Annotated in this window: 47 protein-coding genes and 1 tRNA gene (1 of these 48 running past the window's edge); 20 read left to right on the top strand and 28 right to left on the bottom strand. The window is 48.6% G+C overall.

What is annotated here, in order from left to right; translation table 11 throughout:
- From LQZ19_RS10335 to LQZ19_RS10320, 4 genes are all read left to right on the top strand, one after another.
- A protein-coding gene (locus LQZ19_RS10335) for an amidohydrolase family protein (RefSeq protein ID WP_411047591.1) crosses the window boundary here: on the top strand, positions 1–810 show its 3' portion. The gene continues 333 nt to the left of window position 1, outside the view; only the last 810 of its 1,143 coding nucleotides appear in the window; its start codon lies off the left edge, out of view; its stop codon occupies positions 808–810.
- Positions 811–845: 35 nt separating this feature from the next.
- Positions 846–1,640, top strand: a complete 795-nt coding sequence (locus tag LQZ19_RS10330) for an HpcH/HpaI aldolase family protein (RefSeq protein WP_411047590.1) — start codon at positions 846–848, stop codon at positions 1,638–1,640.
- 83 nt (positions 1,641–1,723) lie between these two features.
- Positions 1,724–2,341, top strand: coding sequence for an HAD family hydrolase (locus LQZ19_RS10325; RefSeq protein WP_411047589.1), 618 nt, complete (start codon positions 1,724–1,726; stop codon positions 2,339–2,341).
- Between the two features lie 123 nt (positions 2,342–2,464).
- Entirely contained in the window at positions 2,465–3,103 is a 639-nt protein-coding gene (locus tag LQZ19_RS10320; RefSeq protein ID WP_411047588.1) for a lysophospholipid acyltransferase family protein, read from the top strand.
- A gap of 140 nt (positions 3,104–3,243) precedes the next feature.
- Here the strand turns inward: LQZ19_RS10320 and LQZ19_RS10315 are convergent, their stop codons facing one another.
- The 6 genes from LQZ19_RS10315 to LQZ19_RS10290 form a co-directional block, all read right to left on the bottom strand.
- Positions 3,244–4,224, bottom strand: coding sequence for an ABC transporter permease (locus tag LQZ19_RS10315; RefSeq protein WP_411047587.1), 981 nt, complete (start codon positions 4,222–4,224; stop codon positions 3,244–3,246).
- Complete coding sequence (locus tag LQZ19_RS10310) at positions 4,224–5,204, bottom strand: ABC transporter permease (protein ID WP_411047586.1); 981 nt, start codon at positions 5,202–5,204, stop codon at positions 4,224–4,226. The genes LQZ19_RS10315 and LQZ19_RS10310 overlap by 1 nt, the downstream gene beginning before the upstream one ends.
- Positions 5,205–5,215: 11 nt before the next feature.
- Positions 5,216–6,697, bottom strand: a complete 1,482-nt coding sequence (locus LQZ19_RS10305; protein ID WP_411047585.1) for a sugar ABC transporter ATP-binding protein — start codon at positions 6,695–6,697, stop codon at positions 5,216–5,218.
- A gap of 97 nt (positions 6,698–6,794) precedes the next feature.
- Positions 6,795–7,760, bottom strand: a complete 966-nt coding sequence (locus LQZ19_RS10300) for a sugar ABC transporter substrate-binding protein (RefSeq protein WP_411047584.1) — start codon at positions 7,758–7,760, stop codon at positions 6,795–6,797.
- A gap of 56 nt (positions 7,761–7,816) precedes the next feature.
- Positions 7,817–10,237, bottom strand: a complete 2,421-nt coding sequence (locus LQZ19_RS10295) for a glycyl radical protein (protein ID WP_411047583.1) — start codon at positions 10,235–10,237, stop codon at positions 7,817–7,819.
- 12 nt (positions 10,238–10,249) lie between these two features.
- A complete protein-coding gene (locus tag LQZ19_RS10290; RefSeq protein WP_411047582.1) occupies positions 10,250–11,224 on the bottom strand; it encodes an ROK family protein in 975 nt (324 codons plus the stop codon).
- Positions 11,225–11,374: 150 nt separating this feature from the next.
- Between LQZ19_RS10290 and LQZ19_RS10285 the strand changes: the two genes are divergently transcribed.
- The 5 genes from LQZ19_RS10285 to LQZ19_RS10265 all read left to right on the top strand — a co-directional run bounded on the left by LQZ19_RS10285 (position 11,375) and on the right by LQZ19_RS10265 (position 14,657).
- Positions 11,375–12,133, top strand: coding sequence for a glycyl-radical enzyme activating protein (locus LQZ19_RS10285; protein ID WP_411047581.1), 759 nt, complete (start codon positions 11,375–11,377; stop codon positions 12,131–12,133).
- Positions 12,130–12,894: a DeoR/GlpR family DNA-binding transcription regulator gene (locus LQZ19_RS10280; RefSeq protein ID WP_411047580.1), complete on the top strand. Its 765-nt coding sequence runs from the start codon at positions 12,130–12,132 to the stop codon at positions 12,892–12,894. Before LQZ19_RS10285 ends, LQZ19_RS10280 begins: the two co-directional genes overlap by 4 nt.
- A 61-nt stretch (positions 12,895–12,955) precedes the next feature.
- A tRNA-Val gene (locus tag LQZ19_RS10275) sits at positions 12,956–13,029 on the top strand.
- 111 nt (positions 13,030–13,140) lie between these two features.
- Entirely contained in the window at positions 13,141–13,761 is a 621-nt protein-coding gene (locus tag LQZ19_RS10270; RefSeq protein WP_411047579.1) for a TetR/AcrR family transcriptional regulator, read from the top strand.
- 101 nt (positions 13,762–13,862) lie between these two features.
- Positions 13,863–14,657, top strand: a complete 795-nt coding sequence (locus LQZ19_RS10265) for a hypothetical protein (RefSeq protein WP_411047578.1) — start codon at positions 13,863–13,865, stop codon at positions 14,655–14,657.
- Positions 14,658–14,713: 56 nt separating this feature from the next.
- On the opposite strand, the gene LQZ19_RS10260 is transcribed toward LQZ19_RS10265, so the two are convergent.
- From LQZ19_RS10260 to LQZ19_RS10230, 7 genes are read right to left on the bottom strand one after another with little or no spacing between them, the layout of a single operon-like run.
- Complete coding sequence (locus LQZ19_RS10260) at positions 14,714–15,499, bottom strand: uroporphyrinogen decarboxylase family protein (protein WP_411047577.1); 786 nt, start codon at positions 15,497–15,499, stop codon at positions 14,714–14,716.
- A 6-nt stretch (positions 15,500–15,505) separates the two neighbouring features.
- Positions 15,506–17,182 carry an ASKHA domain-containing protein gene (locus tag LQZ19_RS10255; protein ID WP_411047576.1) on the bottom strand — a complete coding sequence of 559 codons (1,677 nt, stop codon included), beginning with the start codon at positions 17,180–17,182 and terminating at the stop codon, positions 15,506–15,508.
- Positions 17,183–17,185: 3 nt separating this feature from the next.
- Positions 17,186–18,208 carry a uroporphyrinogen decarboxylase family protein gene (locus tag LQZ19_RS10250; protein ID WP_411047575.1) on the bottom strand — a complete coding sequence of 341 codons (1,023 nt, stop codon included), beginning with the start codon at positions 18,206–18,208 and terminating at the stop codon, positions 17,186–17,188.
- 13 nt (positions 18,209–18,221) lie between these two features.
- Positions 18,222–18,863 (bottom strand): corrinoid protein, encoded by a 642-nt coding sequence (locus LQZ19_RS10245; RefSeq protein WP_411047574.1) that lies wholly within the window; start codon positions 18,861–18,863, stop codon positions 18,222–18,224.
- Positions 18,864–18,910: 47 nt separating this feature from the next.
- Complete coding sequence (gene cysK / locus LQZ19_RS10240) at positions 18,911–19,873, bottom strand: cysteine synthase A (RefSeq protein WP_411047573.1); 963 nt, start codon at positions 19,871–19,873, stop codon at positions 18,911–18,913.
- A 24-nt stretch (positions 19,874–19,897) separates the two neighbouring features.
- Positions 19,898–21,262 carry a nitrogenase component 1 gene (locus LQZ19_RS10235; RefSeq protein WP_411047572.1) on the bottom strand — a complete coding sequence of 455 codons (1,365 nt, stop codon included), beginning with the start codon at positions 21,260–21,262 and terminating at the stop codon, positions 19,898–19,900.
- Positions 21,252–22,766, bottom strand: a complete 1,515-nt coding sequence (locus tag LQZ19_RS10230) for a nitrogenase component 1 (protein ID WP_411047571.1) — start codon at positions 22,764–22,766, stop codon at positions 21,252–21,254. Before LQZ19_RS10230 ends, LQZ19_RS10235 begins: the two co-directional genes overlap by 11 nt.
- 385 nt (positions 22,767–23,151) lie before the next feature.
- Between LQZ19_RS10230 and LQZ19_RS10225 the strand changes: the two genes are divergently transcribed.
- On the top strand, positions 23,152–24,690 hold the full coding sequence (locus LQZ19_RS10225) for an FGGY-family carbohydrate kinase (RefSeq protein ID WP_411047570.1): 1,539 nt from the start codon (positions 23,152–23,154) through the stop codon (positions 24,688–24,690).
- A 33-nt stretch (positions 24,691–24,723) separates the two neighbouring features.
- Here the strand turns inward: LQZ19_RS10225 and LQZ19_RS10220 are convergent, their stop codons facing one another.
- Positions 24,724–27,795, bottom strand: coding sequence for a hybrid sensor histidine kinase/response regulator (locus LQZ19_RS10220; protein WP_411047569.1), 3,072 nt, complete (start codon positions 27,793–27,795; stop codon positions 24,724–24,726).
- A 223-nt stretch (positions 27,796–28,018) separates the two neighbouring features.
- Positions 28,019–29,563, bottom strand: coding sequence for a right-handed parallel beta-helix repeat-containing protein (locus LQZ19_RS10215; protein WP_411047568.1), 1,545 nt, complete (start codon positions 29,561–29,563; stop codon positions 28,019–28,021).
- Between the two features lie 151 nt (positions 29,564–29,714).
- Here LQZ19_RS10215 and LQZ19_RS10210 point away from each other — a divergent pair, with 151 nt between their 5' ends.
- The gene (locus LQZ19_RS10210) at positions 29,715–30,338 is read left to right on the top strand and encodes a response regulator (protein ID WP_411047567.1); all 624 of its coding nucleotides are present in this window, start codon (positions 29,715–29,717) and stop codon (positions 30,336–30,338) included.
- A 66-nt stretch (positions 30,339–30,404) separates the two neighbouring features.
- Here the strand turns inward: LQZ19_RS10210 and LQZ19_RS10205 are convergent, their stop codons facing one another.
- The 5 genes from LQZ19_RS10205 to LQZ19_RS10185 form a co-directional block, all read right to left on the bottom strand.
- Complete coding sequence (locus LQZ19_RS10205; RefSeq protein WP_411047566.1) at positions 30,405–31,052, bottom strand: hypothetical protein; 648 nt, start codon at positions 31,050–31,052, stop codon at positions 30,405–30,407.
- The gene (locus LQZ19_RS10200) at positions 31,049–32,272 is read right to left on the bottom strand and encodes a sensor histidine kinase (RefSeq protein ID WP_411047565.1); all 1,224 of its coding nucleotides are present in this window, start codon (positions 32,270–32,272) and stop codon (positions 31,049–31,051) included. The genes LQZ19_RS10205 and LQZ19_RS10200 overlap by 4 nt, the downstream gene beginning before the upstream one ends.
- 57 nt (positions 32,273–32,329) lie before the next feature.
- Entirely contained in the window at positions 32,330–33,445 is a 1,116-nt protein-coding gene (locus LQZ19_RS10195) for an HD domain-containing phosphohydrolase (RefSeq protein ID WP_411047564.1), read from the bottom strand.
- Between the two features lie 221 nt (positions 33,446–33,666).
- A complete protein-coding gene (locus LQZ19_RS10190) occupies positions 33,667–35,019 on the bottom strand; it encodes an MATE family efflux transporter (protein ID WP_411047563.1) in 1,353 nt (450 codons plus the stop codon).
- 70 nt (positions 35,020–35,089) lie between these two features.
- Complete coding sequence (locus tag LQZ19_RS10185; RefSeq protein WP_411047562.1) at positions 35,090–35,683, bottom strand: TetR/AcrR family transcriptional regulator; 594 nt, start codon at positions 35,681–35,683, stop codon at positions 35,090–35,092.
- Between the two features lie 224 nt (positions 35,684–35,907).
- Here LQZ19_RS10185 and LQZ19_RS10180 point away from each other — a divergent pair, with 224 nt between their 5' ends.
- The 3 genes from LQZ19_RS10180 (at position 35,908) to LQZ19_RS10170 (ending at position 38,876) form a co-directional block, all read left to right on the top strand.
- Positions 35,908–36,249, top strand: coding sequence for a phenylpyruvate tautomerase MIF-related protein (locus tag LQZ19_RS10180; protein ID WP_411047561.1), 342 nt, complete (start codon positions 35,908–35,910; stop codon positions 36,247–36,249).
- Between the two features lie 95 nt (positions 36,250–36,344).
- Entirely contained in the window at positions 36,345–38,231 is a 1,887-nt protein-coding gene (locus LQZ19_RS10175) for a methyl-accepting chemotaxis protein (protein WP_411047560.1), read from the top strand.
- 129 nt (positions 38,232–38,360) lie between these two features.
- Positions 38,361–38,876 (top strand): hypothetical protein, encoded by a 516-nt coding sequence (locus LQZ19_RS10170; protein ID WP_411047559.1) that lies wholly within the window; start codon positions 38,361–38,363, stop codon positions 38,874–38,876.
- Positions 38,877–38,931: 55 nt separating this feature from the next.
- On the opposite strand, the gene cysK (LQZ19_RS10165) is transcribed toward LQZ19_RS10170, so the two are convergent.
- From cysK (LQZ19_RS10165) to LQZ19_RS10140, 6 genes are read right to left on the bottom strand one after another with little or no spacing between them, the layout of a single operon-like run.
- Positions 38,932–39,861 (bottom strand): cysteine synthase A, encoded by a 930-nt coding sequence (gene cysK / locus LQZ19_RS10165; protein WP_411047558.1) that lies wholly within the window; start codon positions 39,859–39,861, stop codon positions 38,932–38,934.
- Between the two features lie 58 nt (positions 39,862–39,919).
- Entirely contained in the window at positions 39,920–40,960 is a 1,041-nt protein-coding gene (locus LQZ19_RS10160) for a uroporphyrinogen decarboxylase family protein (protein WP_411047557.1), read from the bottom strand.
- A gap of 7 nt (positions 40,961–40,967) precedes the next feature.
- Complete coding sequence (mtnK, locus tag LQZ19_RS10155) at positions 40,968–42,236, bottom strand: S-methyl-5-thioribose kinase (RefSeq protein ID WP_411047556.1); 1,269 nt, start codon at positions 42,234–42,236, stop codon at positions 40,968–40,970.
- 12 nt (positions 42,237–42,248) lie between these two features.
- On the bottom strand, positions 42,249–43,115 hold the full coding sequence (locus LQZ19_RS10150; RefSeq protein WP_411047555.1) for an ABC transporter ATP-binding protein: 867 nt from the start codon (positions 43,113–43,115) through the stop codon (positions 42,249–42,251).
- 48 nt (positions 43,116–43,163) lie between these two features.
- Positions 43,164–44,210 carry an ABC transporter substrate-binding protein gene (locus LQZ19_RS10145; protein WP_411047554.1) on the bottom strand — a complete coding sequence of 349 codons (1,047 nt, stop codon included), beginning with the start codon at positions 44,208–44,210 and terminating at the stop codon, positions 43,164–43,166.
- 42 nt (positions 44,211–44,252) lie between these two features.
- Positions 44,253–45,050, bottom strand: coding sequence for an ABC transporter permease (locus LQZ19_RS10140; RefSeq protein WP_411047553.1), 798 nt, complete (start codon positions 45,048–45,050; stop codon positions 44,253–44,255).
- Positions 45,051–45,287: 237 nt separating this feature from the next.
- Between LQZ19_RS10140 and uvrA the strand changes: the two genes are divergently transcribed.
- From uvrA to LQZ19_RS10115, 5 genes are all read left to right on the top strand, one after another.
- Complete coding sequence (uvrA, locus tag LQZ19_RS10135; RefSeq protein WP_411047552.1) at positions 45,288–48,155, top strand: excinuclease ABC subunit UvrA; 2,868 nt, start codon at positions 45,288–45,290, stop codon at positions 48,153–48,155.
- Complete coding sequence (locus LQZ19_RS10130; RefSeq protein ID WP_411047551.1) at positions 48,152–51,655, top strand: LPS-assembly protein LptD; 3,504 nt, start codon at positions 48,152–48,154, stop codon at positions 51,653–51,655. The genes uvrA and LQZ19_RS10130 overlap by 4 nt, the downstream gene beginning before the upstream one ends.
- A gap of 328 nt (positions 51,656–51,983) precedes the next feature.
- Positions 51,984–53,609 carry a transcription termination factor Rho gene (gene rho, locus LQZ19_RS10125; RefSeq protein ID WP_411047603.1) on the top strand — a complete coding sequence of 542 codons (1,626 nt, stop codon included), beginning with the start codon at positions 51,984–51,986 and terminating at the stop codon, positions 53,607–53,609.
- A 22-nt stretch (positions 53,610–53,631) separates the two neighbouring features.
- The gene (rpmE, locus tag LQZ19_RS10120; protein ID WP_411047550.1) at positions 53,632–53,835 is read left to right on the top strand and encodes a 50S ribosomal protein L31; all 204 of its coding nucleotides are present in this window, start codon (positions 53,632–53,634) and stop codon (positions 53,833–53,835) included.
- Positions 53,836–54,526: 691 nt separating this feature from the next.
- A complete protein-coding gene (locus LQZ19_RS10115; RefSeq protein WP_411047549.1) occupies positions 54,527–55,531 on the top strand; it encodes a CsgG/HfaB family protein in 1,005 nt (334 codons plus the stop codon).
- A gap of 457 nt (positions 55,532–55,988) precedes the next feature.
- Here LQZ19_RS10115 and LQZ19_RS10110 read toward each other — a convergent pair whose 3' ends face one another.
- Complete coding sequence (locus LQZ19_RS10110; RefSeq protein WP_411047548.1) at positions 55,989–56,387, bottom strand: type II toxin-antitoxin system HicB family antitoxin; 399 nt, start codon at positions 56,385–56,387, stop codon at positions 55,989–55,991.
- An 8-nt stretch (positions 56,388–56,395) separates the two neighbouring features.
- Positions 56,396–56,509 (bottom strand): type II toxin-antitoxin system HicA family toxin, encoded by a 114-nt coding sequence (locus tag LQZ19_RS19395; protein WP_486401704.1) that lies wholly within the window; start codon positions 56,507–56,509, stop codon positions 56,396–56,398.
- A gap of 316 nt (positions 56,510–56,825) precedes the next feature.
- Between LQZ19_RS19395 and LQZ19_RS10105 the strand changes: the two genes are divergently transcribed.
- Complete coding sequence (locus LQZ19_RS10105; protein WP_411047547.1) at positions 56,826–57,509, top strand: DUF2200 family protein; 684 nt, start codon at positions 56,826–56,828, stop codon at positions 57,507–57,509.
- The last annotated feature ends 162 nt before the right edge of the window (positions 57,510–57,671 follow it).

The raw sequence follows: 57,671 nt of genomic DNA, 5'->3' as shown, positions 1-57,671 counted from the left end.
AAGAGTTACCTGAATGTATACGGATCGGGGCAGCTTGATACTAACCTTCCGGAGAAGTTTGAGCCTTCGGAATTTCGGCCATTACAAATTGAACGGACCGTGGCGGCTTACCGGGATAATATCCTTGGTTTGAAGATTCGTTACAGTAAGGGCATTGCTACCTCCCTTGATTCGATAAAAGAAACGATTAGGATTGCCCGGGAGAATGGCATTAATGTTTGCGTTCATACCACTGATCCGCCTACATCCCTTGACGGTGTGGTGGATCTCCTGGACAAGGACGATGTTTATTGTCATATGTACCATGGCAGGGGGGATGATACTATCCTGGATAAAGCTACGGGAAAGGTAAAAGAATCTATGTACCGCGCCAGAAAACGGGGGGTTATCTTTGATTCCGCCAATGGCCGGGGGAATTTTAGTTTTGCCGTGGCTACCCTTGCTATAAAAGAGGGGTTTCTGCCGGATATCATTTCCACGGACTGGACGAGCGATAAGCTTAACTATTCTTCCCATGCGAAAAATTTGCCCTTCCTTTTGGCAAAGTACCTTAAGTATGGGATGTCCCTCACGGATGTGGTACGGGCGGTTACCGAAACTCCCGCCCGTCTTATGGGACTGGAAGGGAAAATCGGGACCCTTAAACCGGATGCCCTGGGGGATGTGGTGGTATTCAAAGAAATTGATCAAAAAGTGGTTCACCGGGATTTTTTTGATACGGAGTTTGTGACAGAAAAACTATTGATCCCCCAGATGACGGTTATAGGCGGAGATATTGCTTTCTGCCAGGGATACTACGCTTTGGCATAAATCATTCTATGAATCTTTTCATTAAGGAGTTTTAAATGAAGGAAAATAAAATACGGGGCTTGTTAAAAAGCGGACAGCCAAGTACTTCTACCCGCCTGTGGAGCGCATGGCCATTCTACACGGAAGTTGTCGGGTCAACGGGAAATTTTGATTATATCGAATTTGTCGCTGAATATTCTCCTTTTACCGATTATGATCTGGAAAACATTGCCCGGGCGGCGGAGCTGCATAATATGGGCAGCATGATCAAGGTTGATTTCCAAAACCGCGGTTTTGTGGCGCAAAAGGCGGTTGCCGCGGGTTTTCAAGCCATCAATTTTGCGGATCATCATACTGCGGAAGAGGTGAAGGAGAGCATTTATATGATGAAACCCGACCGGCTTGGGCAGGGCCGTTTCGGTTATCCCAACCGGCGTTTTATCGGTACCCAAAGTCATCTTACCCAAATGGATCACAGTGAACGGCTGAACGATATTGTCCTCTGCTTTATGATTGAGAAAAAGATCGCCATGGACAATATTGAAGCAATTTGTTCCGTTCCCGGGGTGGATATGGTACAGTTTGGGCCTGCTGACTTCTCCATGAGCGCCGGTAAAAATCGGGATGATTATGCGGAGGAAGCAAGGGCCGCAGAACGGGAAATGATCAAGGTCGCCCTAAAACATGGAGTAACTCCGCGCTGCGAGATACCAACACCTGAAGCGGCGTCATATTACATTGATTTAGGGGTTCGCCATTTCTCACTGGGAGATCAGCTTGCTAAACTCAAGCAATTCTGGAATGGGGATGGTAAAAAAATCCGTGAGATAGCAAATTCTTTATCAAAATAGTCAATGCAATAGTTTCTTCATATAAAACACCCTGACTGGTCCATCTAGACGGGGTGTTTTATTTTACGCTATTATTAATATGTATGAAAATGATACGCGGTGTAGTCTTTGATTTTGGAAATGTGATTTCCCTGCCCCAGGCTGAGGGGGTGATGGATGAGCTGGCGGCTCTTGCGGGGATGGAACGTACCTTGTTTGAGTCCCTGCTTTGGCCATATAGGGCGGAGTATGACCGGGGAACAATTTCTGGTTTGGAATATTACCGGTCATTTCTGGCTAAGGGCGGGGTCTTTCTTGATGACCAGATCATTAGAAAGATACATGCGATCGATTTGGAAAGCTGGTCCAGGATAAACCCCGACACGGTACGTCTTATGGAGGACGTAAAAAATGCGGGCTATAAACTGGGGATACTCTCCAATATGCCCCACGATTTTTTGGACATGGCCCGGGATCGGTACCCCGCATTCCGCCTTCCCCATGCGGGGATCTTCTCCTGCGAAAGTGCATCGATAAAACCGGAGGAAAAGATATACCGGGATCTCTTCGCTGCCCTGTCCCTTGAACCGGAGGAGCTTGTTTTTTTTGACGATATGCCGGTTAATATTGATAAGGCTTGTTCCTTGGGAATGTCGGGCTTTGTTTGGCAGGACCCGGATATTGCCCGGGAAACCTTGCGGGATTTATCCATACCTGTTTGAGGGATAGCTATGATTTTATTGGGAACAATCTTTATTTTTTTTGCGGTCGTCGTGTGCATGCTTATTATCACCCCATTTGGGATTATATTGTTTTTACTGGGCCGGATTGGTTTTAAATCGACCATGAATTATCTGGCCTATAAGCTGGCTCAAGGCTGGGCCCTGGCGGTCCTTACCTTTTCGGGCTGTAAGCTTACCGTTACGGGCAGGGAGAATATCCCCCGGAAAGACGGCTTCTGTTTGGTGGGAAACCATAACAGTATCTTTGATATCGTTCTGCTCCTGGCCGCCGTTGGCCGGCCCTTTGGTTTTATTGCAAAGAAGGAACTGGCGGTTATTCCCATGCTGAATCTCTGGATTCTGATCCTTGGGGGCCTTTTTATCGACCGGAAGAACATACGGAAGGCCATAGGTACCATTAACGAGGGGATACGGCGGATTAAAGCCGGGGGCGCCATGATCATCTTCCCCGAGGGGACCCGGGGCAAAGGCCGGGGTTTGCTTCCCTTTAAACCGGGCTCCCTCAAATTGGCCACCAAGGCGGGGGCTCCCATGGTTCCCCTGGCTATTACCGGCAGTTACGATGTCTTTGAAAAAACCAACCGTCTGCACTCGGGGCCGGTTTCGGTAAACTTCGCTCCCCCTATTGCCACGGCGGATATTCCCACGGAGGACAGAGGGGGCCTTACGGATCAGGTTTACGGGATAATAGACGGGATGTTAAGAAAAGCCGAGGGAACCGCCCCCTTTGGAGGAGATTGAAGGCGGTCCCTCGGCTTAGGAAGGAACAGAACTTTACCTTAGCATATTCATAGTAATGCTAGGTGGTTACTAGGAATATAACGGAATCCTGAAAGGATGTCAAGACAAAAACCGAATATTTTGAAGAAAAACAGGACGGCCTAAACCAATTCCCGCTTTCGTTTTCTGCCGAAACAATCAAGCCAGATAATCATGGCGATTACCAGCCCTTTAAAAATCTGCTGGATATAAGCGTCAATGCCAAGCATATTCATACAGTTTTCCAGCACCGCGAACACAAGCATACCGACGCCTGACTGGGGAATACTGCCGATGCCCCCTGCGAAGGAAGTACCGCCGACAACCACGCCGCAATTTACCACCAGCGCAGTGGTCTGCCCATATGTTGACGAAGCGGCGTTTAGCCTGGACGACAACAGCACCCCGGCAAAGGCCGCTACGGCGCCGCAGATGACAAAGGCCAGCCACTTGATTTTTATAACCGGAATCCCCGAATATACCGCCACATCGTAATCGCCGCCGATGGCGTAGCAATTTCTGCCAAACTGGGTATACCGCATGATGCAATGGGTCAGCGCGAAAAACAGTACCATAATAAGTACCAAATTTGGAATGCCCGCCATATCTCCGTTGGCAATCATCATAAAATTGGGATTCCCCGTGGTGATCGGATGGGCGTCGGTAAGTTGCTGGGAGATTCCCTTAAGCAGCATATCCATTCCCAGGGTGATGATGAACGGTTCCGTCCGCTGATATACCACAAAAAACCCGTTGATAAGGCCAACCACTGCCCCTACAAGGATGGCGCATAAAATCGCCAGGGGTATCGGTAAAAAACTCATACATTTAATCGCAACGATCCCGGAGATACACATGGTCCCGCCAATGGATAGGTCGCAGCCGCCGCAGATTACCGGGAAGGTTACGCCGAAGGCCAAAATTACCAGAATACTGGCGGAACTGAGCAAATCCAGCAGGTTATACGCCGAATAAAAATTCGTTCCGGAGAATAGCATGATAAAAAGCATTATTATAATTGCCAGAACAGCTGTCTGCTTTGTGACGCTAAAAATCCCTTTTTTAAAGGAAAAGCGCAGTGCCATACCGTTTGTTCCGTTCATCAGTTTTTCCCTCCCAGCTCGGTTTCTTTCCGGTTATCAAGCCAGATGGCAAGCACAAGGATCAACCCCTTGAGGATTACCTGCATATAGGGCGAAGCCCCCAAAAGATTGAGGCAGTTTGACATGAGGGTGACAAGAAACACACCCAGCACGGTACGAAGCACACTTCCCCGGCCGCCCTTGATCGGTGTACCGCCGACAACAACGGCCAGCAGTGCATTCGTTTCATAATTGAAGCCACTTACCGGAGAGGCGGTGGTTACCCGCGAAAACAGTACTATTGCCGCCAGAGCGGTCATCAGACCGCTGATTGTAAAAATAAAAGCAACGCTGCCTTTTACCGACACACCGGCGAGAAAGGCCGCTTCTTTATTTCCGCCGGTGAGCATCACCGCGCGTCCCATGCGGGTACGGCTCTGAAAAATGTAGAGGATAAGGAGGCAGGCGAGGAAAATCAGAAATGATATGGAAATGGGACCGGCGCTGCCTTTACCAATGGCCTGATACAGTGAAATATCGGTTTTCAGCCAGCTCATGTGCGGCGTGGTACCGCCGGTGACGATAAGGGCCAGCGCGCCGTACAGTGTACTCAAACCGAAGGTGATGAAGAGCGCTTCGGCCAGCGTAAGGGCGCCGCAGGATAATACCATAAAGCTGTTGAGAAGTCCCATGGCGATACCCAATGCCAGTCCCACAAGCAATGCGGGCATCTGGCCAATCGGATCGATGAGCGAAACCGTAACCACCGTTACCAGTGAAAACATACCCGGAATGGACAGATCGATAAAACCGGCGAACACAACAAAGGTCATCCCCAGAGCAACGAGGCTCAAGGGGCCGAACTGTCTCATGATGTTCGTCAGGTTTGCCAGGGTAAAAAATTTCGGTTCCGCTATCATCGTTATAACGATTAACAGAATCAGCATTACCAGTACGAGGTATTCTTTAAAAATATTTTTCGTTGAAGCAATGAAATGCATAACCGCCCTTCCTAGCCTATGGCCTTTTCAATAATCGCTTCCGCCGGTACCTGTTCAGGGTTGAATTCACCGGTGATCCTGCCGCCGCAAACGGTCAGTACACGGTTACTCATACTGAGAACCTCGGGTAACTCGGAGGAAATCATCAGTATGGAACCGCCCCGCTCAACGATTTTTTTCATCAACAGATAAATTTCATATTTCGCGCCTACATCAATGCCCCGTGTCGGCTCGTCGAGGATCAAAATTTCCGGATTGGTTTCAAGCCAGCGTCCGATAACACACTTTTGCTGATTACCGCCGGAGAGATTCAACACACGGACAGATGCCGAAGGAGTTTTGATATTCAACTGTTCAATCTCTTTCTCCGCGAGTTTTCTTTCTTTGGCGCGGCTGAGAAAACCATGTTTGCTCAAACGTCCGAGGCTTGCCATAGATATATTTGATTCCACAGAAAAGGAAAGTACCAGCCCCTGGCTTTTCCGGTCTTCGGGAACCAGGGCTAATCCGGCGCGTATCGCGTCTTTCGGTGATCTTATCGGTGTTTTTACACCGCGGAGGTATATTTCCTTTTCCTTTACCCTATCTGCCCCAAAAACCGCTCTGATGAGTTCCGTCCGGCCGGCGCCCACAAGACCCACCAATCCCAGAATTTCGCCCTTGTTAAGCGTAAAGGAAATATCATGAAGTTTTTTCGTGTTTAAGGAACGGACTTCCAGCAGGGGTTCGCCTACGCAGCGGGGCCTTTCGGGGAATTCCTTGTCAATTGAACGTCCTATCATTTTGGCAATCATATCATTCCGGGTAAGATTGCCGATTGGCTTTGTGTCAATCACGCTGCCGTCCCGCATAATCGTAACCATGTCGCAGAACTCAAATATTTCGTCCAGCTTATGGCTGATATAGATGACGGAAATACCCCGTTTCCTCATTTCAGAGATCAGGCTGCGGAGTTTTTTCATTTCTTCCGCAGTAAGACTGCTGCTCGGTTCATCCATGATGACCAGTTTGGAATCAAAGGCGAGGGCTTTGCAGATTTCCACCATCTGCTTTTCCGAAGTACTCAGCTCCGAAACAAGGGTCCATGTGTCCAGCCTGCTCCCAAGACTCTCAAGGAGTTTTCCGGCGGCCCTGTGGGTTCCCTTCATGCCGCCCATTTCCCTGAAGCGGCCAAGGAAAATATTCTCCCCGATACTCATGGTGTTTACCAGATTGAATTCCTGATAGATGATGCTCAGTCCCCTGTGCAGCGATTGAACCGGAGTAGTGGTTTCGATTTTTTCACCGTCGAAGTAAATTTCCCCCGCGTCTTTTTGGTGTATCCCGGAAAGTATCTTCATCAAAGTAGATTTTCCTGCGCCGTTTTCACCAACGATGCCGTGTACTGATCCGCGTTTTACATCAATGGAAACATCGTTCAATGCCCTGACACCGGGGAAATATTTACATACCCTGCGGATGGAAAGTATTTCAGAATTACGGTCTGTACCCATATAAACTCTCCGTTTAGAAAAAAATAATAACCATCACCCCGCGGGGTATAGGACTTCTTCCGGAAGCTTTCTCAAAACTTCGAGTCAGCTTTAAAATTTACCATTCGGGATATTCAAAACTGTTGATGTTACTCAGACTGACATCATCAAGGGGAACAAAATTTACCGCGTTAAAGGGCTCCTTTTTGAGCGCACTAAGGGTAACTTTCAGGGAAGTTTCAACCATGGTGGTAAAATTCTGCATGATCGTGCTGCTCTGATCCCCGGCTTTAACCTGATCAAACCCGGCGCGGCAGCCGTCAACTGAGACGATGAATAGGTTTGAAATCCCCGCTGCTTTGGCCGCTTCGATAACGCCGGTAGCGCCGTTGTCCCAGTGACAGAAAACACCCTGGATCTGATCGCCGTATTTGGTGATCATATCTTCCATAATGGACATCGCTTCCGACGTTGACCATGCGTTGGGGGCCTTGTAATCCAGCACAGTGATATTGGTGCCCTTGATCGCGTTATTGAAACCATCATGCCGCTTGATTGCCGCATCGTGACCGGCCTGTCCGCCAATCTCTACGATTTTTGCGCCCTTGGGGAATTTTTTGATAAACGATTGCGCAGCGGTTTCTCCCGCGATGTTATCGTTTACACCGGCGAAAATGTCACGGCTGCCTGCGTAATTCGCGGGCAAATCGGAAGAGAAGAGGCCCACAATTACACCGGCTCTTTTTGCGGCGGTGAGGCTCGGGACAATTCCGTTGATATCATTGGGATTAACGAAGATTGCGTCAAATTTCTGGGCAATACAGTTATTTACCGCCTGGGCTTGAACCTGGGGGTCTGCCCGCCCATCCAAAATCTGGACTTCAAACCCCATACCGGGACCAAGCTTCTGAAACTGCTTGGCCGAATAAGCCTGGGATTCGTTGGCCATGTCGCCGGGGAGAAAGGCAATCCGGTATGGCCTGTTCCCGCCTGACTGCTGTTGCCCGCCGTTAGCCCAAAGGTTTCCCACAACTAAACTCATCGCCAAAACGAGACCAAGTACTGCTACTGTTTTTTTCTTCATTTCTCACTCCTTCTAAATTGAATTAATTGTCCAAGGGACAACGTTTAACCGCAACATTAGATAATCTGCTCCGTTCGCTCAATGATATCGTCCTGGGTCTGACGGGAAAGGACATTGAAGAAGGCGCTATAACCGGCTACCCGGACAATGAGATCCCGGTGCTTTTCAGGGTTGATCTGGGCGTCCAGCAAAGTCTCCCTGGAAACCACATTAAACTGAACATGGAAACCGCCGAGCCGGGCAAAAAAGGCATGGAGCAGAAAGATAAGTTTTTCCCGGTTTTCTTCGGTTTCCAACATGGCCGGAGTTACTTTCTGATTGAGCAAAACACCGCCGGTGATTTCCGAAGTAGGCAGCTTGGACACAGACTTAAAGACCGCCGTAGGACCATGCCGGTCCATGCTATGGCTGGGTGAACATCCTTCCGCTAAGGGTTCCCCCGCTTTTCGCCCATCAGGGGTCGCCGTTGTACCGGCGCCTTGGGGAACATTCGCCGAAATGGACGAAGTACCGGCATAATAAATACCGCCGATTGGTCCGCGTCCATAGCGGGTATTATGATATTTTTTCATCTCGTCAATATAAACGTCATAGGCTTCACGGACAAGCAAATCCACGTAATCATCATCGTTACCGTACTTGGGCGCGGCGATGAGGAGTTTCCGTATACGTTCGCCCTCATTGCCCGCAAAGTTGTTTTGCAGCGCATCCCACAGTTCCTTTGTGCCGATGGATTTGTCCTCGAATACGCATTTCTTAACCGCCGCAAGACTGTCCGCAAGGTTTGCGATGCCCACCTGGAGGTCGCTGATAAAATCGTAGACCGCGCCCCCTTCTTTTAAGTTAAGCCCCCGTTCAATACAGTCATCGCACAGCGCGGAACAGAATATGTCGGCGGTATCCCGTTCCAGAACCGTATCGGCGCAGGAGTCAATGATGACACACTGACGGGTAAACTCACGGATAATCTTATCCCACGCTTTTTTTACATCATCATAGCTCTTCCATGAGGTAAAATGTCCGATGCCTTCGCATACTTTTTTGCCGCTTTCAATATCGATGCCGTCGTTCATGGCAATTAACAGGGACTTGGGAAAATTGAGGAAACTCATACCGGTTACCCGGTAGCCCCACTTACCCGGTACGGCGACTTCCACACAACCGATGGCGCTGTAATTGTACGCATCCAGTTTGGCGACTCCCTTTTCCAAAAAAGAGGGAATGATGATCTCATCGCTGTTAAAGGCTGGCATACCAAAACCGAGGCGTACCACCTCTATGCAGTCCTTAAGAAACTGCGGGTCAAGTTTCTGGTGATACCGCACCGTCAGATTTGGCTGGGGTAATTTGGTCCGGGCTACACTTTTCAGAATAAGGAAGGAGAGGGGATTTACCGCATCATGGGGGGCGGCGGAATCACTTTCAAGGATCTGTCCGCCTATGGTCACGTTTTGGTACAGGGGGCTCCCGGCGGAAAACCGGGTATGGGACCAGCTGCGTATTTTGTTGATCGTGAATGTTTTCATCCATAGGTTGGTCAGGAGTTCACAGGCGGCCTCTTCGGTAATACGCGCAGCATCGATATCTTTTTGATAATAGGGATAGAGATACTGATCCATCCTTCCGTATGAAAGGGAATGGCCGTTACTTTCTATCTGGAGTACCAGATGGACAAGCCACAGCGCCTGTACCGCTTCGTAGAAAGTTTCTGCGCCGTGAGCAGGAACCTTCGTGAGGATGCGGGCCATTTCAAGCAGTTCTTTCCGGCGGTCGTCGTTTTTTTCAGTCTCCGCCATTGTTGCCGCCAGATCGGCGTAGCGCTTGGCAAAGGCAACCACCGCATCCATGGTGATAATTATACCCCGGTAGAAATACGATTTATGGAGATTTTTATAATCCGTGAGGTCCAGGCTGTTTAATTTTTCTTCCGCCCGCCGCTTGTATTCAAGAAGGCCCTCTGCCAGCATACGCTTATAATCCACCGCCAGGTGGGCATCCCCGGAAGTGATATTTCCCTCGGCTTTGATAATCCCCAGGTCATAAAAAACCCGTGCCGATGCGGGCATGGCGGCAAGACCCCGGTCTTTTACGGTATTATGTTCCCAGAAGGGGGCCATTGTGCGGAGGGCTTCTTTGTTTTCTTCCGTTATGTAAAACCGGTCCCCATCCCGTTTGTCAAATTTATCAAGTTCATCAATGACCCAATCCATGGCGTATTCGGGGAAGATGGGGGCGGAACGATTACTTGCAGCCTGATTCCCGACAATAAGGGTTTCATCTTCTATATAAATACTCATCTTTTCGAGGACATTTTTAAGCATCAGCGCCCGCCGTATCGCCAGGGGCTGATCCATATTTTCACGATAGATGTCGGTGGTTATTTTTGCCCGCTCCACACAGACCTGGGGCTTTGCGTTCAGTAGTTCCAGCCGGAACCGGCTCATCCTGCTTGTAAGATTTCCGAAATAGTTACCCATGATGCCTTCCTTCTAAAACAGTAGTTCTGCGGCGCCGATAACACCGAAGTCATCTCCCAGCTCCGCCTCTTTGAAATATACGGGCATATCGTTTTTATTGTACCCGTCAAAAACTTCTTTCATATCTTCGAGGATGGCGGTTTTCTTTCCCCCATCCATAAGCTGTTGGCTCAGTTTAAGGAGGCCGCCGCCGAAGACAAAACAATTGATGTTAAGGGTGACGTACAGGTTATAAATCCAAATACCCAGGTACTTCACCATTTGATCGTAGGCCCGGCGGGCCAGCGCATCCCCTGCGTTATAGGCGCTGCCTATGTGGAACGCGGTGATTTTTCCGCCGCCGGCTAGTTGGGGCATGATGGACTGCTCACCCTGTTCAATCCATTTTTCAATGTGTTTGACGATCATGGAGCCGGAGCTCCATGACATGAGGCAGCCCCGGTTTCCACAGCCGCATTCCACTCCATCATCGGGGGTAACGATCATGTGGCCGCTTTCCCCGGACCAGCCGTAACGGCCCCGAAAGAGTTTCCCGCCTATGATGATCCCCGAGGAAATCCCGGTGCTGATGGGGCAGTAGATCATATTCTCAAACCCTTGCCCCGCTCCCTGCCGGTGTTCCGCAATAGCCCCGGTATGGGAATCGTTGTCGATGAGCACCCGTATCCCCCCAAGCTTTTCCATCAGATAGCTACGGGCGGGGAAGTCGTGAATTTTCGTCAGGTTGGTAGTTTTGATAATCCGCCCCTCCTCAAAAAGGACGAAGGAAGGCATCCCAATACCAATTCCCCGGATATCTTCTTTTTTCAGACCCCCTGCGGCCATCAGGTCTTTAATGTTGGCCACAATGGTATCGAAAAATTCCTCCGGACTTGCGGTATCATCCGAAGGATGGGAACGGCGCCGGACTATTTCCTTCTGTCCATTAAGCAGCCCGTAGGCTGTTTTGGTCCCGCCAACATCAATACCTATGGTATGTAGATCCATAAGTAATGATAAATCTGAACATAAAATTTGTCAAGAAAAAGTTTTTAAAATAAGAAAAAATGTTATTAAAATAAGTTATTATAGGCATTAAAATAAGAAAAAATAAGCAATTTCTTGACATTTGCTAAAGAGTAAGTATATAGTATGAATATGCTGGTCAAGGGGTTGCTCTTTAATATTCAGAAATTCAGCCTCCACGATGGCCCCGGCATACGTACGGTGGTCTTTTTTAAGGGCTGCCCGCTGCGCTGCCGCTGGTGTTCCAATCCGGAATCCCAGGAAGCCGGCATTGGGACCGCCATAAGCTACCAGCCTTCCGCCGATATACGGTATTACGCCCTAGAGGAGGTCCTGGAGACCTGCCTCCAGGATCGTCCCTTCTACGAGGAGTCCGGGGGCGGTGTTACCCTTTCAGGCGGCGAAGTGCTCCTCCAAGCCGATTTTGCCATCCTCTTACTTGACCGTCTGGGTGAAGAAAAAATACACAGGGCTATCGAAACCAGCGCCCTGGCCCCCGCAGCGGTTTGGGAGGAATTTATCAACCATGTGGATCTCCTCCTTATTGATGTGAAGCATTACGACCGGGAGCGCCATATCGAAGGTACCGCGGTCTCCAACGAGGCCTGCCTTGCCAACCTGAAAACGGCCCTGGATAGGGGGAAGAGCGTACTCCCCCGTATTCCGGTAATTCCCGGCTTTAACAACAGCCTTGAAGACGCCGAGGGTTTCGCCCGTTTATTTAGCGCCCTGGGTATATCCAAGGCCGAACTCCTCCCTTTTCATCAATTTGGGGAAAAAAAATATGAGGATCTGGGGATTCCCTATCCTATGCACGGTATACCCCAGCTGCACCGGGAGGATTTGGCGGAGTATCGTCAGGTCTTTATTGACCGGGGAATAAACGTATGACCAAAAAGCAAAATGAACGCTGGAAAAAAATGCTTGATACTATCGCCGCCTGTGAGCGTATTGAGGTGGCAAAATTGGCGGAAATGATGGGAGTCTCCAAGGTAACCCTGAGGAAGGACCTGGATCAGCTTCAAGAAAAGGGAATTATACGCCATGAGAAGGGCTACGTGAGTCCCGGTTCCGGGGACGATATCAATAACCGGCTGAGTTACCACTATGAAACCAAGTGGAAAATCGCCCGGGCCGCATTGGAACTGGTAAAGGACGGCGAGGCGGTCATGATTGAATCCGGTTCCTGCTGCGCCATCCTTGCGGAAGAGCTGGCTTCAAACCGGCGGGATGTGCGGATCATCACCAATTCCGCTTTTATCGCCGCCTATATCAGACGGCTGCCCCAGGCAAAGATTGTACTCCTGGGCGGGGATTACCAGAACGAATCCCAGGTTATGGTGGGGCCTATTGCACGGGCCTGTGCTCAGGGCTTCTCGGTGGATAAGCTCTTTATCGGGACCGACGGCTTTTCTGAGGACCAGGGCTTTACCGGAAATGATCACCTCCGTTCCGAAACAGTACGGGATATGGCAAAACAAGCGGAGCGGGTGATCATCCTTACGGAGTCTGAAAAGTTTTCCAAACGGGGTTTAGTACCCCTTCTGCCCTTCAACAACATAAGCATGGTTATTACCGATGAGGCTATCCCTGCGGAAAAAGAACGTTTGTTTGGGGAACGGCAGATTGCGCTCCTAAAGGTAGCTCTTTAGCGCTGGGGCGAGCGCATTTATCTTGACTAGAAAGCGCTATTTATGGTATTTTTCTTAAATCGGGCGCTTAGCTCAGCTGGTTAGAGCACCACGTTTACACCGTGGGGGTCACATGTTCGAATCATGTAGCGCCCATCCATTTATTGCTTGTAAAGCAATGAATTAGGTTGATCGATTAACGGAAACCATATCATGCTAAAGCCCCGAAGTACACTGCAAGGTACATTGATACCGCAGGGGGGGGCTTTGGTTAAAGAGCGGAATACCGAAACAAAACAAGCGCTTATAAGCACCGCGTTGAAGCTTTTTAAGGTATCGGGTTATGAAAAGGTAACGATAAACCAGATATGCGCCGGGGTTGGAATAGCCAAAAACACCTTTTACTATTATTTTGATTCCAAGGAAGATCTGCTGGAAGCGTCCATAGGGGCCATCCAGAACATGACCGTGACCAAACTTACGGAAATTCTTTGCTCCGGGGATGCCTATTTTGAGCAATTTTGGCAGATACAAAAGCCCATCTACGACTTTGTAACCGAGAGCGGTACCGATATTTCCCAGCAATTTTTGATCCTCCGGCCGGAAAAACGCCAGGAATTGCTGCATATACTGGATGAATTTTATACCGTTATGGGTACGGTGTTGCAAAAAGCCCAGGAAGTCGGGGAAATACGGAACAGCTCAAGTCCAACGGAGCTCATCGCCATAACCCGCCTGCTCTTTGTGGGTATCATATCCCTCTGGACCTCCTTTAAAGGCGCCTTTGAATTTAATGACGCCATGCGCGCAGCTCTGGAAACCAGTCTTGATGTCCGCCCTGATATGCGAAAAAGTTCCCCTGAATCGCTTATTAAGTTCCTCGTTTAGTATCATCCACTGAAATTAAAGGAAGATGGGGAAAAATCTTGACACCCTTTATATTACCGTGGTAATATGAATTCATATTTTAGTAATAGAGGGGTAATATAATGAAGAAATTATGTGCGGGTTTGATTGGGGTTCTGGTGTTGTGTTCCACGGTTTCTGCGGTGGACTTTGGCTTAAGCGCCGGCGTGGGCGGAATATTCACCGCCGGGTGGAAAGACGCGGAATTGAAGGACGAGTATAAGGCTTATACGCAGAGCCTTTTTGCTACACTAGGCGGATTGGCTCTACCTGACCCCGCTGATGCCTCTACACTTGGAGCCATAAACAAGGGTTATTTTGATACCAAAGAAACCTCCCTGGGCGGCGGTATCTGGGCCTTCTTCGACGCTACCTATGCGGAGCTTGACGCGGCGCTGATCTGGAATAACATTTCCCAGAAGGTTAATTCTTCTAAATTAGATCCTACCGGCAACACCAAAGACGAAGAACCCAATTATTTGATAACCCAGCTTAATATTTCAATCCTGGGGAAATATCCCTTTGAAATAGGAAAGAAATTACAAATTTTTCCGCTTTTAGGGGCTGATTTCCAAATAGCCCTTACGGATCAGGATGATAAGATAGCCAAGGATATAAAAAGTGCGCCGGGTAATAATAATAAGGCCCCCTCCCTTGGCGATTTCTGGAATTCCCTGTGGATAAAGGCAGGTGTCGGGGCAGACTATTCCATAACAGAAGATTTGTATCTCCGGTGTGAAGTATTATACGGGATAAAATTCAACAGTAAGTATGACGATGATGAGGCCAAATATTGGACCGAAGACCTTAAGGGTGTAAAAAACGGCCCCGATGTCAGGCTGGGCCTTGGGTACCGGTTTAAGACATTCGGTAAATAAGATGAAACAGGGGCTGTCTAAAAAGTAACGGGCAGCCCCTTTCAAGTAAGCATCGGTTATCTTTGTTCACATACAAAATGTAAAGACCGAACACAAGAAATTGAACTTGAATAAATACATTGATGGCCCATTAAGACTATTCTGTTATTATCAAATAATTTAAAGAGTGTATCAATATATAAAGTAGAATCAATTTCCACCGGAATAGACTTGGCCGTAATATAACCATACGTTTCAAGCGGGATAGATGAATGGGGACAAATGTGAACAATGCCGCATGAAGACTGTTCAATAATACCATGTAATAATTTAATGAGATACGTCCCGGCATATTCTTTATAATGCGCTGAACCCAAGATAGAAGGATTCGCATAAGGGTCGGCTAAAGAAATGATCCTTGCGCCATTTTTTATAGCCTGAACAATATAAGCTGTAAGGCCAAGAGTAAGCTGCTCCAATGCTGCATGGACATCAAGGGAATTTCTTATTAGCCAATGATAAAACAGTGACGGTTCAATTATTGAGGATAATATTGAGTAGGGGCCGGAAACTTTAAGGACAATAGAACGGGCAGTTTCTTTCCGTATATCTTCTAAAATAGCTTTTATCGGAGGCTGTATATCAAGCCTTGGAATATCCCGTAACATTGCCGGGTCGGTATAGAGAAAAGAAGGAACAGCAAAACCTCCGGATGTTTGGTTTATAGATGCACCCAAGGCTTGAGCTTCGGTTACGAACCCTTCGGGTAGTGCAAGTAAATTATTGCTTGATTGCCTGTCTATTTCATTTTTTGTGATATGACCAATACAGTAGGCATTTAAATCAAAATTAACACCGGACATAAAAACTTAAAATCCCATATACTTTATAAACATCTTTTCAAATTCACTTTCTTTCGCCAATTCAACGGTCTCTATCTTTTTTACGAGACTTTTCATTTTTTCTCTAAAGCCAACATTAAGTAAAAATGCTTTTGCACCGGAAAGGGAGGTATTACCGGTAAACTTTACTTTGCCGATAAATGCCTGCGGAAGTAATCCTAAATTGATTAGACTGGCCTCATTTAAGTGATACCCAAATGAACCGGCTATTTCAACCGCATCTATAGTATCGGAGGACAAATTGAAATAAGATAGCAGCATTTCTATCCCTGAACGTATTGCGCTTTTGGCAAGTTGAATTTGCCGTATATCCTTTTGAGCGAGATAAACATCGGGTGAAAGAAAAAATACTTTTTTACCATTCTTTTCCTTAAAACTTTCTTTAAGGAAATCACTATAGGTTCCGGAATCGGGGAGGACAAAACGGCCGCTGGGACCGATAACACCGGTTCTGACCAATTCTCCGGCAATATCAAGCAAACCGCTGCCGCAGATTCCGGCCGGATCACCGCCTCCAATGACTTCAAACGAAAATATGCCCTTTGAATCAACATTGAAGGATTCAATCGAACCTTTGCTTGCACGCATCCCGCAGCTAATATTCATTCCCTCAAAAGCGGGACCCGCTGCGGTAGAAGTGACCGCAAGTTTACCGTTTTTCACCAGCGCCATTTCACCATTGGTACCGATATCAATAAACAGAACGGTTCCCTTTATTTCGTCCAGACGTGATACAAGAATGCCGGAAGTAATGTCAGCTCCAACATAGGCGGATATTATGGGCGGCAGGTAAATAAGGCCGAACGGTGAAATTGATACCCCTATAGATTCGGCGCTTATATGGTTTCCGCCATATATTTGCGGGGTATAGGGATACTGCCCTAAAGAATATGGATTTACTCCGGTAGCCAGATGAATCATGGTTGTATTGCCGGAAAAAACTATTTCATAAATATTTGAAGCGTTTATTTTGTTTTGAACAACCAGATCGCCGATCATGGCATTAAGGGCATCTATAAAAGAACGGTACAGGGTATTAAGACCTTCCGGGTTTGAAGCAAAATGAATGCGGGAAAGGACATCCTGAGCATAGGCTGCCTGGGGATTCAGAATAGAATTTGAAGCAATCTGGATTCCGGTACGCAAATCTATTAAGGCCGCAACAATGGTTGTAGTACCAATATCAAGGGCTATGGCGTATAGCAATTCAAGGGTGTTACCTTCTTCAACACCTATAAGCGTATCACCGCCATAAACTTCCGTCGAATTTAATTTCGGTCGTTTGGTGATATAAGGCAATTGTTCATAGGCGAAACTATTGCCCTCCGTAAGTATTCGTAAAGAGCTGTTTTCCTCTTTATAATCCTTAATTATAACTTCTATATCGGCAGACGGAATTGTCTGACATGCAAGGACAATGCCATCCGCTAATTCTGCGGCGGATACTGAATGTTTTGATTCTACAATTTTTAGATGCCCTAAATGTTCCGGGTTGGGGATTTTTACTTTACATTTACCGCATGATCCCAAGGCGTTACAGGGAGATTCAATTTCAATACCCGCAGACCGGGCTGCGTCAAGAATGGTACTGCCCTCTGCAATCATCACCGTCTTTTGTTTGTTTATAAAGGTGATTTTCGGCATTTTTCAATTCCCCTTAACAACATCTGTAAACGTCTTGATATTAGCAAGGGGTGTAGAAGTGGAAAGACCGCAGGCAGGGGCCATTATATCAATATTATGTGTAAGCAGACTCTCTGTTGCCCTATGCACCTTTTCGGGGTCAGAAAATTCAAGCAGATAGGTACTAAGGTTTCCCATTGTTGTAAGGCCGGAATGTTCCTCCTTAAGGGATTGCAAATTTACCATTGCATCAACACTTATTGCTTTACCCCGGAGATTCGGAATATGCTGTTTAACCGACTTTACATTGCCGCAGATATGAACGATAACCGGTACGCCCATTTCAAGGATAGCGGCGGTGATTTTATTGATGTAGGGTACTGCGTATTCCTCAAACATTTTTGGACCGAGTATTTCACCGGTTGCGGTTGGGTCCGCGATAGATATTACGGAAACACCGCTGTCTACGATAAGCCGTGCATAGTCGATAAGCTGATCCGCAACATAGTTTAATGCCCGGTGGGATGCTTCCTTGTTTTTACGCAGATCCTTAAAAAAAGTCATCGGATCAACAATCGACGCGGCTAAACTTATTGGTCCGGTCAGGCTGCCAATAACCGGAATATCGGGATTCTTTTTTGATAGGTTGTAAACCGCAGTGATAACTGCCTGGGCGCGGTTATTTTTCAGTATAGCGCCATTTGGCAGAAAATTTACTTTATCTGCGGAGGGGAACGGTTCACGGTCAATTTTTGGTTCACATTTAAGGGAGCCAAAATCTACGGCGCTTCCAAGGGCTTCCGCTTCAATGGTCATGCAAAAGGGAATGCCAAAGTTTTCAAACCCGGTGTTTTCATATACATCATAGGCCAGATCTTCCATCAATTCACCTGAATGGTGTGCTGCAGGGAGGGTATGGCCTGTTTTTTCCATAACGTCTACAATAGCCGCATTCATCATACCCCCTGGGCATATAACCGGAGGGCGTTCCGTTTTTTCTTTATTTAGTATTTTCTGTAATCGTTCTTTGGGAGTAAAAGCATCCATCTCTTATCCTCCATTACGCAAGAAGTTTTTGACAAAGCCGAACCGCTTCGGCTGCATTTCTGGCATAACCATCGGCGCCAATGCGTTTAGCAAAGCCCTGTGAAATAGGACCGCCGCCCACGGCGACTTTAAATCTTCCCTGTAAACCACGTTCATTGATAATTTTAACAACATCCGCCATGGCATCCATTGTGGTAGTCATTAGGGATGATACAAGTATCAATTCTGCGTTTATTTCCAGTGCCTTATCCACAAAGGTTTTAGGAGGGATATCACGGCCTAAATCAAGAACACTAAAACCAGCGGCTTCCAGCATGATTCGTACGAGATTTTTACCTATGTCATGGGTATCGCCTTCAATAACTCCGATAACAGCTTTGTGTTGAGTTGAAACTTCTTCCGACTTTAAAAAGGGTTTTAAAATAGCAATTCCGGCGTTCATCGCATCGGCACAAATAATCAGTTCGGGTACAAAGTATTCTTCATCTTCAAATAATTGACCCGCCTGCGCCATACCGGCCGCAAGACCCTTATCAATGGCCTCATAAGCGTCATAACTCGACTCAATAACCTGATGGGAAAGTTGAACCGCCTTGTCTTCATCCATATTAACTACGGCATCGGCTAACTGTTTATATAATTCCTCTGCTTCCATAATATTCCACCTTTAGTTTTGCTAATATCGTATGTTCACTATAATTGTTATCTTCCCTGTGGAGGCATAAAAAAAGAATCTTCGGCGAACAGTGTCGTCGAAAGGTACCGCTCGCCGGTGTCAGGTAACAATGCCACAATTATCTTCCCTTTGTTTTCAGGACGTTTTGCCAGTGCAGTTGCGGCATAAGCGGAGGCGCCGGAAGATATCCCCACTAAAAGACCTTCCGCGGCGGCGATTTCCCGGGCCGTCTCAAAAGCATCATCGCCCCTTACTCTGAAAATATCATCAATTATTTTAGGGTTAAATACATAGGGAATAAATCCGGCTCCTATGCCCTGAATTTTATGAGGCCCCGCAGCGCCTCCTGAAAGCACCGGTGATTCAAAGGGTTCAACCGCAACAATTGTTACAGCCGGATTTCTCGCTTTAAGCGCTTCACCAACCCCGGTGATGGTCCCGCCGGTTCCAACGCCGGCGACAAATATATCAACCTTGCCATCAGTATCATTCCATATTTCTACGGCGGTTGTTTCACGATGGATACGCGGATTAGCCGGGTTATCAAACTGGCCGGGAATCCAGGAATTTGGGGTTAACATTGAAAGTTCTTTTGCCTTGGCTATTGCTCCCTTCATTCCGTCTGGGCCGGGAGTTAATACCAGTTCAGCCCCAAGGGCTTTTAGAAGATTGCGGCGTTCAAGGCTCATGGTTTCCGGCATGGTAAGGACTATTCTATACTTCCGCGCCGCCGCTACAAATGCCAGAGCAATCCCCGTATTCCCGCTGGTCGGCTCTATAATAATGGTGTCCTTATTAAGAATGCCCCGTTCTTCCGCATCCTTAATCATCGCATAGCCGATTCTGTCCTTTACGGATGACAGTGGATTAAAATACTCCAATTTTGCAAGAAGCCGGGCCTCCAGGTTTTTTGATTCGTTGTAATTGACAAGTTCCAATAGGGGGGTATTGCCAATTAATTCAGTTAAACTTCTCGATATTCTCGACATCCGAATTCTCCCTTTCTTTATACCTTAACGATTAATGATTGTGGCGCTTAAAATATCTTCAATAAGGGTTAGCCCGCCTGAAAATCCGGTATAAGCCCTGTTAATGACGGCGCGGTTTGTTATGGGAAAGCTTATACTAAGATGGGGGGCCGCAAATTTAAGCGCAAGATCCCGTTCCAATGAGCTGCCAAATACAAAAACGGGGGACAGGTTGTTTACATATAAATCCGTATCTCTTTTAGGATAGAGCGCATTTATGTACCGCCCGGCTTCGCTTGCATTGGTATCAAAAATTACCTGTGGATTAAATACCGGATTTTCCGCAGATAATTTGCCGCTTATTGTTTTTTGTTGTTCCGGCGTTAAAATTTCAGTTAATTGAACATGTACGGGTATCCAGCCAAAGTCATCAAATAGAAAACGGGTTATGGCAACCGCATAATTTACATCCGCGACAATTACGGCGTAGCGTTGGTGATCGGCATCATACAAAGCGTCTATAAGTGAGCTTAGTAGATGATAATATTCCCGGTATTGCGCATCAATAATTTCTTCAATATTAATTTCAAGATGCAATGCCTTTGCGGTTTCGCGGAGCAATTTTTCTGTGGCGGTTGGTCCTACGGGTAGGGATGATACAATATAGGGTATATCGTACAGGTCCTTATACGTTTTGGCAATATCAATCCCATATAAATCAGAAACAACGATATTGAGTTCGGCCTCAGAAGAATTGCGGATTGTTTCAAGGGAATCTTTTCCCGTAAAATAGGTGTTGACTTCAAGGCCCAGCAGTTCCAGAACTTTACGTATGCCCTCAAGGTTACCCCGCCAGAAACAGTCCATAGAGGGTACTATCCCCAATATATTTACTTTGCCCCGTTTCTTTGTTTCCGGTTTAGCGACAAATTGCTGTACTATGGCGGACATGACAATATCATAGCCCTTATAAGAATTACCCAGGAAACCACCGGTATTTGCAAAAATTAATGCGGGGTTTTCCGAATTTGGAGTATTGTCTATCTCAGATCGAATGTCAGAAACGACGGCTTTTATATCATCACCGATGATGTCCGTAACACAGCTGGTGATGACCACAAAGAGACGGCCTTCCATTATTTCCAATGTCCGTTGTATCTGTTCCGTCAGACGATCTGACCCGCCAAAAATTACCTCACGATCGGTGACATTTGAGCTTGGCACTGAAAGCCCGCCGCAATAGCCGCCGACTTCCAGGGCGGAACCGCCGACTTGGCCCCAGGCAATACTGGCGGCGCAGCCCGAAGGGGCATGCATTATGGGTATGGTATCAGGCAGAGCTTCAAGGGTTGAGAGCGCTCCCCCAAAGGAACAGAAGTAACGGGGGCGTTCGATGTAGCTATGACTCATCTTTGTTATCCTTTATATATTTGAAGGGACTCTCCTGATACCAACTTTCCTTATAGGGCAGTTTAATGTACTTGGGAAACTTTCTGTTCAGGGAGGGGTTTGAAAGCTGCCGGTAGAGTCTGCGGGCAACTTCAAAAACGCCGCGAAAACCAATATAGGAAAGGGAACTGCTGAAAACGGTATGGACCGGTATGCCCAGTTTAACGGCGGTAGCATTGCTCTGCGAATGGCCCATAAAAAGGTCCGGCTTTAGGGACCGCAGCAAATTTGCCTCCTCAAAGGGCTGCATATTGGCAATATTCAGGGGAAAATCACCGACGATGTTTTTCAATTTTTCATATTCCTTTTCGGCGTATTCATCATGATGGAATGGCCGGACCCCTATTACGGTAAACCCGAGTTCGTGGACCAAATACGCGGTTGCAAGGGCTCTGAATTCCCCGGCGCTGATAAAGGCGGTTTTCCCTTTGAAAAATTTCCGGTAGGGTATCAACGCTTCCTCAAGCAGGGACATTTCATATTGTATCAACTGTTCCGCCGCCGCTTCTTTGCCGAAAAACTGCGCCACAGAACGTATCCAGGACTTGGTGTTTTCTATACCGACGGGCATGTGCTGGAGAAGGTAGGGAATGCCGAACCGTTCTTTAAGAAACTGTAAAAAATAGTCATCATGGGTTGGACAGGTACTGATGGAGAGGGCGGCGTATTTTACCGAATACATTTGTTCGGAATCTTTATAAAGCGGAAATATATTTACGTCCAAGTCCAGGGCGTTCAAAAGCCGGGTCAGTTCCAGTTCATCTATTCTGCTCATTGAAGAAAGGTTGCAGAGATTTACCCGGCGCTTTTTAAGATAATTAAAACGGGCTTCCTCAATGTCGTCCGATATAACACGATTTCTCTGTGCGGGATCTTCCAGAAGGTTCTTGCCGAGGCCGTGGTAAATCGCATCATAGGCCGTGGCCCATATTTTTGTCTTAAACCCTTCGCAGTGGACCGGTATCAGGATCGCCGATATCTGGCTTCGCAGGTCGTCTACGGTACCGTCAATATCATCACCGATGATGCCGGGAACACAGCCGCTTACCACGGTAATGGTTTTGGGGGTATACAGCCGGTCCACTTCAATAATGGCCTGCCGCAGCTTTTTTTCGCCGCCGCTAATAACATCAATTTCATTGAGCGCCGTGGACACCCATATTGCGTCTTTAAGTTTTCCGGTCCGGAGCATACCCCCTGAACGGGCACTGCCGTTGTGGGACTGTAAACAGGAACCGCAGCCAACGGCGGCATGCATGATGATTACATTGTCAGGAAAAGTGTTGATGATTGCCAAGGCCGGCAAAAGAAGACATAATGAGCCTTGAGAAAATTCGCGCTCGCCGTCCTGTAAACACCCATGCCCCAGCCGCTTTTGAAGGCCGCAAAGGGTACCGCCATAAGTAATGCAGCTATGCAGCCTATCTTCCCGTTTCGGCGCCTCTTTTAACGTTAAATAATCCACCTACAACCTCCTGATAAAAAGGGTCACAGACTGGCGTGACATTATCGGTTATTATAGGGGAATAGGAATATAAATGTCAAGTATACCCATTCATTTACTAAGATATGATAATAAATGAATATGAAGCTGTATTTCATATATACACGCTATATATACCGTATATACAATATAATTACACCATATGAAGCGTATATATACGTTAAATTATTTTTAAACAATCTTTTATCGAAGCCCGCTTGACAATTTATTATTACTTAGTTATTACTTAATAACACTAGGAAATAATATATTTGACCAGCCGGTGATCGGCGCCGCCCATAACGGGCCTGCCGTTTTATTCGAAAGTCCGGTTTAATACCCCGGAGCTTGCTCCGCGGAGGTTTATATGAAAGATCTGGTTATTGGCGTTGATATAGGTACTTCTTCTATTAAGGCCGCTGTTGTCACCCTCCGTGGGGAACGTATCGGCACGGCATCGGAAAAGGTTTCGGTTATCCGCTCCAAGGATGGATTTTCCGGCCAGGATATGAATGTTGTATGGGAGGTGGTTGCTTCCTGTATAAACAATTCAATGCGCGCAGCAAAAGTAAGCGGGGATGCTATAGCCGCAGTTGCCTGCGCCGGACAGGGCGACGGCGCGTGGATGATTGACAAAACAGGGAAGCCCCTGGGACAGGCGGTGCTTTGGAATGACACCAGGGCCGGTGAAATCGTGAACGCCTGGAAACAAAATGGGCTTTTGGCAAAGGTGTATGCAAAAACCGCCACGGCGCTGTGGCCGGGGGCCATGGCGCCCATCATGGCATGGTTCAGGGATACTAATCCCGGTGTAATTAAATCCCTGGGGACCGTTTTTTGCTGCAAGGACTGGATAAACTACTGCCTTACCGGCGAAATAGCCACCGACAGAAGCGATGGGACTATTCCCTTTACCAATGTAGAAACCCGCCGGATTGACCACTCAATACTGAAGGATTTGGACCTTTCGTTTTTAGATGATAAAATACCGGCGGTGAAAGACTCTTTTTCGGTTATAGGAACAGTGCATAACGGCGCTGCTCTAAAAACAGGATTGCTGCCGGGGACACCGGTGGTGACCGGGTTGATTGATGTCGCGGCTAATGCGGTTGGCGCCGGTGTGGTTTCTTCCGGGCAGGCTTTGTTGATATTGGGAACCACATCACTGCTCGCCGCCTCTTTTGGGGAATCCCCGAGGGACAATCGTACTATTGGCGCAACGGTTCTGCATGCGGTGGATAAACAATGGCTGCGTGTCTTTGGCGCCCAATCGGGAACGCCGAATGTTGATTGGATGGCACATGGGTTTAATCTTTTAACGGATACAAAGGACGGTAAAATACCCGATTTTATCTTAATCGATAAACTAATCGAAACATCCCCCGCCGGCGCAAGGGGAGTGCTCTATCATCCATTTTTAGGGGGTGAACGTGCGCCCTTTGTTGAGCCAAACGCCGCCTCCGGTTTTTTTGGAATTAACGCCCTTACCAATGCGGGGGATCTTTGCCGTTCTGTCTATGAAGGCGTCGCCTTATCCGCAAAGCACTGTCTGACAGAAATGGATTTTGCGGTGAAAAAAATTGCCATCACCGGCGGCGGCGCCCGCAGTGATGTATGGTGCAGAATTATTGCGGATGTGATGAATTGCGAACTTGTGGTTCCTGAGGGAGAGGAACTTGGCATACGCGGCGCGGCGATTACGGCAGGTGTAGGAATCGGATTGTATACATCCTACGAAGAAGCGGCCCATTTAATCGTTAAAGAACATAAGCGCTATTTTCCCAATCCAGAAAATGTGCATATCTATGATGATCTCTTCCCTATATATCGCGGGCTTATTGACAGTATGAAAGAATATTGGGGGAAGCGGAAAGCTTTCCTGGAAAAACACTCTGTATATGGTTAAGGAGATCGAACTGGGCGAAGAACCGGGCGATGCTTAATTCAATAGCAGGTCGATACATTTAATCGCCTTGTCATATTCAAACAACAGTATAAATTGTTCTATCTCCGTTATGCGGTCCTTTGTTTTTTTATCCAGAGGCATAAGCGCATACTGGAGGAGCAGCGTATTCACCTCTCCAATGTGCATATTGACGAGGGCGTTTTTGAGCTCCATAAGTCCCGGGACAGCCGTTCCCGCTTGAAGGGCAGCCGGGACTTCATCATGAAGGAGGGAAGCGTTAATGCTGTTTAACAACGACGTGAGCTTTTCCAGCAGCGGCGCCGTTTTTTCCTTTATGGTCTCTGCGTCTTCCCGTCGGGCCGCTTCTTCCATCAACGCTGCATCTTCTCCAAACTCAAGGGCGCCTACGCTGCGGGCTGCCCCCTTGAGGGCGTGGACAAGGATGGTATAGAGGCCGAGGTCTCCTTTCTCCGCAGCTTCCTTCAACTCCCCGGCTTTGTCCGCCGCATCATGACTAAAGGAAGAGAGTATGTCCCGGTAGATCGCCGGATCGTCCCCGGAATTTTGCATACCCCGGATCTGATCAAGGCCGGGTATGCCGGGGAGGGGAGGGCTCTTTTTGTCGGGGTGGTCCTTCTCTTCGGCAAGGGAGTTTATCCGTTTTTCCCGGGGTATCCATTTTTCCAGTATGGCGTTGAGTTTTTTTGTTTCGATAGGTTTTGCGAGAAAATCATCCGCTCCGTTTTTCAGAAACAGTTCCCGCTGACCCGTAAGGGCGTTTGCGGTGAGCATGATAAGGGGCAGCTTCCGGTAGTATTCATCGCTTATTCCCATGGCCCTGATTTTGGCGGCAACTTCAAGGCCGTCCATGTCGGGCATCATGTGATCCAAAAAAATAAGATCATAGCGTTTGTTTTTTACCATTTCTACCGCATGGGAACCGGAAAGACAGGTGTCAATGACCATGCCATAGGCGGCCATAAGTTCCTTGGCTACCCGCAGGTTGGTGGAGATATCGTCAACAATTAACACCCCTATGGAGGGGGCGGTAAACTCCGTCCGGTGATGATCCCTGGGTAAGGATCGTCCGATGGAAGTACCGTTTAACACATTAGCCATGGTGATAGAATAAATTGGCATGAGGATACAGTTGATATCCCGGTAGGCCGTTCCTTCCCCCTTTTCTACCATGATCACCAAATGAGGGGGGGAGGGGTTTTTCCCCACCGCAGCCACAGAATCGGCGGCGTATCTTGAGGATACAAAGGCAAAATCGTTTTTTCCTTCTTCAAGTTCCCTTATAAAAACATCCAGGGTTTCGGCGCGCCGGGGTGATACCCCAAGTCCTTCCAGGGCGGCGTTTAAAAACCGGTAAAACCGGGGCCGTTCCTCCAGGATCAGCACCCCCTTTGCGGGCGGCCGTGTAAGGGCGGCTGTTTTTTTCAGGTCCGTAAAACCCTGTACAATCCTGGCGGTAAAGGTGGAACCATTGTCGTAGCTGCTTTCCACGGTGATGTCCCCCTCCATGGCCTTGCAGAGATTAAGGGCAATGGGAAGGCCGAGGCCGGTGCCCTCAACCCCCTGGTTGTGGGAAAGGTCCAGCCGGGAAAATTCGTTAAACAGTCTTTTAAGATCCTCTTCCTTTATGCCGATCCCGCTGTCGCTCACCTCAATTTCCAGTTCCAGTTTTCCTTCCCAAATTATTTTTGATTGGATGTTCAGGATCACAAATCCTTCTTTGGTGTATTTCGCAGCGTTGTTGAGCAGGTTGAGCAGGATCTGCCGTATCCTGACCTCGTCTCCAAAAAGCCAGGCCGGGATGGCGCTGTCAGTATTAACAAAAAAATCAACCGGCCTGTCGGCAAAGCGGATATGGATCATGTTGATCACATCGTTTATCAGGGATGAAAAACAGTAGAACTTCGGTTCCAGCTTCATCTGACCGGATTCAATTTTTGAAAGATCAAGAATATCGTTGATAATTGCCAGCAGGGAGGTTCCCGCCTGGTTGATGATCGAAATGTATTCGTACAGATCACCGGGGATATCCTTACGCATGATAATTTCGGACATACCCAGGATGGAGTTCATGGGGGTCCGGATCTCGTGGCTCATCTTTGCTAAAAAACTGGATTTACTTCTGTTTTCTGTTTCCGATTTGTTTTTCTCCCGGTTAAGGCGGATCAGGAGATAACTTATTAGGGATACCAGGATGATCCCCTGGGCGGAAAGCACGATAGACATATGCCATAGATCTTCATAGTAGCTTACCAGGGGAGTAGCCAGGCCCACATACCAGCCGTTAAAAAGCTGTTTATAATAGGTTACCATGATTTTGTTCTCCGGGCCCAGGACCCGCACCGCGGCGGTATCTTTTTCTCCCGAGCGCAGTATAGCGGTTATTTTTTCGTGGTTCCGGCTGAACTGCCCCATGTATTTGCCTATCCTTGCCGGATCGGGGTGGATGATAAAGCTAAGATCCTGGTTCAGCATCAAACCGTATCCCCCTGCGGCAATGCTCATATTCTCCACATACTCGGCGATATTATCGATGGATATCTCCATGGCGATAACGCCGTAGAATTCCCCCTCCGGGCCATAGAGGCTTTTGGATACGGAAATAACATTTTCCCCGGTGACCGTATTGGTGTAGAGGGCGGTGAAGGCGGTCTTGTAGGGATTTTCCCGGGCCGCTATATACCAGGGTCTTTCATGGGGTACATAAGAATCAGGCGCCTCCCAGCCGGAACTGCTTACAAATTGGCCCCGGAAGCATCCGTAGAGGTCAAGAAATCCCGAGGAATAACCGATGCCGCCGTCTGCTTCGCCTATCCATCCGGTATATTCCCGGAGAAAATCCTGAATGCCTTCTTTCTGCCCGGGGAAAAGCCGGTTCCGAATCAGGTAGGATGCTTCCGCCAGGATTAGTTCGGATTCCTGCAGGGTGGCGTAGAGCCGCAGTTCCGCTGTTCCCAGGGCGCCAGCCGCCGCAGCGTCAATCTCTTTTTCCAGAATGCTGCGGACAAAGAAATAGCTTACCAGTACCATCAGGAGAAAGGCAGAAAAAACAAAGGCAAATTGTACCGCAATCCGGTTAGTCTTCATTAAGCGGGCGGATCCCTTTCTTCTCCCTCCGGTTCTGCAAAATACCGTACCGGGGAATGATAATTTTTTTATATCTTTTTTAAAATAATTTTTTTTGCGGTACTGTTATAGAAGTAGTTTTTGTATTTAGGTATATTTTTAAACCAAAAATAAGAAGGAAGAAAGGGAACCGCAAAGGAGGTTTCCTTTGCGGCTGGAAATTTCCAAGAAATGGAACTTTATCTTATGGCAGGTTGTACACGTTTTCGCCTTCGCCGTCCCCGGCGGTGTTGCCGGTGACGGTTCCTTTGCCGGGGGCGTAGGCGCCGCTTTGCTTCACAAATATCCCGCCGCCCACGAACTCTGCGGCGTTACCGGTAATGGACCCCGCCGTGAGGGTAAAGCCGGGCTTGGCGATCTGTTTGCCCGTGTTCTGCACCTCGAAATTGCCTCTGGTATAGGCCCCCCGCTGTTCCGGTATGGAAAGCTCCTCGCCGGCCGCATAGACCCCGGCGCCGTAGTCCGCCTTGTTGCCGCTGATGGTCCCGCCCTTCATGAAAAAGCCCCCCAGGGTTTGGGTGATGGTTGCCGTATTTTTTACGCGATCCACCGTATATTGGGCGAAGACGCTGCCGTTTTCAATGTACACGCCGCCCCCTTCGACGGCGGTATTATCCCTGATGGCGGCGCTTCCCTCCAGGGAAACTAATACCCCGCCTTTAAACCTGCGCGCCGGATTTCCTTCGGATTCCCAGTCAAAGTAGTACGTGCCGCTACCAACATTAAAGGTCTCGTCCTTCGTTCCCGCTATGTAGATGCCGCCCCCCTGTTTGGCCTTGTTGCCGGAAATTACGACATTCCCGGTAATGGTGGCCCGTATTTGTTTATCTGGCCTAAAAAAGATGCCGCCCCCCTTGCCGCTGACGGTATTGCCGGTGATGGTAACGTTGTCCTGGATCACCAGGGTTCCCCCGGTCATCTCTATGCCGCCGCCGTCCGGATTGAAGGTATTCAGGTTAATGCCGCTGATCGAAACATTGCCCTTGAGGGTAACCGTTCCGTCCCCAAACTTAATGCCGGCCTCCTTGCCGCCGGTGATTTTAACATTGTCCTGGATGGTAATTTCACCGCCGCTTACTAACACACCCTCCTCAAATCCACGATCAATAGAAGGGAGGTTGGTAATTTCCACATCGTCTTTGACGATAGCCTTTGCGCCTCCGCCCACACGTATTCCGGCAGCTTGCCGATCATCGTATATCATTGCCTCGTTGATAATTTTTGCGTTTGATTCAATGGTTACCAGGGTCCCGCTGCCATCGGCGGATACACTGAAAACCTGGGCATCCTTTCCAATAACTGCCTGCGCGCCGCCGGAAAGGTCAATTCCACTCTTAACGAGCCGGACGTTTTCAAAGCGGAATTTAGACCTGCCCCTTATGGAAAGCCTTAGGTCAAACCCAATGGGCTCATTCAGGCTGGTGATGGTTATTTCGCCGTCCCCGGTATCGTCTATGCTTGTATAGCCCACGTAGGAGGTAGTATCTGTAGGCCGCGTATTCGCGGGTTTAAGCAGGACAATCTTTTTTACCGCCGTGGCTTTGGCGGATTCAAGGGCCTTGTCAATTGATTTAAAGGCCTGTTCCTGGGAGCGGCCGTTGTTGGTGTCGTTCCCTGCCTCCACATCCACATAGTAGGCCCGTTCTGCGGCCTGGGCAAAGAGCGGGGTGGTCCCGGCCAGCAAAACCGAAACCGCCAGGGCAAAGACGAATGCGATCTTTTTCATCATTAATACTCCTTAAAGAGCATATTATATAAAAAAATCCGGCCTTGTATTCAGTGTTTACGCACAAAAATGGGAAATTATCATAAAATAAAAAAAACCGTTTCTATGCGTTAGCCCCCACGACAAATCTTTAAAAGGGGTGTATGTTTTGTGAATGCTGACTATTTTTTTGGTTGATGACCATGTGATGGTGCGCCGCGGCCTGGAAGCCCGGCTGGCCGCCACGGGCCGTTATCGCATTGCCGGGGAGGCGGCTTCCCTCTCCGGGGCGCGGGGGCTGCTTGCCAGCCCGGAGTTCCCTCCAGACCTGATCATCCTGGACCTGGAACTGGGGGATGAAAACGGGCTTGAGCTTATCGGGACCCTGGAAAAACAGCATGTCGCTGCCGGTGAGCTTTCCCGGGGCAGGATACCCGCAATCCTGGTATATTCGGTGTTTGACGATCCCTTCCGCATACAGTCCGCCCTGCATATGGGGGCCCGGGGGTATGTCTCGAAGTCCGCGGGGGAAGCGGAAATGCTGGCCGCGGTTGAGGCGGTTCTTGCGGGACGCATCTGGCTTGACCCCCGGTTGGAACTGAAAACAAAGGCTATGCCGGATATTTACGCTCTGTTCACCAAACGGGAGCGGGAAATCTTAGAGCTTGTTCAGAAACGGTACGATAACGGGGCTATCGCCAAAAAGCTTTCCCTCAGTCTACGCACCATAGAAAACTACCTTAGCCGCATTTACGCCAAAACCGGCGCCGCCACCCGGAATGAACTTTTGGCCTTGTAGGATTTGGGTAAGCAGGAAATAAAAATTTTAACCCCAAAGCCGAAAAAGCAAACATCAAGTTCTTCTTCATCTCCCTTCCTTCTTTTTTTCCAAAACACGGCGCAGCAGCTGTCCCAGGCCGTAACCTCCGAAGATGGTAATGAACCGGTCGACAATATTTACCGGGATGCGGGAGAAAATATTCGCCGCAAGAAGGGGCAGTTTATTTCGCAGTAATCCTATCTTGAAAAAAGTATAGGAGAGCGCCTCGTGGTCTCCTGTTCCCAGGATAACCGTACCGGCCCAATCGATAACACCTCCGATGAGGCTTATGGTTATACAGGTAAGGAGATATAGGAGGAGCAGGGATGATGCCGTACTGATCGTTGAATAGGGCTCGCCCCGGTTGGCGGAATTTGCCGGATGCGTAAGCTTCCCGCGGAAACCATATATCAACAGCACTTCTGCGGTGGTACACAGGATAAAAGCTAAAGAGCCCCAGGAGCTGAACACTATGTACTGTACCCCGCTTGCAATACCGTGACTCAGGACGGCGATGAAGATTCCCGGCAGGGGGGGGATGGCAAAGGCAATGGTACAGGTGAACAGGGTGTCCAGAAATAAGGGAAGATGGAGTACCTTAACCCCCAGAAAGGTGAGGGAATAGTTGAGTATACAAACGGCAAATGCCGCTGCTATACAGGGCACAATATTTTTTATGGTGATGGTTTTCATTGCAGCGGCGCCTCAATTTTTACCAGGGTACCTTCGCCTTCTTCGCTTATAAAGCTTAAAACTCCCCCCAGTATGGCGATGCGTTCATACATTCCCCGGATACCGAAGCGGCCGGGGCTTTGCCAATTTTCTGCGGAAAGGGGAGGGGTGAAACCCCTGCCGTCATCGGAAACACAGATCAACAGGCCCGGTTTTTTTTCGCTGCCCCCGTAACCGGCATTGCGCAGCAGTACTGTTACTTCGCTTGCCTCCGCATGTTTCCGGATATTCGTAAGCGCCTCCTGTACCAGCCTGAAACATTGGATCTGCATTTCAACCGGCATGGGATCGGGACTGAACCCTTCGGTAACCGTTATGCGGCATTCGATATTCGCCGTGTTACTAAAATCATAGCAAAGCTTGCGCAGCGCATCCGACAGCCCCCGGTAGCGGAATTCCGGCGGCGCCAGGTCGTTACAGATGGTCCGCACCCGGGCGATAAGCTCCGTTTGGCCGCTGCTCAGATCGGTACAAAACGCCTGTATTTCAGCGTTGGTTGCGCGGCGGCTAATCTGCGAAACCATCATTGTCAGGGCGCTCAGTTCCTGGGCCACCGTATCGTGCAGCTCCCGGGCGATACGGGAGCGTTCCTGCTCCCGCCCAAGCACCATTTGGCGGGAAAAGGCGGCGCTTTGTCTGCTCCTGATCCGCGTTTTTTCCAGCGCCCTATTGAGCTGCCATACAAACAGGGACATGATGATGATAAGGGTAATGAAAATAATGAACTGGTAAAAGTATTCCAAGTGAATAGTATCCGCCATTGCCGAATCAAGATACTGCCACCGGGCAAGCTCTTTACGGATTCCTGCTGCGGAATTTAAAACCCCGTCAGTTTGTTCCCCCCGAATCGCCTGCGCCAGTTCCTCCGTCAGATGCGTTATTTTTGCGGTCATATCCTTTGGGGAAAAGGCGGTAATCATGCCGCTTTTATACAGCAGGGAACGGCGAAACCCATCCACGGATAGCTTGAAACCATCAAGGGATGCTAAAAGGTTTTCCGGAAGGCTTCCCCGCGGCGACAGGTTCTTAGCGGTAATATAATTCAGTAATTCGGTTTCTACGTTTACCCACTTTTGCGAAACATCATGTATGGACAGGGAGTTACCATCGGCAAAGCTCCTGCCGGATAAAAAACAGAGAAGCGGAACCAAAACCTGAATATACCTACGGATGCTTTTCATGTTCCGGTTTAGTATACTCTATTTTGAATTCGGGGTATATATCCCTAAAACCCTGTGTTAAGCGGGCAGATCCCGTTCTTTTCCCTGGGGGTCTACAAAATGCAGTACCTGGGCGGGCAGTCTGAGTTGTGTATAAATCCCCAAAAAAACATCCGTGATATTGGGATCAAAGTGGCGCTCCCGTTCACCCCCGATTATCTTGGCCGCCTCGTCCGGTGAAAAGGCCTTTTTATAGGGCCGCTGTGAGACCAGGGCGTCGTAGACATCCACAATGGCCATGAGCCTGCCCTGGAGGGGAATATTCTCCCCCGCAAGACCGCGGGGGTACCCCGACCCATCCCATTTTTCATGATGGGAACCGGCCATAATTCGGGCATGGGTCAGAAAGACCGTTTCCTTAACGCCTTCCTGTATTTTTTCAATGATCTTTTCGCCAAAGGTGGTGTGCTTTTTCATCTCCTCAAATTCTTCTTCAGTCAGTCCGGCTGTTTTCAGCAGGATTGAATCCCGTATGGCGATCTTCCCTACATCGTGCAGTTGGGCGGACTGGAAAAAAAGTTCCAGGTTCCAGCTTTCAAGCTCGGCGGCGTAGACCCTTTTTTTCCGCATTTCCTCCGTCAGGATGCGCAGAAAATATTCGGTCCGTTCCACATGTTCCCCCGTAACATCATCCCTCCATTCAACCAGGTTACTTATGGTTTTCAGGATGCCGCGCCGCAGGTTCAGTACCGTGCCGGTTTTTTCATCCACCAGCTGCTGGAGCTTGTCATTTAAATACCGGAGTTCCCATTTTTGCGATTCCACCAGCATATGTACGTCCACCCGTTTAATAAGCAGGGGCGGAGAAAAGGGTTTGGCGATATAATCCACTGCTCCCAGATTAAAGCCCTCCAGTTCGCTTCCCGGATCAGTTTTGGAGGTTAAAAATATAACCGGTATATCCTTTGTTTTTTCATTTTTCTTTAAAACGATGATAGCCTCGTAACCGCTGAGATCCGGCATCAGTATATCAAGCAGGATAAGGTCCACAGGATTGGATTCCAGAAAAAGAAACATCTTTTCTGCGCTGGGAACGGTAAATACATCGTACTTATTCATCAAGGTATTACGCGCCATTTTCAGATTGACCTGATTATCGTCAACCAGAAGAACTCTCTTGCGGATGTTTTCCACGGTAAATTCCTTTATACGATCCACGAAATACGGGGACAGATAATATTTTTGTATAAACTACTTTTAAAATAACGTTTTTTATACTATCGTTATAGAAGTATTTTTTGTTTTTTGGTATATCTTTAAACCAATAACCACGGAGGCGAAGAGGGCGCGCAAAGGGAAGACAGGGGTAAAACGTCATACCTGCTATTTTCCCTGTCCTTATTCACCTTTTTCGCTTATTGCATCACCCGGAAAACGCGTATTGAAAGCGGAATTGATAAGATAAATGTACCAAGATCGGCGGCGGGTTGGCTGACCAAAATTCCGTTAACACCAAAAAGCGGGGTGAGCAGAAACAACAGGGGCAGCATAAACAGCCCCTGGCGAGCTATGGCCAAAAGACTTGCCTCGAAGGCCTTGCCCATGGTTTGCATCATCATACTATTGATGGTTATCCAGCCCAGGAGGGGAATGGTATAACACTGATACCTGAATGCCTTTGTCCCAATCTCTATAAGCAGCGGATCATCCGGCCTGAACAGCGTAATAATCTGCGGAGCAAAGATAAAACCAAAAATACAGAGGGGGATTAGAGGGATGGTCATGGTAATCAACGAAAATCGAAAGCCCTGTTTTACCCGGGTGAATAGTTTTGCTCCGTAATTAAAACCGCATACCGGCTGGAAACCCTGTCCTATGCCGGCAATCAATGATGCGGCCATCATAAAAACACGCTGTACTATGGTAATTGCCGCAATGACTTCGTCGCCGAAGGCGCCCGCAAGGTTATTCATGCAGATACCGGCAATACTGGCTATTCCCTGCCGCGCAAGGGAAGGCAGGCCGCCTCGTACCATTTCCCGGTAATTTGCCAAACTCGGGGAAAAGTATTTAAACCTAATGCGCACATTATCGTTTTTTCCCGAAGCCCAAAAGAGCAGGCAAGAACTGATAAACTGACTGATCATGGTAGCAAAACCCGCGCCGCCGGTTCCCCAATGGAAAACAAAAATGAACAGCGGATCAAGGGCGATATTAATAAGCGCCCCGCCCACCATACCTATCATGCCGTAAAAAGAACTCCCCTGATAACGGAGCAGGTTATTTTGCATCAGGGAACACATCATAAAAGGGGCGCCCATAAGAATGAAGCGGATGTAGTTCCGTGCGAATGGAAGAATCGTGTCCGTCGCGCCAAGCAGACGGACCAGGGGGTCCAAAAACAGGATGCCGAAAACCGCAAGCAATACGCCGGCGATGAACGCCGAAAAAAAGCCCGTGGCTGCCATCTTTGAAGCGTTTTCAAAGTTTTGCGCCCCCAGTTCACGGGCAATATAATTACCCGATCCGTGGCCGAAGAAAAACCCCACCGCCTGTATCACCGCCATGAGGGGGAAAGCAACGCCCACTGCTGCGGTTGCGCTGGTTCCCAGGAAGCTCACGAAAAATGTATCCACCATATTGTACAGGGCGCTGATAAGCATGATTATCGCCGATGGAATAGCAAGGCCGGTGATAAGCGGGCCGATTGGCGCGGTGGTCATTTTAATGAATTTCTCGTTTTGCAATGACGTCTCACCGGTGTTCATTGGCTCCCCCATAATTCTTCGATAAGCGGTAGTAGTTTTTCTCCCGTTATTGGGATATCCGCAGCTATTTTCATAGGCGTACTCTCTTTTTTTGATAGTTTTTCAGCATAACAATAAACATGTTTACTATCTCGTTAAAACTTGCCTCTTTATGTACCCCGCAGCCCTGGTGAAAGAACCCCATCGCTTCAAGGGAGACAAATCCATGCAGGCTGCTCCGTATAAAGCGGATAAAGTGTATTTCATCATGAGGTTTCAATTTGTAAGGTTCCAGAATCCGGATTAATGTATTTTGCAGGGAATGGGCTGTTTCCTTGAGTTCAGCATTTTCTGACCGGGGAATAATGGAAAAGGCCTTATACAATTCGGGGTGTTTTTTTGCAAAACTCCGATAGGCTGCCGCAATTTCCCTGATCGCCTGTTCCCGGGAACGGCCCACAACCCTGTCCCGGATACTCTTTTCCATGAACTCCAGGGCAAATTGGGCCAGGCGTATCCGCAAATCTTCCAGACCATTGATATGGTTATAGAGGGACGGCGGCTTTACCCCCAGGGCGGCGGCCAAGCTTTGCAGATTCAGGCTTTCAAACCCCTGGGATTCGGCAAGAGTTACCGCCGCAGAAAGAATCGCCTCGTCATCCAATCCTCTTTTTTGTCCCATCATGGTTCCTTTGTAGACTAATGTATATAATATATAACTAATGTGATTAGTCTGTCAAGGAAAAAGGCGAATCAGAATTAAAAGGAAAATACCTTCTTTCCTCCTTCCTTCTGCGCCTTTTTCGACCTTGTGGTTTTTTATTCTTCCTAAGTTTATAATGTTAAGCCCCACTTCCATGCTTGTTTCATCTGTTTTTTTAAGCTAAAGTATTCTAAAGGAGAAATAAGATGCCATTTATTTCGGTGATCATAGGACAAAAACTCAGTAACGCGGAAAAAGACAAACTCAAGTCCGAACTTGGCCGCCTCATCACCATCATCCCCGGCAAAACCGAACCCGACCTCATCGTCCACATCCAGGACTCAGGCGCCGTATACATGGGCGGAACAGAAACCCCCGCTGTTTACATCGACCTCCGGGTCTACACAACGACGAAAGAGGAAGCAAAAAAAACCTTTACCAAAAAGCTCTTCGATTTTATCACCGCCGAATACGGCATAAAACCGGACCGGCAATACCTCACCATCAGCGAATACGAAAATTGGGGCTACGATGGTGAGTTCCACTAACCGGATATAATTAGAGCTTTTCTGTATTGACAACAGCGCGGCTTTATATATAGACAAACTATTATCGAATCTATACATTATTCTTGGAGAAGTTTATGTCCAAAAAGATCGTTTTTATCACCACCGTTGCCATTAGCAGCGTTGTCTCGGCGGCTCTCATGTTCCTGATTATTTTCTTTCTGGGGGATCTGGACGTTCCCCTTGAGCAGACCCTGCTGCGTCTGGTCCTTCCCCTGGTGATCTATCCGATCCTGACCACCGTCATACTTTCCTCAAAGGCCCGTTTTTTTGGCGAAAAAAATTTTGCGTCAGTCAAAGAGCCGGGGCAGGCCGGCAGAGAGGAGGCGTATAAACAGACCCTGGAAAAGCTGGGCAAGATACCATTGGCGGCCTTTGCGGTTATCATTTTGATTAGCCTGGGGTGTCTTCTGGTTATTTTTACCGGCCATACGGCGGTGGGTGTTTCCGGCGCCCTCAGAAACCCCCTGTTTCTTATAAGTTTTTCTACGGCTATGTTTGTTTCCGCCTTTGTGTATGTATTATCCGACGGACTGGTATCCAAGACCCTGGTGTCCAACAAGCTTATGTTCTATCCCCGGGACCTTAAGGAAGGCCGGATAAGCGTCAAGATGTTCATCATTCCCATGGCGATCCTGCTGATCTCCATGCTCTATGAGCTGGGGATTACGGTCTATTCGGCGGTAATATCCGGGAAAAATATGACCGAAATGAACGATGCGGCGGACTGGACCATGTCCGCCATCCTTACGGTTCCCTTTGTGGCGGGCGTCTGCGCCCTTGCATTGGTCCTGAAAAAAAATACCGCGGTTCTTTTTAATTCGGTTATTGTTCAGCTGGAGAATCTGTCCTCCGAGAAAAAGGACCTTACCCGGCGTATTTTCATCTGCTCCGTGGATGAGCTGGGGACCATCTCCGGCATGGTGAACAGCTTCAGCGAAAATATGGAAACCGGTATGAGGGAGATAAAAAGCGGCCAGCGGGAACTATCCGATTCGGGGGTGGAACTGGGGCGGAACGCCCAGGATATGGCGGAATCCGTTGCCCGCATATCCGGGGGAATTGAACAGGTCCGGATCAAGGCGGAAGCCCAGATGCGGAGTGTTTCAGAATCCTCCGCCGCGATACAGGAAATTGCCAAGAACATAGAATCCCTGGATACTTCCATCTCCCGGCAGGGCGAAAGCGTAAGCCGGGCTTCCGCCGCCGTGGAGGAAATGGTGGGTAACATCAATTCAATCGGTTCCATGGTTGAAAAAATGCAGAGTCAGTTCGGCGCGGTGAACACCGCCGCTGTGGACGGCGGAAAGATCCAGCAGGAAAGCGCCGCCAAGGTTCAGGAGATTGTAGCGGAGTCCCAGTCCCTTCTGGAGGCGAACCGCATCATTGCTACCATCGCGGCCCAGACAAACCTTCTGGCCATGAACGCCGCCATTGAGGCCGCCCATGCGGGTGAAACCGGGCGGGGATTCGCGGTGGTGGCCGATGAAATCCGTAAGCTGGCGGAAAATTCCGCCCGGGAGTCCCAGAGGATCAGCACGGAGCTCAAGCAGATTACCGGTACCATTGACAGCATCGTGAAGGGGACTAAGGCTTCGGAGAGCGCCTTTGCCATTGTGGCGGAGCGGGTTGAGGACACGGAAAAGCTCATTTACGAAGTTAGCAACGCTGTCCGGGAACAGCAGGGTGGGGCGGATCAGGTGCTGGATTCCCTCAAAACCATGAAGGATATAAGCTACGAAGTCAGTACCGGTTCCAAGGAGATGAACGAGGGCAACGCCGCCATGCTTTCCGAGATGACAAAACTACAAAGCGATTCCCGTGAGATCTCCACAAGTATAGAAGATATGGTCACCGGTATAACGGCTATCAATACCGGCGCGCAAAAGGTTTCCGGCCTTGCGGAAGGGAACCAGGCCACTATCAAAACCATCACCGCCATTGCGGACGGGTTTGAAGTGTAGGCGTTACGGAAGTAGTGCAGGAATATGGTAAAACCTTGGGTAAAATATTGTATATTCGGTATTTGTGCGGCCGGTTTGGATTATCTGGTCAATATTTTGGTCTTTGAAATTCTCGGCCTTCCCCTGTTTATGGATACCATATTTACCCTGACGGTTACCTTTCTTTTTGGACCGGCCTGCGGGATACTCAGCGCAATTCTTGCCACGGCTATTAATGTAATGGCAACGGGTAAACCTGCTGCCTATATGCTGTATGCCCTTTGCAGTATATCCGCGGTACACCTGACAGACTATTTTAAAAGACATTTTATCGAAGATTCTTCATATTCCTCAGAACCATTCATAAATTCGATAACTTCACTATTACTGCTTGGAGTTATCATGTGCGCAATTGTGAGTATTTTGGGAGGACTCATCGCTATGTTTATCCACAGCGTAGCATTACAGAAACTTTCTTCGCCGGAGGATGATTTTAAACTGGGATTGCTGTTGAATAATGTTCCCTTGGCTCTATCCGAAATAATGGGCCGCCTCCCGATTAATATTGTTGAGCGTATTTTTTCTGTGTTCTCTGCATACGGATTTGCCTCACTGGGGAAAAGACTCTTTCACCGTTACAATGGCGGGAAAATTCAAGTTTTATGAGGATCTTTTTAACCCGTCATACCGTTTACTCTCAGCCGGAACTCTGAAAATTTTTTTAATTAAATAATGAGGTTGACAGATAGCGTTCGCCCGTGTCCGGCAGCAGCGCCACAATTGTTTTACCCGAATTTTCCTGCCGTTTGGCAATAGCCGCTGCAGCAAAGACGGCGGCGCCGGATGATATGCCGGTTAAGAGCCCTTCTTCGATGGCAAGATCGCGGGCTGTTTCAAAGGCTTCGTCATTACGTACTTTGAAAACTTCGTCAATAATACCGGTGTTAAGTACCCTGGGAAAAAATCCGGCGCCGATGCCTTGTATTTTGTGCGGAGCGGGTGCGCCCCCTGAAAGTACCGGTGAATCAAAGGGTTCTACGGCGATAATTTTTACCCCCGGCTTCTTCTGTTTAAGTACCTCGCCCACGCCGGTTATTGTACCGCCCGTTCCGACCCCGGCGACAAATATGTCAACGGCGCCGTTGGTGTCATTCCATATCTCTATCGCCGTGGTAAGCCGGTGAATCTGTGGGTTTGCAGGATTGTCAAACTGCCCGGGAATGTATGAATTGGGAATTTGCGCCTGTAATTCTTTAGCCTTGGCGATAGCTCCCTTCATACCTGATACGCCGGGGGTTAGTATCAGTTCTGCTCCCAGAGCTTTCAGAAGATTACGCCGTTCAATACTCATCGTATCGGGCATGGTAAGTATTATGTGGTACTTTTTTGCCGCCGCCACAAAGGCAAGGGCTATTCCGGTATTCCCACTGGTTGGTTCGATCAGCACCGTGTCCTTGTTGATAAGGCCCCGTTCCTCGGCGTCCTTAATCAGCGCATAACCGATACGATCTTTAACCGATGAAAGGGGATTAAAATATTCCAACTTTGCCAAAAGCCGGGCCCCGAGTTCTTTTGCTGCATTATAATTAGTCAATTCCAAAAGCGGTGTGTTACCAATCAAATCCGTCAAATGTTTTGCTATCTTTCCCATACATCCTCCTCGCCCGGGGCTGTTGAAACCCACAGTGCGTGTTTTGTATCCGGCAAACTCAATTTTTTCTCCCCATGCTCATCATTTTTTTTACATTTTCAACCGGCGTTGCGGGAGGAAGATCGCATCCCGGCATCAGAATAAAACCATTACAGCCGCTTTCGGTGGCTTCGTTTATACATTGTATACACGCATGTTCAACCCCGTCCTGCGTTTCGTTTAACATAACGGCCACGGGATCTACATTGCCGGCGAAGGCAATTTTCCCGCCGAGGGCAGAACGGGCTTTGGTCATGTTAACTTTATAATCCATCGAAAAAAGAGATACGCCTGTTTCAGCAATAAGGTCGAGACGGTCTTCTGTATTACCGCATATATGGAGACAGGTTATGATATTTTTTAATTTTAACGCGGCGAATACTTTTTTTAGCGCCGGAAATGCAAATTCCCGGAAATGTTTTTTGGAAATCATGTCTCCCGATGAATTGGGTTCACCCATCGAAATAAAACCGATCCCGTTTTCGATATAGCTTTCAGCGTAGGCAATAAATATATCGGCGGTCCAATCCAAAAGGCGGTGTACGGCGCCGGGATTTTTATATATGCCGCGCATGAATTTTTCCACACCAAACAGTAAACCGGCCAGCGTTACGGGTCCCCAAACAGTGCCGCCTGTTACGTAATTGCTGCCCGCCTTTTGTACGATAAGCCCGGTGATATCCCTCAGTTTGCTGAGAGCCGTATTGGTCTTTAAAACGTCCAGGTCTACATGTTTTATTATGTCTTCAATATCCTCAAGTGACTTTAACGGCGCTTCCGATACATTGGACGGTCCCTTTGATGTAAAATTCAGGTGGCCCCCAAGAGCCCCTACGACAAGGTTTCCGGAACCGGGGGCCCCCCATATGATATCAGAACCAATGTCCGTATAGGTATTAAACAGGATAGAGGCCGTTTTTTCGCTGTCAGTCGTAAGCATATCCCGCTGTGAAAGGCCGTGGGTGTTGAGTACCCATGAACCGCCGGAGAGTAAAGCAACGGCTTGACGATCCGTTGGATGCAATTGAACAGTATTGTATATAAGTTCTTTTGATGTCATCTTTTCCTCACACCATAACTATCTTATCGTTAACCGTATCATTATAAAACCGTTTTCCCCTTTTCCATACATCTTCCTCAAAAACCGTGTGTTTTACGGCGGAAATATAATCTTCCCCGGTTCTTATTTTTTTCCGGTTGAGGGTAAAATACTTTGAAAGCCGCAGCATGAGGCGTTCCGCCCTTTCCCGCCGGCTTTCGTCCTTTATACCGACCAGATCTTCCACATAGGACATGCCAATTGTCCTGCGTGCCAATTCAAGACCGCAGGAACCGGCGGCGGTGGAGAGAATTTTCTCCAGATACCAGTCGGCGAACCCGGATGCTTTTGCCATAACATCATTTGCATATTCAGAAAACCGGACTTTGAATTTTTTGATGAACATATCAATAATATCGGCAATGGTGTTGAGTACATAATCTTTGAATGTATCGGAGGCGAATTCCGCATCGGCGTTAGCCCAGGCGAAAAAAAGATGCGCTACTATATCGCCTAAATCGTATCCCGCGGGACCAAAAAAAGCGAATTCGGTATCGAAAACTTTTATTTCGTCACCGCGGACAAAAAAGGAACTTGTATGGAGGTCGCCGTGTATTAAAGATTCGGCGCTGTTTAAATATTCAAATTTCAGCTTAGCCGCTTCGAGATGCAATGCGCTGTCACCGTAAAACTCTTCCTGTACAAAACATATATTCTGCGGTAATATTCGGTTGCGGTTATAAATATCGTTATAGGGCTCGGTATAGATAAGTTTTTCCATAATATCGCACATTGGAGGATTGATGAACTGTTTAACAAGGGCCTTTTTTTCTTCATGGTTTACCGTAATATCGCTGGTCAGAAAAAATGAATTGACAATATATTCGGAAATATGATCGGCTAAATGAGGGAATGTTTTACGCTTAAGAAGCGCCTTGCGCAATACGTCATAATCACTGAGATCTTCCATAATAATGGCGCACATCACCGTATCGTAATGGTAAATTTTGACGGTTTTCCCGGGATTTAACTTTTCCTGTACCGAAAGGTATTCTGCCTCAATGCGGCCGCGATCGGTAGAGATTTTCCAGGTGTTATCAAGACGTGTAGCATTACCGGCTTGTTTAATGATCACCGATTTATTCTTGCCGCTTACACGGAAAATGAAATTAACGTTCCCATCGCCGAATTCGACGCAGTGTAACGCTTCGTCCTTGGCGAATATATCGGTTTTTAGGCGCACATAATCCGGTACATCCCCGGTGGCCATTAAAAAATAAGAATCAAATCTTCCCATTATAATCCTCTTTTACAATCCCGCAGAATCGCTCTCCACAACATTTGTGTAAACCGTTTCCTGTGAGACAGGGTTTGCTTTTTCAGGGATGGGTATGTTCTGCAGTAAATTCCATACTTCACCGGTTATCCTGTTGAAATCAATTGAATTACGGGTTTCCTTTACACGCCGTGGCCGGGGCAGAGCAATTGGTACAATTGCCTTTATCGTACCGGGACTCGCTGTCATAACGGCCACCCGGTCGGCAAGAAAAACGGCTTCCTCAATACTGTGGGTGATAAAAACGATCGTTTTTTTCGTCTTTTCCCAAATGCTCAGGAGTTCATCCTGAAGGGTTTCCCTGGTCTGGGCATCCACTGCGGCAAAGGGCTCATCCATGAGCAGTACTTCGGGGTCATAGGCAAGGGCTCGTGCGATGGCTACGCGCTGCCGCATTCCGCCGCTTAGTTCGTGGGGGTAACTGTTTTCAAAACCCTTTAAGTCAACCAGATCGATAAAATGGTCGCTTATGGAATGGCGTTCCGCCTTTTTGATCTTTTTTATCTCAAGCCCGTATTCAATGTTCTGCCGCACGGTCCTCCAGGGAAACAGCGCATACCCCTGCAGCACGATGCCGCGGTCGAGGGCCGGGCCGCTAATCTTATGGCCGTCAATAAAAATTTCACCGGAACTCGGCTTTGAAAGACCGGCGAGAATATCAAGGAAGGTAGATTTACCGCACCCCGAAGGTCCTACGATAGAGACAAATTCCCCGGTCCTGACATTTAAATTGAGGTTTTCCAGCGCCGTAAACTGCCGCTGTCCCTGGCCAAACCGTTTAGTATAGAAAATGCGTCCAACATTACTGGCAACAATCTTATATTCGTTTTCTTCAGTCATATCCGTCCCAAAACTTGGGGACTGGTCGGTCCCCAAGCTGTTATGTATCTATGGTCTGCCGGCGGGATCGAATTCATGGGTTACGATATCCGCTACAGTAACCTTTGCAGTGCTCTCAAGGGCGCCTGCGGTCTTCGCACCGTCAATCCACTCCTGAATGAAGGGATCATTAATCGCCGACTCCGTCGAATACCAGTGATTGGCCAGTACCGGGATGCCGATGGCTTCTTCCGTCCATTTTGCCGTCTGCTCGGGATTCTCGTTAGCCCAGCGTTCCGCCTTCTTGATTGCCCGGATAAAACGGCGTACCGCTTCGGGATTCTTTTTTATAAAGTCATCCGATGCATAGTAAAGGTAAGTACCGGCATTTGCTCCCCGCAGCTCTCGGCTGGTGGTGATAACATTGCCTTTTAAATCTTCAACGCTCTTAAAGAAGGGCGGGTGAGGAATGGCAATATCAATAAGTCCCAATTTAAGGGACTGAATACCCTCAATATCCGGCATGGTGATATACTCGATCTTATCCCGTGGAATGTTGTAGCGTTCCAAAAGGACATCGGTGTTAAAGTCCATACATGCATTGCGGGCGATCATCTGTATTTTAACTTTGCCGGGATGCTTGATTATATCTTCCGGCGTCTTAATATCACTGTTGGGTCCGCTTACCCACCACATATGCTGCAGGTGAATGTCGGTAACCTCAGGCGGCGGTTCAACTATAGAAAGACCAATCGCACGGATTGTGGCGCCGCCCTCACGGGCAATGGCAATCTCATTGGGGTGGGCGTCACCAACATCATTATCACCGTGCAGAATTGATGGGATACGTTGCGGCACCGCCGTATTACCGGTGTATTCCACAATAAGCCCCTCCTCTTTGAAAAAGCCCATCTGATCACCCACAAAGAAGGGCGCACCGGTACAATCCAGTTTTGTCCAGGTTTTAATGGTGTAAAAATCCTGCCCTTCCGCATTTCGTGAAAGCTCCAGTGTCCTGGCCTCCTTCTTTGAACAAGCCCCGAAGATTGTCGCCGCAGTTACCAGTGTGAGACCTAATAACAGAGCCCTTTTTCGTCCCTTGTTTGTTTTAATCATTTTATTCTCCTTTTGTAATTAACCGCCACATACGTGACCGTTTTATACCACACTGCTTTCTCGCCAGGTAATTACTTTTTTTTCAATAAAATTGATCAGCCAGGTTATAAAAAGCCCCAGAAGGGCGATGGTGAGTACCGCTACAAAGAGCCGTTTTATCTGGAAATTGTATTGCGAATTCAACACGAGAAAACCGAGGCCGGCGCTTGCCCCGATCATCTCAGCGGCAATGAGCATAAAAAAAGATATGTTTGCCCCCTGCTTAAGTCCGGCAAAAATCATGGGCGCCGCTCCGGGAAGGACAATTTTCCAAAAGAGGGCCGGCTTTGGGGTACCTATAGCCAGGGCGGCCTTTACCAGGAGGGGATCGATATTTTTTACCCCATTTACGGTGCCGAAGAGGATGGGCCAGAGGCAGACCCAGAAAATTATTGCTACCTTTGCCGGTTCCCCGATACCGAATAACAGGATAAAGACCGGAAATACCGAGAATGGGTTTACCTGTGAAAAAACATTCAACAAAGGATCAAGGTATTCTTCCAGTTTTTTAAACCAGCCGCCGAGGAGAAATCCCAGAGGCAGGGCGACAAGGGATGCAAGGGCAAAGCCGGTAAGGGCGCGTGCAAGGCTTACAAATATATGATTGTGTAATTTTCCGGTTATCAGCATATCCCATGTCATGGTAAGGACCTCCCCTAAGGTAGGGATAAAAGTCCTGTCGGCCAGTCCTATCATGGGCGCAATTTGCCATAAGGCCAGAAATATGAGGATCGCGATGCTCTTTCTATAATAGAAGAAGGCTAATGTGAAAAAATTTTTCTTTTCCGACAGATCCGCCATCTGTAATCCTCCGAATTCGCCAATCCCTATTTAGACCAGTGTTTTTCTATCATATGACCAACAACATAGTAATACGATCGGAAAAATATAATAATAAAAGAAAGTTTATAGGGAATAAAAAAACTTGTCAAGTATTTCTATTGTATTACTATGGTATGAATTAAGATCAGGGCGCCGCGGACCTTGATTCTTCATATACTTGAAAATCCCCCCCCAGCCGGAGTATTCTTCTATAATATGGATAAGCTCATCATCAAGGGAGCCCGGGAACACAATCTAAAAAACATCGATTTGGAACTTCCCCGGGACAAGTTAATCGTTATTTCCGGTCTTTCCGGGTCCGGTAAAAGTTCCCTGGCCTTTGACACCATCTTTGCGGAGGGACAGCGGCGTTATGTGGAAAGCCTTTCCGCCTATGCCCGGCAGTTCCTGGGGCGCATGGACAAGCCCGACCTGGACTATATCGAGGGGCTTTCCCCGGCTATATCTATAGAACAGAAGACTACTCACCGAAACCCCCGGTCCACCGTGGGGACCGTAACTGAAATCTACGACTACTACCGGCTCCTCTACGCCCGGATTGGGGTTCCCCATTGCCCCCAGTGCGGCAGGGAGATACGGGAACAGCCGGTGGACCAGATCATCGATACCATCATGCAGATGGGGGAGGGGACCCGGGTTCAGCTTCTGGCGCCGGTTATACGGGGCAAGAAGGGGGAGCACCAGAAGATCATCGAGGATGCCAAAAAAGCGGGCTTTGTCCGGGCGCGGATCGACGGTCTTCTGATAAGCCTGGATGATGACGGCGCGATCAAGCTGGACAAGCAGAAGAAGCATAGTATCGAGATTGTGGTGGACCGCCTGGTCATAGGGCCGGATATCCGGGCCCGGCTGGCGGAGTCCGTGGAAGCCGCCCTGAACGCGGCGGACGGGATCATGCTGGTACTTCAGCAAAGCGGGGACAAAACCGGCGCCGGGACGGAGAATTTTTTCAGCCAGAAGAATGCCTGCCCGGACTGCGGAATCTCTATCCCGGAACTGCAGCCCCGGCTTTTTTCCTTTAACAACCCCTACGGCGCCTGCCCCAGTTGTTCCGGCCTGGGGGCCAAGCTGGAATTCGATCCCAGCCTGGTGATCCCTAACCCATCCCTGTCCTTCAACGAAGGCGGGGTGGCGCCCTATAACCCGGACAGTGCCTGGCACCGCAGCCGCTTTGAAAGCCTGGCCAAGCACTACAAGTTCAGCCTGGATACTCCCATTAAGGATCTGCCCAAGAAGGTACGGGACGCCATACTCTACGGCAGCAAGGAAGAGATAAAGGTTAAGTACGTAAACCGGGATAAGACCGGGAAGTTTGAATACCAGTCGCGGTTTCCCGGGGTGCTGGAGGACCTGAAACGGCGTTACCTGGAAACCCAGTCCGAGGGTATGAAGGAATGGTTTGAAAAGTTCATGAGCCAAAAGCCCTGCGAGGACTGCGGAGGCAAGCGCTTAAAGCCGGAGGCCCTGGGCGTTACCGTGGGGGGCAAAGGCATTTGGGATATCACCAGCCTTTCGGTGATTGATACCATGAAATTTTTCGATGCCATCAAATTCACGAAAAACGAACGGAAGATTGCCAACCAAATATTGAAGGAAATTAACGCCCGGCTGGGGTTTATGAAGAACGTAGGGCTGGACTACCTGACCCTGGAACGGAAGTCCGCCACCCTGTCCGGCGGGGAAGCCCAGCGGATACGGCTGGCCACCCAGATTGGTTCCAGCCTGGTGGGGGTACTGTATATCCTGGACGAGCCCTCCATCGGCCTCCACCAGCGGGACAACCAGCGGCTCATCGACACATTGCTCTACCTGCGTAACCTGGGGAATACCCTGATCGTGGTGGAGCACGACGAACAGACCCTGCGTACCGCCGATTATATCGTAGACCTGGGGCCCGGCGCGGGGGTTCACGGCGGCAATGTGGTAGCCCAGGGTACGCCGAAAGAGGTGATGGAGATAGAGCAGAGCCTCACCGGCCAGTATCTGGCGGGGAAGCTGACCATGGAGATACCACAAAAGCGGCGGGAAGGAAACGGGAACTTCATACGTTTAAAGGGAGTGCGGGAACACAACCTGAAAAATATCGACGTGGAAATACCCCTGGGGATGTTTACCTGCATCACCGGGGTGTCCGGCTCCGGGAAGTCCACCCTGTTAAGCGATGTGCTGTACCCCGCCCTGTCCAATCAGGTCTACGGTTCCAACCACGTTGAAGGGGACTACGATAAACTTGAAGGGGCGGAGTTTATCGACAAGGTGATCGACATTGATCAAAGTCCCATAGGCAGAACCCCCCGGTCCAATCCGGCAACCTATGTGGGGGTCTTTTCGGGTATACGGGACCTCTTTGCCAGTCTCCCGGACGCTAAGATGCGGGGCTATAAGCCCGGGCGCTTCTCCTTCAATGTCCGTGGCGGCCGCTGCGAAAACTGTTCCGGAGACGGGACCATCAGGATTGAAATGAACTTCCTCCCGGATGTGTACATTACCTGCGATGTGTGCCACGGCCAGCGTTTCAACAAGGAAACCCTGGAGATACGGTACAAGGGTAAGAATATTGCAGATGTATTGGACATGACCATCGAGGAAGCGGCGGAGTTTTTTTCCTACATACCCCATATAGCCCGGAAAATGGATACCCTCCTTTCGGTGGGCCTGGGCTACGTTAAGCTGGGCCAGTCCGCCCTTACTCTGTCCGGAGGGGAAGCCCAGCGGGTAAAGCTGGCCCTGGAGCTTTCCAAACGCTCCACCGGCCGGACCCTCTATATCCTGGACGAACCCACCACGGGGCTCCACTTCGCCGATGTTAAACAGCTTATGGGGGTGATCCAGCGCCTGGCGGATCAGGGTAATACGGTGGTGATGATCGAGCATAACCTGGACGTGCTGCTCCAGGCGGATCACCTCATCGACCTGGGCCCCGAGGGGGGCGACCGGGGAGGGGAGTTGGTGACCACCGGTACGCCGGAGGAGCTTGCGGCCCATAAGCGGTCCTATACGGGAATGTATATCAAGGAGCTTTTGGAACGGCGTCCGCGCCGGCGGGTTTCCCGGCGGAAATGAGTATTTTTTCCCGCCGTCTATCCTGTGCAGCGCTTCTTGTTTTGCTGTTTCTCCCGGCTCTGCTGCCGGAGCTTTCGGCCCAGGAGGCCGCGGAAACGGAAGCTCCGGAAACGGCGCCCGAAGATGAAACTGACGCCGTTGTTCCGGAACCCACGGTAAGAGTACTGACCAGGGATGAGGAGATCCTGGAGCTGGATATAAAAACTTCTACCCTGTCGGAACTGGCCGCCTGGAGCCGAAGTTTGGGTTTGAGTGAGGGGGGCGACCGGACAGCCCTGGGTAACCGGCTCCGGGAGCATTTCAACCTTGACCAGGTTTTTGCGGTGGTAGACGGAGTTGAAATCGAAATTGAGGGGGGCCCGAAACCGCCTAAGATTATTACCATAGAATCCGCCAGGAGTACCGAATACTTTACCCTGGATGCGGTGGACGAAGATTATGCCCGCCTCCGGGGGGAAGTGGTTATCAGCCTGAAGGACGGCGATTCGGTCCATCGGATTAAGGCCTGGGAGCTCCTCTACAACCGGAGCCGCAACCTTTTGTCCGCCAATGGGGGAGTGGAGTATGTCAAAGAATCCGGGGACACCATCGAAACCTTCCGGGGGGAATCCATAACGGTGGACCTGGATAACTGGTCGAGTATTTTTATGGACGGTGTTTCGGAACGTTCCCTTACCGGAGACACAACTACCTATCGCTTTGCGGGGAATATCATTTCCCGCAGCGATGAGGAAGCTACGGTGCTTTCCCAAGCGGAAATAAGTAACGCCACTAATCCTGAAGCCCTGTGGTCCCTCAAGGCGAGTAAGCTTTGGCTCCTGCCGGGTTCGGATTTTGCAATCCTTAACGGCTTCCTGAAGGTTGGGGAAATACCGGTACTGTACATACCCTTTTTCTTCTTTCCCGCCGACGAGATTATCTTCCACCCCGTCCTGGGTTACCGTTCCCGGGAAGGGAGTTTTATCCAGACCACCACCTATATTTTAGGACGCCCCCAGGCATCCGCCACATCCGAAAGTTCTATCAGTAAAATTTTGGGTAATTCTCCGGACATGGAGAAAACCCGGCACGGAATATTTCTAAAAAGTACCGGAAAAAAATCCCGGGACCCCAATACTACCCGGCTTTCGATCCTTGCGGACGCCTATGCCAATTTAGGGGCCTATTTGGGAACCGAGCTTGCCCTTCCTAAAAAAGGAATTTTTGATGACTACAAATTTTCTCTGGGCGTCGGTTTGACCCGGGATGTAATCCAGATACCGGACAATAACGTCTATACCCCCTTTCCCAATTATGATGGGATTGATCACTGGAATTCATCCCGTATAGGCAGTTTAGATGTACCCTTTCGTTACCGGATGACCAATACGGGTTCCCTGTCGGGAAAGTATGGGACCTTTTCCTGGAGCCTGCCCCATTATTCCGACCCCTATGTGGACCGGGACTTCCTGGACCGTACGGAAGAGATGGACTATATAGCGATGTTAAAACAGGGTGGTAATATTGCTGAGGCGGAGGATGCGCTTACAAAAAACGTATTGGGCTCCTATGAATGGCGTCTGAGCGGTTCCTCCACACTTTCCCTACCCATACTGTCCCCGTATATCAGCAATCTTACTCTTTCCAGCCTTACCAGTTTTGTATCTTTTAATTACCGTTCATCCAAGGTCCTGGAAAATTCTGTTTCCCCGAACAAGATCTTTTTTTACCCCGATAAATTTACTATTTATTCCGTAAGCGCCGGTATTTCCGGCACTCCCCTGAACTTGAGCACCGGTCAGTCTTCCACAAACCAATCCGGGCAAAATATCGGGACCGAGACAAAAACTGAGCCGGAACCGGATCCCTTTAACGGGTTTGGGGTACCCAATTCGCCCTGGCAGACAGAGGAGAACGCTACAAACAGTGGAGGAACTGACACAACTACCCTGAGCCCTCCAATTCTTTCCCACCGCTTTGATCTTCCCAAATCCGGGGGCCTTAATTTTTCCCTTGCCTATCAATTCAGCCCCACCAGCGCATCGGAACTTAAATTCCGTTCCGATAGCACAAATTGGAAGGAAATCGAAGATATTGAATGGAATGAAATATCTTCGATCTTGACCAGCTTCAGAACCGATGGAAGTACTACCTTTTCCGTGGCGGATGTGAATACTATCGTATCCAACAGCCTGCGGTTTTCCGGAACCGGCTCCTGGCAGGAGTATTCTTATATCAACGAGGAAGCGGAGGAATATAGCCGCCTATCGGGGACAAGCCGTCTGCCGGACCCGATAAAAATAAACGCAGCCAAAGTACGGGCCATGGGTCAAACATCCTTTACCACCTCGGCGGAATACATCACCACCATCCGGCCCTTTTACCTGAGTCCCGTTTGGAGCAATACAAACTTCCAGTATTCTGTTAAGGGGCTTATCGCAAAATCCGAACTGAAAACAAACTTAACGCCCACCGGTACCCCAATCGTTAACCCTACCCCCGAGGATACCTATTGGGATATCATTTACGGAGACTGGGATAAGGAGAGCCTGGACAGCCATAGAGCGGCGGTGAATATCCAGGCATCGGTTATGAATAAGGTACAGAACCTGTCAATTACGGCGGAGCTGCCCCCGGAGGACACCGCTCTTACCGGGGATGCCACCATGCGGGTCTGGTTAAGCGAGACCAATTTTAATGGAAAGATCATTGATCCCTATGACGAGCCAATCTACGATCCATTGCGGCTTACCGAAACCATTACTTTTAATAATGCCTTTAAAGTTTCCCAGAATGTGGTCTACGAACCGGAAAAGAATGAATTTACCAGTATGAGTTCCACCCTGTCCTGTTACGGGGTTTCCGCTTCCTTTACCTCAAACTATTCGACTACCTATAACCTTATTTCTTCCGGCCCCGCGAACAATAAACAATGGGCATGGACCCAGTCCGCAGATTCTTCATTTCAGCCCCGGGAATTCAAGCTGGGGTATGATAAAACCTATAACAAGGATGAGCTTTGGAAGAAACGGCTTAGCTTTGCCTTTACCGTCAATACCGGGCTTACCTTTGATTTACAGCGATTTACCAATTCCAATTTAAACTTTGGTCTGAGTTTTACCCTGGGAATCGCCAAATTCCTCGACATAACCCTGGGAACTACCTCCGGTAATGGGGTAATATTCAGATATTTTCGGGATCTCCCCATCTTTGATGTACCCGAAGGCCTCCCCGTGGTGGGGGAAACGAATATTTTTAAGGATCTTTTTAATTCCTTTCGATTTGACAATGAAGAACTGCGAAGGTCTTCGGGATTTAAGCTTAAGTCCTTTAAGCTATCCCTGTTGCACCATCTGGGGGACTGGAATGCCAAGTTGGATATGGCCCTGTCCCCCTATCTGCCCACGGGAGGCCGGGAATATAAATTCAACACCGAGATATCTTTTATCGTACAATGGCTCCCCATAAGCGAAATTAAGTCCGAAATAATCCACAATAAGGATAAATTCGAATTTAAATAGCGGCTTCCGGCTTGACAGAAAAGTTTCATCGGAGTACACTCGAATAAATAATAGATATTGACCCTTTTTAATGGTGTTTATTGTTGTAATCCTTTCAAAGAAATAAAAAATCAGGAAATGAATACGTTTGAAAGCGCGTAATAGTATATTTTCTCATTAATCCTAACGGAGATTTTTCATGGCAATTATACGTAGAGGTCGTCCCCTAAAAGCGGCAAAACACGAAGAATTTCAGGGTCCTAATAACGGCGAGGATACGCAGCCCCTTAGCGCGGCCGGTTCCGCCGAAGAGGAATTCCCGCAGAATTCCGGCGAAAGCGGGGCGGAAATAGGTTCCGAAGGCTATAATCCCCAGGGTGAAGAGGAAAAGCCAGGCGGTAAAACCATTGTGGTCCGTACCCAGTCTCGACCCCGGGGACGCCGTCCCTATGACCGTTCCCCCGCAGCCGACCGCTCCGCCCCGAATTACGGCAATATCGCCCCTTCAGCGGCGGCCCGTGATCCGGCCAGCAGCGCTTATACCAACGGGAACCAGCAGCCGGGTTCAGGGTTTTCGCCGGCGGCGGTCCCAAGCGCGGCTGTCGGCGGTCTGCCTCTTCCGGCTATCCCCAAGCTGCCTTCCATGCCGGACATCTACGGCAAACCGGAACCCCGGCTGGATCAGGATAACGGTAAACCCCGGCTTTCTATCAACGAGCTTATCCGGCTCAATATGATGGACCTCCGGGAACTGGCGGCTTGTTACAATATTTCTCACGAAGATATGGTGGCCCTGAAAAAGCAGGAGGTCATCTTCATCATCCTCAAGGCGCACACCGAGCGGGGGGGGATCATCTATGCCTACGGCTCCCTGGAAATACTCCCGGACGGCTACGGCTTCCTCCGCAGCCCCCAGAACTCTTACCTTCCCGGGCCGGACGATATTTATATCAGCCCCAGCCAAATACGGCTCTTTGCCCTGAAAACCGGCGATACGGTCTACGGCCAGATCCGCAGCCCCAAGGAGGGGGAGCGTTTCTTTGCCATGCTTCGGGTGGAGACCGTAAACTACGACGACCCCACGGTAGCCCAGAACCGCATACCCTTCGACAACCTGACTCCGCTGTACCCCAACAAGATACTGGACCTGGAGACCACCACCGAAGGCATCAGCGAGCGGGTCATCAACCTCTTCTGCCCCATCGGGAAAGGCCAGCGCGCCCTCATCGTGGCCCCTCCCCGGACCGGGAAAACCATCATGATGCAGAAGATAGCCAACGCCATCACCAAGAACCACCCCGAGGTCTACCTTATCGTATTACTCATCGATGAGCGTCCCGAGGAAGTAACCGACATGGAACGTACCGTCCGGGCGGAGGTAATCTCCTCCACCTTCGATGAACAGGCCAGCCGCCATGTCCAGGTTACGGAAATGGTCCTGGAAAAGGCCAAACGCTTGGTGGAGCATAAAAAAGACGTGGTGATACTCCTGGATTCCATCACCCGGCTTGCCCGGGCCTATAACCAGACCGTGCCCATGTCGGGGAAGATACTCTCCGGCGGTGTGGACTCCAACGCCCTCCACAAGCCCAAACGCTTCTTCGGCGCAGCCCGGAACATCGAGGAAGGGGGAAGCCTGACCATCATTTCCACCGCCCTTATAGAGACCGGCAGCCGCATGGACGAAGTCATTTTCGAAGAATTCAAGGGCACCGGCAACCTGGAAATCAACCTGGACCGCCGCATCTCCGACCGCAGACTCTTCCCGGCGATAAACATCAAGAAATCCGGCACCCGGAAGGAGGAACTGCTCCTCACGGAAGAACAACTCCAGAAGATATGGATACTCCGTAAGGTAATTAACCCCATGGATGATATCGAAATCATGGAACTCCTGGTTGACAGAATGAAGAAAAGCAAGAATAATGAAGCATTCTTGAAGTCGATGAATACCGGTTCCGCCGGTTCGGATTAAGCATATGTATGGAGTTATATAGATGAAAGAAGGCATCCATCCCAAGTACGAATTAACCAAAATCACCTGCGCCTGCGGGAACGTTATCGAGACCCGGTCTACCGCCAGGGACATCAAGGTTGAAATCTGCTCCTCCTGCCACCCCTTTTTTACGGGTAAGCAGAAGTTAGTAGACACCGCCGGACGTATTGAACGGTTCCGGCGGAAGTACAACATCAAAGAGTAGTTTCTGTAAATATCCCTTTTTTCGGACTTGTCGGCAAAGACGGGCGTGGGGAGGGGTGCGCACGGCTTCATGTGCATGTATCGGACCTATGGTCCGCGTCTGTCTCCGCAGCCCCACTACGTGGGTCTACTACGACAGGGAATTCCATATACATGAAGCCATGCGCACCCCTCCCCACGCCCGCCGGTGTTACAAGGTACGAAGAGGGATATTTATCGGTGGATTCACATACCGGAGTGTTTTTTGTCCTTGTCTCGGGCCGGAAACCGGCCCGGTAAGGCGCGTCCTAGTGGAAGTGCATTATCAAAGAAGTAGTTCTTGTAAATATCCCTTTTTTTCTGGACTTGTCGGCAAAGACGGGGGACGCCTACAGCGGGTAAAGATTACCCTTTTCCCCATTTATTCGAGAGCTTATTGAACAAACGTTCCATATTGACTATGCTATTCCCATGTTCCCGGCAACGGCAGACCTAGGCTCACATTATACTTTAATAAAAAACCGGCGTGCCAAGTCCTTAACGCTTAAAATCCCCTATTTTTGTCAGGTTCCCTTATCCTTAGGCAAAACCGCCCTGCAACGTAGTTCCCCGCGCATACGGTGTAGCCATTTAACATCGATACCATAACACAGGTGTTACCCGCTTATGCGGTTACGTATAAACAGATTTGTCGCGAGACATAGGAGGGGAAAATGAAAAAGTTGAGTTTTTTGGGAGTTTTATTTTTTTGCGGCCTTTTGGCTTATGCACAACAAGCCATGATACTGGATGACGCAATTCTGGATTCGGTAGATTTTTTCTCATCAAAGTTACCGTCAGGATCGACCGTCGCAGTTACGAACTTTGAGGCGGAAAATAAAGAACTTTCCGATTTTATCATTCAGGAACTTTTGGTTGCTTTTTCCAATACGGGAACAGTAAGGGTTGTGGAAAGAAGCCGTTTGGAACTGTTGGAAAACGAATTGAATTTTAACATGTCCGGCTCCGTGAGCGATGAAACTGCTCAGGGTATTGGCCGGATGATAGGCGCACAAATTCTGTTTTCCGGTTCAATTGGCCAGTACCGTGATATGTACCGCATGCGAATTCAGGCGGTAGTTATAGAAACCGCTGAAGTAATAGGTACCAGAACAATAAATATAAAGTACGATCCTACCTTAACGGGATTATTGGGAAGAATAAATCCCGCCGATGCCTGGAAATATCAATGGTTTTATTTTGGAATAAGTGGGGGTTACAGCCTGATGATTAGCGAACCAGAAGAGTATCTGGAAGCATACGATTGGCATTTTGGTGAATTGCCTATTGGGTATTCTGCTTATGCGATGGTTCAACCTTTTGATCTATTTGGAATAGCTCTTGATGTGAGTGGAAACGGGTATAGCGGTATCAATATTTTACTAGAGCCGACACTAACAATACGCCCTTCTTCATTTGAAGTAAATGTGTTTTTCGGACCTGGGCTGCATATAGCGTTCGCAACTCCCTCCGAGCAAACGGCCCCTGGATTTGTGTTTAGCGGAGGTCTGAGAGGGGGTGCTCATATCGGTCCCGGTGTATTGTTTGCTGAAACACGCATTAATGCTGTGTTGTGGGCTTATAATGACAATTGGACAGGGGAATACGGTAGCGCTTTGGAATTAAGTACGAATTTTTGTTTGGGATACAAAATTGGTTTTATTCAAAGAAAAAAATAAAACCTAGGGAGAGCAGGGGGTTGTCCAACATCCCTTTTCTCCGGCTTGTCGGCAAATCGGGCGTGGGGAGGGGTGCGCACGGCTTCATGTGCATGTAGAGCCTGCTTACGGAGCCCCTTCGGGTCTCCTCCAGCAGAGAATTCCATATACATGAAGCCATGCGCACCCCTCCCCACGCCCGCCGGTGTCACAAGGTAAGAAGAGGGATATTTACCGGTGGATTCACATACCGGAGTGTCATTTTTGTCCTTGTCTCGGGCCGGAAACCGGCCCGGTAAAGTTCGTCCTAGTGGAAGTACACTATCAAATATCATTGATGATGATTATACAGACAACCCGGTTAGCCTGTTTCCAGGCTTCCCCCCGTTTAATCTGTTCAGAGTTGATGTTGTGCCAGGCACCAAGTTTTGGGCGACCTTATCTTGACCGGTCCCCGCCTCTCTTTATTTGCCCAAGGCTATCGCTCTATATTCAGTGTATCCCGTAACGCGGTCTCTAAAACCCTGGAATAGTTAACATGCTCAGTCTCAGCTAACTCTTTAAGCCAATGGGGAAGCGTTATGGTTGTTTTTTCCCGCCGGTTATCCATACTATCTTTCGTCAAATCAGGATAGACAGATATAGGAACTACAATATCACCCTTGCCTGTTTCCGGTATTTTGTCGTCCCTTTCAGGTATAGGGTCCCCATCTTTTTCGAGACCGTATATATGCAACCCAAGAGCTTCCTGTCCCATCTTTACCGCATGATCAAAATTATCCCCCAGGGATATACACCCCGGAACATCGGGAAAAGACACCCCGTATCCGCCGTTCCCGTTTGGCTCCAGTACTGCTAAAAAGGTTAATTTACGCATGGTATCTCCTATTTCAATCCGGCTTGTTTCAAAACACTGTGTGCCGTTCCTATTGGTATATCGCCTTTATGGCTTGGAACCGTTACCTTATATAACAATTTCAACAGATCCTTAGCTGTCATAATCCAAGTATACGTGTATTTTATACGTATGTCAATAGGGCGCATTGCCTCATAATTAATCTAACCCAAAAAGAGGGAAATAGTCAAAACAGTGCCTGGCACCGAATTTGATAGACTATTAGTGGTAGTTTTCTCTAATTTGCTTGACGAATTCACCCGGAAACCCGCATAATCAAATCGGCGGCGCCCTAGATTGGTGGATAATATTTATAAGGAGGAACTTATGCGAAAAATAATTTTATTGTCAACTCATAGGAGAATCCGTGCCTGTCACCTTCCATAATATTCTATATTTTGATAATAAAGGAGAGGGCGAATGAACACCATAGATGACTATATTGAAACCTTTGAACCGGAGATTCAAAAAACATTAAATGAAATACGGAATTTCATAAAAAATGAAATTCCGGAGGCAACCGAGAAAATATCCTATGGAATGCCTACATTTTATCTGAATGGAAATTTGGTGCATTTTGCGGCATTTAAGGATCATTATGGCTTTTTTCCAAGCCCGTCCGGGATTGACGCATTTGAAAAGGAACTTGCGCCATATCGCAGCGGTAAAGGGACCTTGCGTTTTTCAATTGATAAACCTATTCCATGGGATATAATCAAAAAGGTTGTTCAATTTAGGGTAAAAGAAAATACAAAGAAAAAGCCAAGAATATTTACAACCCCCTTTGCGAGTGTCTATCCGGCTTATATTCAAAAGGCCGAGAAAAAAGGCCGCTTAAAAGCAGATGTAGATACCATCATTTGTTGGCTAACGGGATATGACCAACAAACATTGCAGCAACAAATCGACCGGAACATTGATTTAGAAACTTTTTTCGCGCAAGTGCCGCAAATCAATCCGAATGTTTCAAAAATAACCGGCGTAATTTGCGGATATCGTGTGGAAGAAATAGAAGATAAACTCATGCAAAAAATTCGTTATTTAGACAAGTTAATTGATGAATTGGCCAAGGGAAAAACGATGGAAAAGATTTTAAGGAAATAGCTTTTTCGAGACAACGCAGCGGACCGGTAAGGCGGTAAGGTGACAGGCACCGAATTTGCCTCAGCGTGGCTACCGCTTTCTTTATTACCGGATTCTTTTCCGCTACCATCATGAAATCCTCCTCGGTCTCGCTGGTGAAAAACTGAGACCACATATATAAGT

The sequence above is a fragment of the Treponema primitia genome (assembly GCF_046533075.1).
Classification (GTDB): Bacteria; Spirochaetota; Spirochaetia; order Treponematales; family Breznakiellaceae; genus Termitinema; species Termitinema primitia_B.
The sequence above is the reverse complement of the archived record's forward strand: the minus strand, read 5'-3'. Positions and strand labels throughout refer to the sequence as shown.

What these genes read in the sequence shown, in the direction of transcription:
- LQZ19_RS10290 (WP_411047582.1), bottom strand. Translation starts at nt 11,224, where the DNA reads ATGGATCTACATACCATAGGTATTGATGTTGGCGGGACCAAAACAGCC.
- LQZ19_RS10160 (WP_411047557.1), bottom strand. Translation starts at nt 40,960, where the DNA reads ATGACATCAAAAGAACTTATATACAATACTGTTCAATTGCATCCAACG.
- LQZ19_RS10115 (WP_411047549.1), top strand. Translation starts at nt 54,527, where the DNA reads ATGAAAAAGTTGAGTTTTTTGGGAGTTTTATTTTTTTGCGGCCTTTTG.
- LQZ19_RS10190 (WP_411047563.1), bottom strand. Translation starts at nt 35,019, where the DNA reads ATGAACACCGGTGAGACGTCATTGCAAAACGAGAAATTCATTAAAATG.
- LQZ19_RS10210 (WP_411047567.1), top strand. Translation starts at nt 29,715, where the DNA reads ATGCTGACTATTTTTTTGGTTGATGACCATGTGATGGTGCGCCGCGGC.
- cysK (WP_411047573.1), bottom strand. Translation starts at nt 19,873, where the DNA reads ATGTCGAGAATATCGAGAAGTTTAACTGAATTAATTGGCAATACCCCC.
- LQZ19_RS10295 (WP_411047583.1), bottom strand. Translation starts at nt 10,237, where the DNA reads ATGGGTAACTATTTCGGAAATCTTACAAGCAGGATGAGCCGGTTCCGG.
- LQZ19_RS10300 (WP_411047584.1), bottom strand. Translation starts at nt 7,760, where the DNA reads ATGAAGAAAAAAACAGTAGCAGTACTTGGTCTCGTTTTGGCGATGAGT.
- rpmE (WP_411047550.1), top strand. Translation starts at nt 53,632, where the DNA reads ATGAAAGAAGGCATCCATCCCAAGTACGAATTAACCAAAATCACCTGC.
- LQZ19_RS10235 (WP_411047572.1), bottom strand. Translation starts at nt 21,262, where the DNA reads ATGAGTCATAGCTACATCGAACGCCCCCGTTACTTCTGTTCCTTTGGG.
- LQZ19_RS10150 (WP_411047555.1), bottom strand. Translation starts at nt 43,115, where the DNA reads ATGACTGAAGAAAACGAATATAAGATTGTTGCCAGTAATGTTGGACGC.
- LQZ19_RS10250 (WP_411047575.1), bottom strand. Translation starts at nt 18,208, where the DNA reads ATGGATGCTTTTACTCCCAAAGAACGATTACAGAAAATACTAAATAAA.
- LQZ19_RS10215 (WP_411047568.1), bottom strand. Translation starts at nt 29,563, where the DNA reads ATGATGAAAAAGATCGCATTCGTCTTTGCCCTGGCGGTTTCGGTTTTG.
- LQZ19_RS10205 (WP_411047566.1), bottom strand. Translation starts at nt 31,052, where the DNA reads ATGAAAACCATCACCATAAAAAATATTGTGCCCTGTATAGCAGCGGCA.
- LQZ19_RS10245 (WP_411047574.1), bottom strand. Translation starts at nt 18,863, where the DNA reads ATGGAAGCAGAGGAATTATATAAACAGTTAGCCGATGCCGTAGTTAAT.
- LQZ19_RS10185 (WP_411047562.1), bottom strand. Translation starts at nt 35,683, where the DNA reads ATGATGGGACAAAAAAGAGGATTGGATGACGAGGCGATTCTTTCTGCG.
- LQZ19_RS10280 (WP_411047580.1), top strand. Translation starts at nt 12,130, where the DNA reads ATGACCAAAAAGCAAAATGAACGCTGGAAAAAAATGCTTGATACTATC.
- LQZ19_RS10200 (WP_411047565.1), bottom strand. Translation starts at nt 32,272, where the DNA reads ATGAAAAGCATCCGTAGGTATATTCAGGTTTTGGTTCCGCTTCTCTGT.
- LQZ19_RS10265 (WP_411047578.1), top strand. Translation starts at nt 13,863, where the DNA reads ATGAAGAAATTATGTGCGGGTTTGATTGGGGTTCTGGTGTTGTGTTCC.
- LQZ19_RS10175 (WP_411047560.1), top strand. Translation starts at nt 36,345, where the DNA reads ATGTCCAAAAAGATCGTTTTTATCACCACCGTTGCCATTAGCAGCGTT.
- LQZ19_RS10225 (WP_411047570.1), top strand. Translation starts at nt 23,152, where the DNA reads ATGAAAGATCTGGTTATTGGCGTTGATATAGGTACTTCTTCTATTAAG.
- LQZ19_RS10325 (WP_411047589.1), top strand. Translation starts at nt 1,724, where the DNA reads ATGAAAATGATACGCGGTGTAGTCTTTGATTTTGGAAATGTGATTTCC.
- LQZ19_RS10145 (WP_411047554.1), bottom strand. Translation starts at nt 44,210, where the DNA reads ATGATTAAAACAAACAAGGGACGAAAAAGGGCTCTGTTATTAGGTCTC.
- uvrA (WP_411047552.1), top strand. Translation starts at nt 45,288, where the DNA reads ATGGATAAGCTCATCATCAAGGGAGCCCGGGAACACAATCTAAAAAAC.
- cysK (WP_411047558.1), bottom strand. Translation starts at nt 39,861, where the DNA reads ATGGGAAAGATAGCAAAACATTTGACGGATTTGATTGGTAACACACCG.
- LQZ19_RS10105 (WP_411047547.1), top strand. Translation starts at nt 56,826, where the DNA reads ATGAACACCATAGATGACTATATTGAAACCTTTGAACCGGAGATTCAA.
- LQZ19_RS10260 (WP_411047577.1), bottom strand. Translation starts at nt 15,499, where the DNA reads ATGTCCGGTGTTAATTTTGATTTAAATGCCTACTGTATTGGTCATATC.
- LQZ19_RS10285 (WP_411047581.1), top strand. Translation starts at nt 11,375, where the DNA reads ATGCTGGTCAAGGGGTTGCTCTTTAATATTCAGAAATTCAGCCTCCAC.
- LQZ19_RS10320 (WP_411047588.1), top strand. Translation starts at nt 2,465, where the DNA reads ATGAATTATCTGGCCTATAAGCTGGCTCAAGGCTGGGCCCTGGCGGTC.
- LQZ19_RS10220 (WP_411047569.1), bottom strand. Translation starts at nt 27,795, where the DNA reads ATGAAGACTAACCGGATTGCGGTACAATTTGCCTTTGTTTTTTCTGCC.
- LQZ19_RS10330 (WP_411047590.1), top strand. Translation starts at nt 846, where the DNA reads ATGAAGGAAAATAAAATACGGGGCTTGTTAAAAAGCGGACAGCCAAGT.
- LQZ19_RS10255 (WP_411047576.1), bottom strand. Translation starts at nt 17,182, where the DNA reads ATGCCGAAAATCACCTTTATAAACAAACAAAAGACGGTGATGATTGCA.
- LQZ19_RS10310 (WP_411047586.1), bottom strand. Translation starts at nt 5,204, where the DNA reads ATGCATTTCATTGCTTCAACGAAAAATATTTTTAAAGAATACCTCGTA.
- LQZ19_RS10305 (WP_411047585.1), bottom strand. Translation starts at nt 6,697, where the DNA reads ATGGGTACAGACCGTAATTCTGAAATACTTTCCATCCGCAGGGTATGT.
- LQZ19_RS19395 (WP_486401704.1), bottom strand. Translation starts at nt 56,509, where the DNA reads ATGACAGCTAAGGATCTGTTGAAATTGTTATATAAGGTAACGGTTCCA.
- LQZ19_RS10110 (WP_411047548.1), bottom strand. Translation starts at nt 56,387, where the DNA reads ATGCGTAAATTAACCTTTTTAGCAGTACTGGAGCCAAACGGGAACGGC.
- LQZ19_RS10180 (WP_411047561.1), top strand. Translation starts at nt 35,908, where the DNA reads ATGCCATTTATTTCGGTGATCATAGGACAAAAACTCAGTAACGCGGAA.
- LQZ19_RS10140 (WP_411047553.1), bottom strand. Translation starts at nt 45,050, where the DNA reads ATGGCGGATCTGTCGGAAAAGAAAAATTTTTTCACATTAGCCTTCTTC.
- LQZ19_RS10170 (WP_411047559.1), top strand. Translation starts at nt 38,361, where the DNA reads ATGGATACCATATTTACCCTGACGGTTACCTTTCTTTTTGGACCGGCC.
- LQZ19_RS10130 (WP_411047551.1), top strand. Translation starts at nt 48,152, where the DNA reads ATGAGTATTTTTTCCCGCCGTCTATCCTGTGCAGCGCTTCTTGTTTTG.
- mtnK (WP_411047556.1), bottom strand. Translation starts at nt 42,236, where the DNA reads ATGGGAAGATTTGATTCTTATTTTTTAATGGCCACCGGGGATGTACCG.
- LQZ19_RS10315 (WP_411047587.1), bottom strand. Translation starts at nt 4,224, where the DNA reads ATGAACGGAACAAACGGTATGGCACTGCGCTTTTCCTTTAAAAAAGGG.